The organism is Serratia sp. YWN4, from assembly GCF_055790845.1.
In genome coordinates this window covers 692,059-749,729 of the sequence record NZ_CM147696.1, presented here as the reverse complement: position 1 = coordinate 749,729, position 57,671 = coordinate 692,059, and the positions used below count along the sequence as shown (strand labels likewise).

The following is a 57,671-nucleotide window of genomic DNA, read 5'->3' as shown; positions in this document are numbered from 1 at the left end:
GTATGACTCGGTGCTAGAGCAGCGGCTGGAAACACTGATCGCCCAGGCCAGAACACACGGTCTGAGTCCTGAAGAACGTGAAGAAGTTCGTTCACTGAACCAGGTGTTAGCGAAGAAAAACTGAATACCAAACGGCTTAAGTGCCGATAAATGCGAGGGTCAAACCCTGCAATATGCCGCCATAGTGGGCCGCGGCAACAACTAAAACGCCCCAAATGCTATTGTTGGCGGTTTCGCCGACCGACACCAACCCAAATACTCTGAAGTGTGGATACCGTCTTATGGAGCAAAACCCGCAGTCACAGCTAAAGCTACTTGTCACCCGTGGTAAGGAGCAAGGCTATCTGACCTATGCTGAGGTCAATGACCATCTGCCGGAAGATATCGTCGACTCTGACCAGATCGAAGACATCATCCAGATGATTAACGACATGGGCATTCAGGTACTGGAAGAGGCACCGGACGCCGACGACCTGTTGCTTGCTGAAAACTCAAACAACACAGACGAAGACGCGGAAGAAGCTGCAGCTCAGGTGCTCTCAAGCGTTGAATCTGAGATTGGCCGTACCACCGACCCGGTGCGCATGTACATGCGTGAAATGGGTACCGTTGAACTGCTGACGCGTGAAGGCGAAATCGACATCGCCAAGCGCATCGAAGACGGTATTAATCAGGTACAGTGCTCCGTAGCCGAGTACCCTGAAGCCATTACTTATCTGCTGGAACAGTACGATCGCGTCGAAGCAGGTGAAGCTCGCCTGTCCGATCTGATCACCGGCTTCGTCGATCCCAACGCGGAAGAAGATATTGCCCCAACCGCCACGCACATCGGTTCCGAATTAACGACCGAAGAGCAGAATGACGACGACGAAGACGAAGATGAAGAAGACGATGCTGAAGATGACAACAGCATCGATCCAGAACTGGCACGCCAGAAATTCGCCGATCTGCGCGATCAGTACGAAGCCACCCGTCTGATGATCAAAAAGAACGGCCGCAGCCACGCCAGCGCAGCAGAAGAGATCCTGAAGCTGTCTGAAGTGTTCAAGCAGTTCCGCCTGGTGCCAAAACAGTTCGACTTCCTGGTCAACAGCATGCGTACCATGATGGATCGCGTTCGTACTCAAGAACGTCTCATCATGAAGCTGTGCGTTGAACAGTGCAAAATGCCGAAGAAAAACTTCGTCACTCTGTTTGCCGGTAACGAAACCAGCACCACCTGGTTCGAAGCCGCACTGGCAATGGCTAAGCCATGGTCAGAAAAGCTGAAAGACGTCAGTGATGATGTACAGCGCAGCCTGCAAAAACTGCGTCAGATCGAAGAAGAAACCGGCCTGACCATTGAGCAGGTGAAAGACATCAACCGTCGTATGTCGATCGGTGAAGCGAAAGCCCGCCGTGCGAAGAAAGAGATGGTTGAAGCCAACCTGCGTCTGGTTATCTCGATCGCCAAAAAATACACCAACCGTGGCTTGCAATTCCTGGATCTGATTCAGGAAGGCAACATCGGCCTGATGAAAGCGGTAGACAAGTTCGAATACCGTCGTGGCTATAAGTTCTCGACTTACGCCACCTGGTGGATCCGTCAGGCGATCACCCGTTCTATCGCCGACCAGGCGCGTACCATCCGTATTCCGGTGCATATGATTGAGACTATCAACAAACTCAACCGTATTTCGCGCCAGATGCTGCAAGAGATGGGCCGTGAGCCAACGCCGGAAGAGCTGGCTGAACGTATGCTGATGCCGGAAGACAAAATCCGCAAAGTGCTGAAGATCGCCAAAGAGCCGATCTCCATGGAAACGCCGATCGGTGATGATGAAGATTCACATCTGGGCGATTTTATCGAGGATACCACCCTCGAGCTGCCGTTGGATTCTGCCACCTCTGAAAGCCTGCGTTCTGCAACGCACGACGTTCTGGCTGGCCTGACCGCACGTGAAGCGAAGGTGCTGCGTATGCGTTTTGGTATCGATATGAACACTGACCACACGCTGGAAGAAGTGGGCAAACAGTTCGACGTTACCCGTGAGCGTATTCGTCAGATCGAAGCCAAAGCGTTGCGTAAACTGCGCCACCCAAGCCGTTCAGAAGTGCTGCGCAGCTTCTTGGATGACTAATGTTCGCTGATACGATCTGAAACCCCGGCCTCTGCTGTAATGCCGGTCAGTTAAGCGCAAAGCTGCATAATTATGCAGCAGGTGCTAAACCTCTCCCTGTGGGAGAGGGCCGGGGTGAGGGGCTTTAGTTCAGCGATCTTCCCCTAACCCTCTCCCCAAGGGAGAGGGAACTGGTTAGCCTTAACTGACAAGCATTAGGCCTCTGCTGGGGTTTTTTATTGCCCTTATTTCAGCGCCAGAAACAGTTCACGATAGCTCTCCACCAACTGCTCCAGCGTGGCCCGGTTCAACCCGCTCGGGTTAGGCAGCACCCACACCTCGGTTTTATCGATCATCATCTCCTGACGCCCCCAGGGCACCTGGCGGATACCAAACGCACTGCCGAATGCCTGTTTGCCGAGGATCGCCAGCGCCTGCGGCTGGCATTGCAGGATTTTTTCTTTTAATGCATCACCACCCGCACGCAACTCATCACGAGCCAGTTCGCTGGCAGCCACCGTCGGGCGTGCCACCAGGGCAGTAATACCGCAACCGTTCTCTTGCAATTGCTGCCACTGTTCAGGTGCTAGTTGGTGCTTAGTGAAACCAGCCTGGTGAATCACCTTCCAGAAGCGGTTACTGCCATTGGCGAAGGGATAGCCCCGATGGGCAGAAGAAAGACCAGGATTGATGCCGCAGAACACGGCCTGTAGGTTGGGTGCCAAGAGTTCCATGAGTATCGGGAGTCCGTTAAAGGGATTTACAGCGGTTATCGCAAAATCTACCTGCAATTACAACAGGCTAGAACTGAGCATAAAAGCAACATATGATTTGAAGGCAGTAGACCTGCGTCCCATGATTACCGTATAATCACGCCGCTTGGCCCCTTAGCTCAGTGGTTAGAGCAGGCGACTCATAATCGCTTGGTCGCTGGTTCAAACCCAGCAGGGGCCACCAAATTTTATCTTTAAAATCATATGATTAAGCCACCTCCTAGCAGGTGGCTTTTTTATTCATAAGCATCAGTGGCAGCAAAATGGCAGCAGATTTATCGCCAAACCCCGCAATCAAGGTAGTTTTGCCTTGTGGAAAAATGGCATATTCGTTACCAGCGCCCACAAAAAAACTAGGCTGTGTCCCTCAATTACATATTCGTCGTAAAAACAGCCGGATACAGCCCAGTTGAACCATCGACAGGTAGTTCCTCGCTGTTTTTTCATAACGCGTTGCTATGCGGCGGTTTTCTTTCAGTAAACCAAAGCTTCTTTCTACAACATTGCGCTTACGATAAGTCTCTTTATCAAATCGGGTTCGTCCATCTGTACTGGCCTTTTCATTCGATTTATGCGGAATAACGACCTTGATACCACTCCGCTTTAACTCACTACGTAATGCCTTGTTTGAATAGGCTTTATCAGCGAGAACGGCCTTGCCTCGGCGCTTCATAAAACCATTTTTTCTCAGAACGCCGATGCCATCTAACAGCCGTAGCGCAAACTGACTTTCATGAGCTTGACCCGCACTCAGCGCGATATTTAAGGGAAACCCGTTTCCGTCTGTTGCCAGATGGATTTTGGTGCCATAACCGCCTCGTGAGCGACCCAAGCCATGATCACGGGTGATATCGGGATGTTTTTTTGGGCACCGGCAGCACAACGCATTGCACGAATATTGCTACCATCCAGAGAGATAGCAGACCAGTCGAGCAACTTATGTTCATCAAGAATGGAAAGTAACTTATTGAATATAGAGTTAATGATGCCTTTTTTGCCCACCGGTTGAAACGGTTGTAGACGGTTTTCCATGACCCATAGCGTTCGGGTAAATCACGCCAGGGAGCCCCAGAGCACAGAACCCAAAACATGCCATTGATGACTTTACGGTGTTCAATATAGGGATGCCCAGGGCGCTGAGAGCGTTCTGGAGGTAATAATGGCAGGATAAGTGCCCATGCAGCATCAGGAAAACCGTAGCGAGCCATAGCGATAACTGTCTGAAAATTAGGTGATCAGCATACCATTTTTAATTGAGGGACACAGCCTAGTGTTATTACTACCTATACAGCGACGCGATTTTTACCCAAATGCAGCCAACACAGCTAAAATTCGAGATATGAAGAGCGCTCCAGTGTAAAAAACCATTAATACTCATTTTTCAGTGTTTTATTTTTATCGAATTTTAATTTCAATCTTAAAGCCCCTCTGCTCTTCACTGAATTTTTATTTCCATAGATGACTAATATCAACACTAAATTAGATTTATATTCTTATTTTAATAAATTATTTAGTGTTTTATTCTGATTTATTATTTACCGCGACTGTCGGATTACTTTAGAACCCACTTCTATAGAATGTGCAGCAAATCAGTAGTGCTCATGAATCTGTTTATTCGAGGTTGTAGATTTCATTGCTCGCAAATGGAATGTAGTTTTATTTCATGCTTCGCTCTGATATGGGTGACTAGGTCTTCTCGAGAATTACCGCCCTACTTTGTTAATAATAGAAAATTTGATTTCCCGCCTATCAAATAGGTGAGAAATAAAAAACGCCCTTCTGGGCTTTAATATAAAAGCATCGTTACGGAACAATGAGCTTCATGGGGAAGTTCGGCCGGGAATGCTTTCTCTATACGAAAAAGGTAATAACGTGATGTTGAATCAAATGCAAAAAACTGTTTGTGCCCTGGCCGTACTGGCAACCACTTCTCTGCCTGCCCTGGCAGAGAGCATCGATGTCAAGGTGATTGGCACCATCAGCCCAACCGCCTGCACCCCAACGCTGTCCGGTGGCGCAACCATCGACTACGGCACCATCAGAAGTGTCAACCTGAATACCGATACCGTTACCGTATTGCCGACAAAAGAGCTGGACTTTGCTATCACCTGTGATGCCCCAGCCAAGATTGCCGTACATGCTATCAACGGTCGCCCAAATACCATGGCGGATGTGACTGAAAACGCCGTCGGCGGCACTTTCGCCCCTGCCACACTTTTTGGTGCAACGGGCATTCCTGCTGTTGGTCTGGGATTAGATGGCGAAGCCAAGATTGGGGGTTACGCTCTGCGCCTGCCTGGCAATGCAGCGATGGCGGACGGTGCTGTCGTTGACAGCATTATCTCAACCAATGCTGGCGTAGGCTGGAGCAAATCTGGCGGCAGTGTGTATCAGAATGGTGCCGATAATCTGCTGTCCTGGGCTACCGTTGGCCAACTGTCGCCAATCGCCTTTACCACCCTGGTCAGTAAGTTGGAAGTTCAGGCGTATATCGCCAAGGCTTCTGAACTGGATCTCACCAAGCCTATCGCTTTAGATGGTTTAACCACGCTTGAACTGGTTTATCTGTAATAGTTAACACTGGTCGGCCATTATTCCGATTGTTGCCCCGCCCTCTGGCCTGTCTTTCATACACAAATCCCTCGATTTTCATCGAGGGATTTTTTTTTGAATCTTTGTCTGCATTGCCGATCTTAATATCAAATAAACAATTGAGATAAAGTATGGTGTTTTTAACGGATGCAGAGCTATGGGCAAAAGACACTTTTTCACGCGCGGAACTGGGGGATAGTCGGAGAACTAAGCGACTGATTAGTATCACCTCTTCCCTTGCTAATCACATAGGGCAATCACTTGTGCAATCACTGAAAACGCCAGCGGATATTGAAGCGGCTTATCGTTTCACCCGTAACCCGTCTATTGAGGCTAAAGCGATTTCTGCTGCCGGTTTTGCGGCGACGGCAGAGCAAGCTAAATCTTATGATTGTTTGCTTGCATTAGAAGATACAACCTCACTGGACTTTACTCACCGGACAGTCAGAGATGAAATGGGTTACACCACCTCAAGAAAAAGTGCCAAAGGCATGCATGCCCATTCTGTGTTGCTTTTTGCCCCCAGAGAAGAACATGTCGTTGGTCTAATTGAACAAGAGCGTTGGACGAGGGACATCAATCTTTATGGAAAAAAAGCTCAACGAGCTTGCCGGGCTTATGCAGATAAGGAAAGTTATAAGTGGGAAAGCGCCTCCCAAGCGATGGAACAACGATTAGGCTCTGCTGAGATGGAAAAGGTTATCTCAGTCTGTGATCGTGAAGCCGATATTATCGAGTACCTGACGTATAAAACAGGTAACCATCAGCGCTTTATCGTTCGTTCTATGCAAAGCCGTTGTATAGAAGAAAGTTCGGACAAGCTTTATCAATTTAGCAGCGGCTTACAGTCAGCAGAGCAAAGGAAGGTTCAAGTAAAACAAAGAGGGGGGCGTAAAGCACGTGAGGCTATTTGCGATGTGCGCTATGCGAAGGTGACCGTCAAAATACCCGCCAATAAACAGGGTCAATCGGTACCGCTGTATTATGTTGGTTGCCAGGAAAGTGGGGATGACAGAGGGCTGAACTGGCATATTTTAACGTCAGAACCGATAAACAGTCCGGGGGATGCACAACGTGTTCTGGATTATTATGAAAAGCGCTGGCTGATTGAGGAGTTCCATAAGGCCTGGAAAAGTGGAGGGACACAGGTAGAAGCCTTGCGAATGCAAAGTAAGGACAATTTGGAGAAGATGGTCGTCATCTTGGCGTTTATTGCCGTACGGGTTCACCAATTACGCTATCTGGGCCTCAACAGAGAAGAAGCGGAAAAGCAAAGTTGTGAGACGCTCCTCAGTCCGTTGGCGTGGAAGTTACTGTGGTCAAAACAAGAGAAGAAACCCCTGCCAAGAAATGTACCAAGTGTTTACTGGGCTTACATAAATCTGGGAAAGCTAGCGGGCTGGTATGACTCGAAACGCAATGGTCGTGTTGGGTGGGAAAGATTATGGGAAGGATGGTTCATGTTGCAAACCATCCTTGAAGGTTACCTGTTAGCCAAGTCTTTTGACCTGTGAAAAGTGATCAAGAGACAGGCCCTCTGGCGGGGCTTTTGCTTTTAGATGTTGCGGCAAACACCCTGTCTTCAACATCTCATTTAAATCGAGCGATAATCTAATGGTCAACGACAATGCGCTTGGCCGTAGGCCGAACTGCATCTTGATTCAGGTGAAAAACGCGTCGATTTGGCGTTGCCGCCACAGGCAATAGCAGCAGAAAAATTATGTCAGCAAATGGGCTACTAAAGATCAACTTTCCAAAACTTACACCATTGTGAACTCGGCAAGAGATAAGATCCTGACAGTAAAGTGCTCAACAGTATCTTATTTCAAAATAGCCTCTATCTTTTTTGGCTGTAAAACCATCACCACCGCAACCCGTATTGATATTACTGTAGAAGGGAAGCGCGTTTCTCGTGCAGAGTGCCGTGGGTTTAATAACCTGGTTATGCCTATTTATTGTGATAATACCGCGTTATAGACACAGAATAAGCTAATGCTCTGTAATGTGGCTGAGCTAACCAAGTGCAGCCAACATAGGTGAAAATCGAGATATGAAGATCAATTCAGTGTAAAAAACTATTATTATTAATTTTTCAGTGTTTTATTTTTATCAAATTTTGATTTCAATCTTAAAGCAGCCTTGGTTCTTCACTGATCTTTTATCTCGAATGAATCATAAAAAAAACGCATAAATAGATTTATATTCTTATTTCAATTAATTATACAGTTTTTTATTCTGACAAATCACTTACCACGACTGTCAGATTACTTTAGAACCCAATTCTATAGAATGTGCAGCAAATCAGTAGTGCTCATGAACCTGTTTATTCGAGGTTGTAGATTTCATTGCTCGCAAATGGAATGTGGCTTTATTTCATGCCTCGCTCTGATATGAGTGGTTAAGTTTTCTCAAGAGCTATCACCCTACTATTACTAATAATAGAAAACTTGACTTCCTGCCTATTAAATAGTCAGGGAATAAAAATCGCCCTTCTGGGCTTTAATATAAAAGCATCGTTACGGAACAATGAGCTTCATGGGGAAGTTCGGCCGGGAATGCTTTCTCTACACGAAAAGGTAATAACGTGATGTTGAATCAAATGCAAAAAACTGTTTGTGCCCTGGCCGTACTGGCAACCACTTCTCTGCCTGCCCTGGCAGAGAGCATCGATGTCAAGGTGATTGGCACCATCAGCCCAACCGCCTGCACCCCAACGCTGTCTGGCGGCGCAACCATCGACTACGGCACCATCAGAAGTGTCAACCTGAATACCGATACCGTTACCGTATTGCCGGCAAAAGAGCTGGACTTTGCTATCACCTGTGATGCCCCAGCCAAGATTGCCGTACATGCTATCAATGGTCGCCCAAATACCATGGCGGATGTGACTGAAAACGCCGTTGGCGGCACTGTCGCCCCTGCCGCCCTCTTTGGTTCAACGGGCATTCCTGGGGTTGGTCTGGGGTTAGATGGCGAAGCCAAGATTGGGGGTTACGCTCTGCGCCTGCCTGGCAATGCAGCGATGGCGGACGGTGTTGCCGTTGACAGCATTATCTCAACCAATGCTGGCGTAGGCTGGAGCAAATCTGGCGGCAGTGTGTATCAGAATGGTGCCGATAATCTGCTGTCCTGGGCTACCGTTGGCCAACTGTCGCCAATCGCCTTTACCACCCTGGTCAGTAAGTTGGAAGTTCAGGCGTATATCGCCAAGGCTTCTGAACTGGATCTCACCAAGCCTATCGCTTTAGATGGTTTAACCACGCTTGAATTAGTTTATCTGTAATACTTAATCACAGGTCGGCCATTATTCCGATTGTTGCCCCGCCCGCTGGCGGGGCTTTTGGAGGTTGCGGCAAACACCCTGTCTGCAACATCTTATTTAAATCGAGCGGTAATCTATCATGACAAATTCTTCCCCGTTTAAAGCTGCAACCTCTGCCCTGTTGTTATTGTTGTCTGCCCATAGCCATGCCACCGGCATGGTACCTGACAGTTCGGTCGTGATTGTCGAGCAAGAAGATGGTGAGGGTGCCATTAACGTCAAAAACACGGATGCTTTCCCTACGCTGCTAATCACCAGACTGGAAAATATCAAAGACGACACAGAAAACCTATTGACCATCACGCCGCCCGCAGCGCGGGTTGAACCCGGCAAAAGCCAGCGAGTACGTTTTATCCTGACCGACAAAACACCGCTGAAAACCGAACGGCTGAAACGCGTTATCTTTGAAGGCATACCACCGCAGCAAAAGGGCAAAAATGAAGTGCGTATGACCGTGCGTCAGAATCTGCCAGTAATTATCCGCCCGGCCGGGTTGGCAAAAGAGCTTGCGCCCTGGAAGTTGCTGACCTGGAAAAAGAATGGCAACAACCTCACCGTCAGCAATACTTCACCCTATGTAGTCCGCTTGGGGCAGAGGCTCCAGACCCTGCCAGATAATACCACCTGGACGCTACCTAACAGTTACGTGCTGCCAGGCCAAACGCTGACAGTGACGCCAGACGGGAATAAAACGGCGGGCACTGCTACGCAGGTGCGTATTTCTCCGGCAACAACATGGGGTTATACCGTCAACAGCTATGATGCTCAACTAGCCCAATAACAGGAGATGGCAGTGCAAGACATGCATCACCACATTGCCAGGCTAGGATTGGCGCGTTCAACATTGTCTCTGGCTTTGTTGAGCGCGTTATCGATCTCGCTACCCGCCTTCTCCACTGAGCCAACTCATATTGAGTTTGATTCTCAGGCGTTACAGGCGCGAGGCATCGATCCCAAATTGGCTGAAACGTTTCGCCAGGCACCACATTTTATGCCCGGTGAATCAACCGTTAGGTTAACGGTCAACGGCAATTCGCTTGGCAAGGTCAAAGCACGTTTTGATGCCGATGGCAATCTGTGTGCCGACAAGGATTTTCAACAAAAAGCGGGGCTGATTGCTCCGCCTGGATTTAAAGACGATAACGCCTGTTTTGATCTGAAGGCCGCTTGGCCACAAGCCGAACTGCATCTTGACCCAGGTGAAGAACGCGTCGACTTGGTGTTACCGCCACAGGCAATAGCAGCACCAGGCACAGCAAATGCCAACTGGAACCACGGCGGCATGGCTGGCCTGCTCAACTATGATGCACAATACATGGACTCGGCGGGCAGTGCGGCAGGAGTCAATTTCAGCCAGTTGAATACCGAGGCTGGATTTAACGCCAACGACTGGCTTGTTCGTAGCCGCCAGACAGTTACCCGTTTTAATGGTGAAAATCAGATACGCCATCAGGCAGCCTATGCCCAGCGTTCGTTTGTCGGCATCAAGAAGGTGCTGCAAGCTGGCCAGGTCAGTTTATCCAACTCCATGTTTGGTACGGGCCAGGTGTTAGGCTTTCAAATGTTTCCAGAGCTGGCATTGCAGGGCAACCGTGGTGGAGCTGGTCTGGTAGAAGGGATTGCGGATAGCCAATCGGTAGTGGAAGTACGCCAGTCCGGCGTGCTGGTTCACAGCACCACGGTGCCAAGTGGCCCCTTCCGGTTACAGGGCTTTTCGCTGCTTAACGTCCGTTCAGACCTGGAAGTGACCGTTACCGGCAGCAACGGCGAGAAACGCCAGTTCACCGTACCCGCGTCTACATTTTTGCTGAACGGCACAGCGGTTGCACCGGGAGTATCGTTTGGCATGGGGAAACTCGATCAACAAGGCAGTAGCGAAGCCCCGCTGCTCGGCACAATTGCCGACGGCTGGATATTAACACCGCAGACCACACTCAACGCCGGGCTATTGGGTTCCAGCCCGTATCGTGCAGGGGCTGTCGGGTTAGACAGCCAACTGTTTAAGGGCACACTGTTTTCATTACAAGCTACCGGGGCTCAAGATACCCGGCACAGTAAACATGGGGCCTCCGTTGCCAGCTCATTGAGCCACAATTTGACTGAACGTTTCAGTATTAACGCCAATGCGTTACAGCAAACCTCCGGCTACCGTGAACTGAGCGATGCCTTGCGGGCAGACGAACAGGATCTGGGCGGCCGCAGCCGCAACCAGATTGGTGGTGGCGTCAGTTGGGCCGAGGAACATATCGGCAACCTGTCGCTTTCCTGGGCGCGCAGTAACACCTTTGATGGAGATAAGACCGACTACCTGCGCGGGGGCTGGAGTAAGCAATTCGGCCGTATTTATGTCGGAGCCAGCTTGGAACACAGTACTGGAACCCATACCCTGGCGGCGGAAAATCGCGCCTATCTGACGGTGAATATTCCCTTCAGTAATGGTCGCAGCATCAGCAGTTACCTCAACAACAGCAGTCATGGCAGCCGTGCCGGGGTGCGCTATAGCGATCGCTCCAGCCAGGATCGGGGCTGGAGCCTATCCAGTGAGCGCGATTTCAGGCAGCAGAATACCTCCATTACTGCCAGCCTGGATCAGGTGACACCTATCAGCCAGCTCAACGGCAGTGTCAACCGGAATTCTGACAATGATACAACCTGGATGGTTCACGCGGCGGGAGGCGTTGTGGTACACGATAAAGGAGTGACACTCTCACCGTACCGTGTCAGCGACACATTCGGTATCGCTAAGGTAGGTGATGAAGGCGGCGTTCGGCTGGAAACTCCGGCAGGCCCAACCTGGACAGACAGCCGCGGTTATGCGGTTATCCCCTCGCTTAATGGCTATAAGCGCTCTGCTATCCAGCTAGATACCCGTAGCCTGGGGAAAAACGTCGATATTGGCAACGCCTTGCAGGAAACCGATGCGGCGCGCGGTTCAGTAAGCCGCATCAATTTTGATGTGGTGCGCACCCGCCGGGTGATGGTGGATGTAAAAGATGCTCAAGGTAACCTGCTACCGTACGGCGTCAGCATATTTGATGCCAAAGGCAACTTTGTCACCGTGGTGGGTGAAAAGGGCAGCGTATTTATTCCAGATGCCGCTGACCTTGGCCAACTGGAAGTGCAGTCTTCCGGCAAAGCATTCTGCCATTTCAGCCTCTCATTGCCGGAGAAGGCCAAAACAGAGGGGCTGTATGAAACCACTCACGCCATCTGTCGCTAAAGGAAATGTCATTCAGGCGAGCGTGCTTAGTTGGCAAAAGAGCCGGAACGTGGATAACGGAATCGGATACACGGCGATCGGCAGCAATGGCAATAGTTGCATCGGTATGAACCATCGCCGCTCCCCACAGTCAGTACGATAAAAATCACGTCAGCGTCGTTGCATTGGCAGTTCACGCTGACAAACATCAGCTCGAATAAAAGGATGAATGCAGAAAGATTGCACTGCTAGCCAGAGTAATGACAAAAACAGTCAAGTTCGAGACTCACTAAGTCTGCGCGGTGTTGCAGACTTAAAGCCGATAAAGGAAGTAAAAGGCGCGAGTCAGCGTAATTGCGTAGGAATTTGCGGTACTAAGAAACCGGAGATAGGGCCGCAACCTACCTGTCAGAGTCCACACACTGAAAGCGATTGCAAACAGGATGCATCCATACAGACATAATGAAAAGATCCTTTCAAATATTGACCGCTTTGTTGAGCCTGTCGGCAGGCTTTGCGCTTGCCTTTCCTGAAATGCCCTCCAACCTGCCAATGGACAACCGCTGTAACCTGTCGGTCAGCACACCCGTGGTGGATTATGGCAATCAGTCACGTGGGCAGTTAGAGGAGCGCGCAGGCGGCCAGGTGTTAAGCCCAGGCAAACGTGTGCTGACGCTCAACGTGGTTTGCCCCTATAGCCAATCCATGCTGCTGGTGTTGCACGGCGAGCGTACCGCTAGCGGCGATGCGCGTTATGGCGATGGGGGTCAGGTGCTTGTCCGCCTGTTTGAGGCGCAATTGGACGGCCAAAACGTTCAGGTTGCCAAGACTACACCAAACGGTATTTTGGTCGGTTCCCCAGGGGAAAGCCTGCAACTCCAGCCAGGCAACAATTTTGCTGCCGTGCAAAATGGTCAGTTGGCTAAAGGGAAAAGCCTGAACGCCCGCTTGGAAATTGAAGCGGTGCTCCCCCAAAATGCAGCCCGGGTTTCCGCACGCCAAACCAATGAATCCACCCTGACGCTGGAGTTGATAAACTGATGCCCTGAAACCATAAATAAAAGCACATGGCTAAGAGCGTTAGAATCACTGTAGGGGAATCACATTAAAGTGAACCGCGTTGTGAAACTGAAAGGCAGTACCGTTTTGATCAAGAGTGGCACCCGCGGGCGCAAGCAGGAAAAATCGCCAATCTGGTCATTCGGCACAGGGAAGTGAACTGCCTAAAAGACGCCCAATCATTAATCAGGCGTTTAACCGGAAATGAACGCCGAAGATAAGACTGTAAACGAGATTGTGGTGCAACACCCGAAGCTGTTCCTGTGATTGTTTCAGCCCAATATCGCGTAACAACTGCGAAGAACCCTGCGGTCTCACTCGCAGTTCTGTCCTGAGAGAATTTGTATAGTCTGTAACATTTTGGCATCACTTTGCGCTCCAAGCTTTCGCATAGCACTACGCTTATAGTGACTAATCGTTTTCACACTTCGAGAGGCCAGCTTACTGATCTCTTGGGGACCTTTGCCCTTCAAAACGGCGCTAATTACCTTCATTTCTTTATGACTCAAACGAGAAAGGCCAGTGATGGCATTCTTTCCCAGATGTGGCAGTTGTTCTTTGATCTTCTGACTACATATTTTCTCATTCTTCCCTTGCAATATTCGCATCATGGCCCTTTTCATTTCATCCAGGCTATCATCACAAGAAACAAGTGCATCCATCCCCATATTGACCAAAAACTCCAATACTTTCTTATTTTTTGCCTGAGTAACGACAACAATTTTGACATTAGGGTTTAATTTTTTTACTTTTTCCAATGAAAAAAAACCATTAAGTGAATCATTGCATGTGCCAAATAACCCGGTAATCAGTACATCGACATGATTCTCTAAAAAGATATCTTTAAAATCATAGTCCTGAGATGAATAATTGGAAACATGCAATGAGGTAGGAAGCGTATTTAAGAGCATTTCAATGCCCAACATGGTTAATGGACAACCGTCAATAAGCACTATATTTTGGCTAGTGCTTATTGACGGTGTGTTTTTTAATTGGAAGAACGAGCATTCGCCTTCAATAAATGGCTGGTTGATTTTCATAGTATTGTACATGTTGGTAATATCCACAGTAAATATCAGCCTAGGTGCTGATTTTAGTTAAAAGAATGCCGCTGTAATGAGTTATCCACATTACAGATGTGTAGTGACTTTACTTTCAATTAGTTCAAATCTGGCTTAACTCATTTCTACTGACAGTATCCGTGATGTCGGTGAACTATCATCATAGTAAATAGGCATCACCAATCTGCTGTTAACCGAAAAACCTCGACGTTCTACACGAAAAAACAGCTCTTCTCTCAAACCGCTCTCATGTAATTTTAACCTTAGATCTCGTGATACCTGCCACAAGCGATGTGAAGAAGCCTGTAAGTTATTGGCTTCCCATACATTAGACATAAGTTCATCATCCGTAATATGGTCTCTATCTGAATTACTCAGTAAATAAGCCAATAAATTTGCCATTGTTGGTCTAATCTGTACTCGATTAAAATTACTTTTGCTAAAATTAATCAAAACATTGTCTTGTAGATAGAATAAAATATCACCTCCCAACGTATAACCACACAACCGTAGGGTTGATTGACTTCCATGAACCATAAATTGAGCCTCCAAAATATAATTTAGATATTAAGGCATAGAGTGTTTATTACAACCCATTTGCCATATAGGCCAATTCATCAATATAGAATGCTTTTTTACTCATTAAATCCAGGTTGTTTCACTGTTTTCACCCGAAATACTCTGCATTATGATTCATAAAAAATTAACTCTTAACGTAAAGTCAGACCGTCTTCTTTATATTTTCCATAATTTTTTTCCTCTATTTTTTGACAATATATTAGATATATATAATACCCCAAAAGAGGTATCATTCATGAATAATATCGTTACCTCCTCAACAGTGATGTCATTAATTTTCCTCCACCAAGCCATTAATCGCAATACTATACTTTTTTAATTTGATTTTATAGAATATAAAACCAAAAAATAATTAAAATACAGAATTAAAAACCACATTAGATATAAATTGCATTTTCAAGATCATCGTTTATAGTCAAATTAAAGACCACTCAGCTAGCGTGATGCTCTGTAAAGGACATCGAATGGACTACCTATTAGATCACAGCATGCTTTATCATCCCGACGATGGGACCCTCCATCTTTTGGAAACTGGCGCGGAAGATATCATAACGCTGACGCCAGTGTTGAACCGTATTCTGCTATTATTAATTGCCAAACAAGGGCAACTTATCACCAAAGAAGAGTTTTTAATCAAGGTCTGGGACAATTATGGCAGAGCCGGATCATCACATACGTTGAACCAGTACCTGAGTACATTACGAGGGATCTTCTCTAAATACTTGGACAAAAAAGGGATCATTACAGTCCCCAGACAAGGATATATGCTGTCTCTGGATATTATTATCGCTACGATCGACAATCAGCCTGAACCAACTGGCCCGCTGCAAAATGACTCCGCCCCTCAAATTCCCACAGAAACCCCAGAGCCAGTAATGGAATCAGTAATAGAAAGGCCAGAAGCACAGGAAACCCAGTGGGGCAACGTAATAAAATACTCTGTTTTTTACACTCTTCTCCTGTCCATTGCCATCACATTGGCGTTGTGGCTAACGACACATTTTTACTCCATGCCCAAGGTAGACACTTTTCCTTTAGGCATGGTAGGACAATGCCCAGTGTTCTCTTTTTCAGAAAGCAAAGATGAACAGTGGAAAAAGGATGCCATGGAAATGGTTAACCACCATATTAATGCGTATAAACTTACTTGCGCTGACCACGTCAATTTTTATTTTTATAGCAGTGAAAATGGCATCAAAAAAGAAAAAGGCAGTTACACTATGTTAAGCAGGTGTGTGCGGGCTGATGCCGTCAATGATGAATGTGTCACAACCAGAATAAGCTGGTGATTCTATGAAAAACAGCAAACATCTCCATTTCGTCTGCATTTTGATCATCTCTCTACTCGCACTGGGGACATATCTCCTCATGCGCCCCAAATATCGCATCAATGATATGTTATGTAAAACCACCCTCAGTTTCGATATGAATAAAAAATATGATGATTTTAATTACAGGATAGTTTATCGCCTACGCTATACTTCAGATGGCAAAGGATATAATCATATTCGTGGAGTGATTATGAAGAATGGCGAGAAATATATTATTGCCAGAACGTTGGACTTCACTTATCAGCCCAGAGATGCCAACCACGACTATGAAGCCAAAATGGGTAAAATGAGCAAAACCGGGCAGGATAACCTCCCTGACGCCTTGGCATCGCATTATCTTTCCTACACTTTGCCTGGGAGCTATACTTTTTTCAGAATAGACATGATTGATGCCCGTCGGGCATTAGTCTCTATCCCTCAAGGGGCGATCTTTGTCTGTAGTATCTAAGCTATACCTCTTTCACCATTATTAATGTACGCCCTCTTTGGGAAAGGACGCCCATCACTGCATTACATTTTACTCATTCGTAATATTACTCTTTTTGGTGAAGATCATCTTGTCTATGATCTTCACCCAACCTTCATCCACGCTAATCGTATCGCTGTAGCTGCCTGCCACCGGTGTCGTCTACCACCGCTGAAACTCCCCCTTCAGATCAGTACAAGCGAGCGCGAATTATGTGAGACTACGTTTCGCAACCATACGAACCAGGTATCAAAAATGCATGAAGCTAAAGCAAGTTTTTTGCATAGAAGGGGCAATTACTGCCTGCCACATCTAACTGTAATCTGAGCAGTAAAAATCAACAATAACTCAAAATAAAATATCGCTATAGATATTAAAAAAGAATTAAACTCTTAGTATATTCACAGCCAGAACCCTAAGTTTATTCTTAATTTTACAGTTAAAAATCCTAGTTATTTTGAAAAACAATAAAAAAATCCTGACCCATTGTTTTTTTTGGTTCTTTAGCTTTAATAGACTGTTCTTTTAATCGCTAGATCTCATGCCTTGATACAAATACTCTACTGAAGATAGAATTCATCCCGAATTGCATTATATTACTCATTAAATGGGAAAGATGATGCATTTATTATGACGGATGGATTTTTATAAACAGCGCTAAATGTCTGTAGGATCACCTGCACATTTAGTTAAATTTCTTATGGAGCGGTAATCAATGAAACTGAACAAAATCATGATGGCAACTGTGTTGGCAATGGGCGTATCTTCTTCGGTATTCGCAGCTGATCAGGGGCACGGTAAAATTACTTTCACAGGCTCAATCATTGATGCACCTTGTTCAATCAAGCCTCAAAGCGTTGACCAGACTGTAGACTTGGGCCAAGCATCTAATGCTTCCTTGCTGAATGCCGGTAAGTCTCAACCACGTAATTTCACAATCGACCTGGAAAATTGTGTATTCACTGGCCCTGCTGCGACAAATAAAGTCAATGTAACCTTCACCGGGATGGAGTCTGCTGCTGGCAATGGCCTGCTGGGTATTACCGGTACTGCGACCGGGGCAAGCGTAGCCATTACTGATGGTACTGGTCAGGTTATTAAGTTGGGCACTCCTACCAAGGCGCAAGCACTGCAAAACGGCGCTAACACCATGAGCTTCTCTGCCTACCTGCAAGGTGATGGCGCATCTGCAACTATCACTGAAGGTTCTTTCCAGACTGTAGCCGACTTCACCATGGCTTATAACTAATATCTGTCTGTTTTATATTGGTTTGCTTATCTTTTCTGCATGCGGGCCATTCCGCATGCATTTTTTAATTACAAACCAGAAAAGGGAATAGTCATTATGCGAGGTATTAAACCGTATTCAATAGTGTCTTTTTGCATATTCTCCATATTCTCCCCGTCCTCCTACGCATTGAATAGTGTGCTGGGGTGGGGAAAGGTCAATATGCAAGGAGCCATTATTGATGCAACCTGCACTATTTCTGTAAAGAACGAAGATCAAACTATTGATATGGAAGTGAACTCTATTAGAGATGTTGCTCGTGATGGATATGGGCACAGCACGTCATTCGCAATTAAATTGGTCAACTGTGTTTTGGATCGAGCTGATAATAATTCGCCAGGCTGGAAACACTTTCAGGTGACTTTTGATGGTATTGCAGAGGGTAATTCATTTGGTGTATTAGGGGATGTCTCTGGTATTGCGCTACAAATTACCGATAAGGCAGGGGTAATTGCCATGCCAGGAACGCCTTTACCACCACAGGATATTAAGCGTGGCGAGCGGCAATTGGACTACACCGCGAAATTGGTAGCGAACGCTCAATCATTTAAACCTGGAGAATATTCCACCGCGGTTCATTTTAAATTGGATTATTTCTGAGTGTTTAATGCGATTAACACATCCCTATTATAAGAGTGCATAAAGGATAAGGTCAGGATCATGGAGTTGTTGCCTACGTGGAAATTGGCTCGCCATCAGATATTGGGATTATATATTTCCTTGGCGTTGGGTATACCCCCAGCGGTGGTTTATGCCAGTGAAGTTATTGAGTTCAACACCAACATACTGGATGTCAACGATCGAAAAAATATTGATCTGAGCCAATTCTCACGTAGTGGCTACATTATGCCGGGGAGTTACGGCATGGTGGTGCATATCAACAAAGATGATTTGCCGGAACAGACTATCGCGTTTTACTCCTCCCCAGATGATCCGAAGAGCAGCCGCGCCTGTATTACCAGAGCGCTGGCAGAAAAGTTGGGATTGAAAGAGAAAGCCATACAGGATGTAACCTGGTGGCATGAAAGCGAATGCCTGGATGAGAGCAGCCTGCCAGGGATAGAAGTGCGTGGAGATTTGTCTACCTCATCACTTTATTTAAGCATTCCACAGGCTTACCTGGAATATACCTCGGAGAATTGGGATCCACCGGCCCGATGGGATGAAGGCATCCCCGGCCTGCTGCTTGACTATAACATCAACACCCGAACGCAAAAGAGCCAGCAGCAGGGCACTAACGGATACAACCTGAGCGCTAATGGGATAACAGGGGCTAACGTGGGTTCATGGCGCTTGCGTGCTGACTGGCAAGGAAACATTAATCATGAAACCGGTACAGGAACAGGGACTGAACGACAGTTTGACTGGAGCCGCTATTATGCTTATCGCGCCATCCCGGCATTGTTCGCGAAGTTGGCCGTAGGTGAGAATTTCCTGGATTCAAGCCTATTCGACAGCTTCCGTTTTACCGGGGCCAGCCTGGTCTCTGATGACAACATGCTGCCACCGAACCTGCGGGGTTACGCGCCAGAGGTGGTCGGTGTAGCGAAAACCAATGCCAAAGTCACTATTAGCCAGCAGGGGCGGGTGCTTTATGAGTCCCAGGTAGCGGCGGGTCCGTTCCGCATTCAGGACATTAGCGATGCGGTATCGGGAGAGCTAAACGTACGTGTAGAAGAACAGGATGGCAGTGTACAGGAATTCACCATGAATACTGCCAGCATCCCGTACCTTACGCGTCCGGGGTCGATACGCTTCAAGTTGGCTGCGGGTAAACCGTCAGATTGGCAACATCATTCACAGGGCCCGCTGTTTGGTACAGGCGAGTTTTCCTGGGGAGTGAGCAACGGCTGGTCACTGTACGGCGGTGCGCTCGCAGGAGGCGACTATAGTGCCCTGTCTCTGGGGACGGGCCGAGATCTGACTGTACTGGGAGCTCTGTCGTTTGACGTGACTCAGTCACGCGCCCGCCTGCCACAAGAAGGCACACTCAGTGGTGGTTCGTATCGCCTCAGTTATTCGAAGCGATTTGACGATTATGACAGCCAGGTCACCTTTGCAGGTTACCGTTTCTCGGAGCGGGACTTCATGAGCATGAGCAACTATCTGGATGCTCAGTCTAATGGCATGCGTACCGGTCGTCGCGGCAAGGAAATGTACACCATCAGCTTTAATCAGTTCATCCGGGATTGGGGCATAAACGCCTATCTCAACTATGGGCATGAAACCTATTGGGATCAACGAGCCAATAACCGTTATAGCTTGATGATGTCGCGTCCTTTCAATTTAGGTTCGTTGCGTAACTTGAACGTGTCGTTATCTGTCTTCAGCAATGAATTGAACGGCAACAAGGACAATGGCGGATATTTATCCTTGTCACTTCCCTGGGGGAACGGCAGTAGTGTGAGTTATAGCGGCTCGGTAGGCAGTAACGATACCAGCCACAGGATGAGTTACTACAACCGGGTCGATGAACACAGCAATTATCAACTGAGTGCAGGGGGGGGGCGTAACGGGGCCAACGCCAGCGGTTATTACAACTATGAGGGCGAAGCGACACAAATCAACGCCAACACCAGTTATCAGAACAAGAGTTACAGTGCATTCGGCCTGGGTCTGCAAGGGGGAATGACGATGACGGCTAAAGGCGCGGCGCTGCATCGTATGCAGATGCAGGGTGGCACCCGAATGTTGGTAGACACTGGCGGAGTCGCCGATGTGCCAGTTCGTGGTTACGGTAGCACCTCCAGCACCAATGCCTGGGGTAAAGCGGTGATTGGTGACATGAATAACTACTACCGTAACCAGGCCAGTATCGATCTGGGTAAGCTGGGAGGAAGCGCAGAAGCGACTAAATCCGTGGTCCAGGCCACCCTGACTGAAGGTGCCATTGGTTATCGAGAGTTTGATGTGATCGCCGGGAAAAAAGCGATGGCTATCATCAAACTGGCTGACGGTAGTGAACCGCCATTTGGTGCAACAGTAATAAATGCACGCAGGCAGGAAGTCGGGATTGTTAATGACGATGGCAGCGCTTACCTCACCGGTATTAACGCGGGTGAGATCATGACGGTGCAATGGGGGGGAGCTGCACAATGTGAGCTTCGGCTTCCTTCACCTTTGCCCGCGAACATGTTGATGGACACCTTATTGCTGCCTTGTCATTTACCGACGGCAAATACAACAAAGCGTGATTCGCAATCTGCTGTATCAAGCTAATGACTGAGAAAGAAACACGCTAATGATGGCGATGTATTTTCTACCGAACAAATTTTTATAGGCCGCAAGGCCGGGAAGCAAACAGAATGTATGAGCGTAAATTAACCATGAAACAATCTGATAAGGTGGCAAAAAACCTGTTAAAAACCACCGTTAAATCAAGCGTATTCGCTATTTCCCTGCTAGGGGGGCTGGCGATCCAGCAGGCTCAGGCCGCGATCGCTCTGGATCGGACCCGGGTGGTTTTTGACGGCAGTCAGAACGCAGTAAGTCTGAATATCAGTAATCAGAACAAACAGCTGCCTTACCTGGCGCAGGGGTGGATTGAAGACGAAAATGGCAACAAGATCCAAAGCCCGCTGACCGTTTTGCCACCAGTGCAACGTCTGGAGCCTGGCAAACCGAGCCAGGTTAAGATCCAGGCACTGCCAGCGGCTAAAGCACTGCCACAGGATCGCGAAACGCTGTACTACTTCAACCTGCGGGAAATCCCCCCGAAGAGTGATAAAGCCAACACCTTGCAGCTTGCTCTGCAAACACGCATCAAGCTGTTTTATCGGCCTGCCGGGATTGCCATAGAAAGAAATGCGCCGCCACCACAAGAGAAAATCACCCTGAGCAAACAGGGGGATAACTATGTGGTAAATAACCCGACGCCTTACTACATCACCTTCGTCGATGCCAGCAACAAAAAGGGCGCTCCAGGGGTAAAAGAATTTGAACCGATGATGGTGCCACCAAAGGGAAGCATGCCACTGACGGTGGGGGCAGCAAGCATTGGAAACAGCCCGGTGTTGACCTATGTCAATGACTACGGTGGTCGGCCACAGTTGAGCTTTAGCTGTAGCGTCAGCGCGTGCAGCGTCGTGCCTGAGAAGAAAATAGCGTCTCGTCCAGTAGTGACAGAGCAATAATGGGTTTCACCAGAGTCGTCGCTACGGTGAGAGACAGGGAGAGTATTAATGACAATGAGCCGGAAAGCGAGTTACTTGCTGGCCTGCGTATTGACTGCATGGCCTCTAATAAGCACTGGCGTGGACATTTCCAGAGTGTCTGTCAAGGTCACTGTATTGGCAAGAGCGTCATGCACCATTAACGATCATCGGCCGATTGAGGTGGTTTTTGGTGATGTAATGACCACTCAGGTGAATGGTAATAACTACCGCATGCCGGTGAATTATACGTTGTTTTGTCCCGATGCCTCATACAATGCGGTGAAGTTACAGGTACAGGGCAACGGCGCCCCCTTCGACAATACGCTGTTGCAGACCGACAAAACGGGGTTAGCGATTGAATTGCAGTTGGAGGGGAGCAAGTTGGCCGTGAACAGCTGGGTTAACTTCACTTATCCAAACAAGCCAGTGCTGTGGGCGGTTCCAGTCAAACAAAGCGGTGCCACCCTGGCGGGCGGAGAGTTTACTGCCAGCGCCACCATGAAAGTGGACTACCAGTAACAGGAGCTGGACATGAAAATAACAACATTCCGCATCTTGTTGCTGATGAGCGGCTTTGTGGGAGGAGCGAGCACTGTGCAGGCAGAAGGCAATGTAGACATGGCCTTTCGTGGCACCTTGATTGAACCCCCGCCCTGCACCATCAATGATGGCAACCGGGTTGATGTGAACTTTGGTGAACGGGTAGGCATTAACAAGGTGGATGGGGTGAACTACCGTCAGGTGCTGAACTACCAGATATCCTGCCAGAACACCGGCAGTGGCAATTGGGCGTTGACCCTGAGTCTGAGCGGAGCAGCGGCTGGGTTCGACAATCAGGCGTTACTGACCAACAAAGAGAATCTAGGTATCCGGCTGTATCAGAATGACAAGCCGTTTACGCCGGGCAGTACGTTGGATATTGACCTGACCAACCCACCACGCCTGGAGGCGGTGCCAGTGAAAAATGAGGGTGCGACGTTGACGGAAGGGGCTTTTGAAGCCTGGGCTACCCTGCGCGCCGATTACCAATAAGGAGCCCGTGATGAAAGACAGATTGGGGACATGCCCTGACCGAGGCAACCTGCGAGCCTGGTTGACAACGCTGCTGGCACCGGTATTGGTTGCAGCACCTTTGGTTACCCTGGCAGCAGGCGGCAGTGAAAACAATATGTATCTGCATGGTGCCCTGGTGGCAGAACCTTGCGTTATTTCGCCGGGTAAAGAAGAGATCCAACTGGATTTTGGCACGATTATCGACAAGTACCTGTATCTGAATAAACGGACCCTGGGGCAGGCGTTTGAAATCTATTTAACGGGGTGCGATTTGACCCTGGGCAAGACAGTGAAGGCGACCTTTCTAGGGACAGAGAGTTCGGCATTACCGGGGTTGCTGGCGATGGATGCCGGCAGTGAGGCCAAAGGAATCGCCATCGGGCTAGAAACCCAGGAGGCTAAACCTCTGCCATTTAATAAAACCAGTGACAAGTTCCCTCTACAGGAAGGCAATAGCCGTATTGCGCTAAAGGCGTATGTTCAGGGGGAGCCAAATGCAATCGCCAGTCGGACCATCGAACCAGGGTGGTTCAGTGCGGCGGCGACGTTTAGCCTGGAATATGAATAGGGTTGGGGCCCCGAAATAGTAGAGAACCATCGAAATATTGCACTTGGCTTTATAAGCAAACTCGGATTCGGAAACTGTCAACGGCAAAACCGAACAGCAGGCGTGGGCAGAGGAAACTCGATGGATAAAATAGGTAGGGAGCATGCTGATAAAAGTATCTCCTGGCGTTAATTGTTAATCACTCGGGAGCCGGGAGCGCTGCTGTGAAAAAATTGTCCTACATTATTGGTTTACTTCTGTTGTTATATGCAGTCTCTTCGCATGCCACCCTTATTGTTACGAGTATTGAAGCCAGGGGTAATGAGTCATGCTACTTAAGTCCTTATGATGTTAGTTGCATAAAAGACTATAAAGTGACCTGGAAGAGAATACCTAGCCCTAATGACAACGACATCATGCCCCAGGATAAGATATTCTTCGGTCTCATGCATGAACACGACGGGAACAGTTTTTCTTGTGAATCCGATGGTAATGGGTTCTACCCAGGAGTAACAGGAACGATGTGCCTGCAAATGGTTGCAGGCAGCACTTGGAAGCAGGCTGAAGAGGCATGGATGTATTTTTATGGCCAGACAGGGCCTGGAATTACAGGCCACTATGGGGGCGGGGATGCGATCTCGCGGGAATGCGTGATGTTTGCCGCTATGGCCAGTCGGTCAGCGCCTATCGGGGCTCAAGTGAATAACGGCCAACTCGTATGCGTAGGCGCTCCTCCTACCCCTGACCCTCAGTGCTTTATTCAGAACAATGCGGATTTCAATTTCGAGGTTAGTTTGGGACAAAATACCGATGGTATGCAACAGACTGTGGCAACTAATATGATCTGTAATGTCCCGGCTAATGCCGTGCTAATAGATCCAACAGGAGGTAAAGGCAGAATCGAGCTAGGGTGGGGCTACGCTGATGTCAAAGTTAATGGGCAGACTTTACCCGCGAAGATAAGTACGAGCCAGTCATCACCTCTTGAGATCACCGCGACACTGCATGGCAATGCGACCGAAGCCGGTATTGTAGAAGGTAGCTTTATTCTCGCCGTTGGATATCAGTAACGCTGACACATATTCTCCTCCGAGGCGGCTCCTCTGATAACAGATGAGCGCCTCGCTTTAAATCCCTCCTCGTTTAAATCGTCCCTACCTGATAATTAATCTCTGTCAACGTGATGCGTTTCTGGAGCCTAAGGCCGGAAAGCGGCTGCTCACCTATTTATAAGTAGCGATCATAAGGATGTGAGTCGCCTTTGTTTTTGGTGTTTTAATCTTAAAATAAATTATAAATTAGTTTTTTATTTCATAAAAACCATAAAAAAACGTATAACGTTGTGAGTGAGGTTTTTTTAGGTAAAAATTAGTCACATCACTAACGGGGCATGGCAACTGAGTTCTGGCATTCCATTCCTGAGTAGTCAACGTTATCGGTCTAGTACAAGGTGAAATTTATGACTCATCAAAATCAATTAAACGTATGTGGTTTTACTTTGGGGGAGAACATTTTGTTTTATCCAAAAGGCAATGTATTGATGAACTTTAGTAAAAACAACCTTTGCCGAGTACAGATAAGGTCAACGATGGCGAACTTATTGAGCTATTTGCTGAGCAACTCAGACAGGAAATATATTCTTGATGACGAGATTATGTCCAACGTATGGGAGGTTAATAATTTACAAGCGTCTTCGCACCGTTTGTGGCAAGTAGCAAAAGACCTCAAGTCTAAATTGCAAGAGGTTGGTTTAGAAACCGAGCTATTTTCTCGTGCAGAGCGCCGTGGGTTTTCTGTTAACAATAATCTGGTTATGCCTATTTACTGTGATAATGCCGTTATCGGCGCTGAATAAGATAATACTCTGTAGTGTGACTGAGATAACCAAACGCAACCAACGCTAATGCAGCTTAAAGTATAAAGAGCATAAGTAGCCGTTAATAAAATCGCTATCTTTTGCCTTATACACACTATGAATAGAAATTTGACTTCTCACCTATTAAACAGGTGAGAAATAAAAAACGCCCTTCAGGGCTTTAATATAAAAGCATTGTTACGGAATAATGAACTTCATGGGGAAGTTCAGCCGGGAATGCTTTCTCTACTCGAAAAGGTAATTACGTGATGTTGAATCAAATGCAAAAAACTGTTTGTGCCTTGGCCGTACTCGCAACCACTTCTCTGCCTGCACTGGCAGAAAGCATCGATGTCAAAGTGATTGGCACCATCAGCCCAACCGCCTGCACCCCAACGCTGTCTGGCGGCGCAACCATCGACTACGGCACCATCAGAAGTGTCAACCTGAATACCGATACCGTTACCGTATTGCCGACAAAAGAGCTGGACTTTGCTATCACCTGTGATGCCCCAGCCAAGATTGCCGTACATGCTATCAACGGTCGCCCGAATACCATGGCGGATGTGACTGAAAACGCAACTGGCGGCACTGTCGCCCCTGCCACACTTTTTGGTTCAACGGGCACTCCTGGGGTTGGTCTGGGGTTAGATGGCGAAGCCAAGATTGGGGGTTACGCTCTGCGCCTGCCTGGCAATACAGCGATGGCGGACGGTGTTGCCGTTGACAGCATTATCTCAACCAATGCTGGCGTAGGCTGGAGCAAATCTGGCGGCAGTGTGTATCAGAATGGTGCCGATAATCTGCTGTCCTGGGCTACCGTTGGCCAACTGTCGCCAATCGCCTTTACCACCCTGGTCAGTAAGTTGGAAGTTCAGGCGTATATCGCCAAGGCTTCTGAACTGGATCTCACCAAGCCTATCGCTTTAGATGGTTTAACCACGTTTGAACTGGTTTATCTGTAATAGTTAACACCGGTCGGTCATTATTCCGATTGTTGCACCGCCCGCTGGCGGGGCTATTAGAAATCAGTTTATTAGAGGTTGCCGATTTTATTTCTCTCAAATTGAATGTGGCTTTAACCAATAATAGAAAACTTGACTTCTCACCTATTAAACAGGTGAGAAATAAAAACTGCCCTTCAGGGCTTTAATATAAAAGCATTATTACGGAACAATGAGCTTCATGGGGAGGTTCGGCCGGGAATGCTTTCTCTACTCGAAAAGGTAATTACGTGATGTTGAATCAAATGCAAAAAACTGTTTGTGCCCTGGCCGTACTGGCAACCATTTCTCTGCCTGCCATGGCAGAAAGCATCGATGTCAAGGTGATTGGCACCATCAGCCCAACCGCCTGCACCCCAACGCTGTCTGGCGGCGCAACCATCGACTACGGCACCATCAGAAGTGTCAACCTGAATACCGATACCGTTACCGTATTGCCGACAAAAGAGCTGGACTTTGCTATCACCTGTGATGCCCCAGCCAAGATTGCCGTACATGCTATCAACGGTCGCCCGAATACCATGGCGGATGTGACTGAAAACGCAACTGGCGGCACTGTCGCCCCTGCCACCCTTTTTGGTTCAACGGGCACTCCTGGGGTTGGTCTGGGGTTAGATGGCGAAGCCAAGATTGGGGGTTACGCTCTGCGCCTGCCTGGCAATACAGCGATGGCGGACGGTGTTGCCGTTGACAGCATTATCTCAACCAATGCTGGCGTAGGCTGGAGCAAATCTGGCGGCAGTGTGTATCAGAATGGTGCCGATAATCTGCTGTCCTGGGCTACCGTTGGCCAACTGTCGCCAATCGCCTTTACCACCCTGGTCAGTAAGTTGGAAGTTCAGGCGTATATCGCCAAGGCTTCTGAACTGGATCTCACCAAGCCTATCGCTTTAGATGGTTTAACCACGTTTGAACTGGTTTATCTGTAATAGTTAACACCGGTCGGTCATTATTCCGATTGTTGCCCCGCCCGCTGGCGGGGCTATTAGAAATCAGTTTATTAGAGGTTGCCGATTTTATTTCTCTCAAATTGAATGTGGTTTTAACCAATAATAGAAAACTTGACTTTTCACCTATTAAATAGGTGAGAAATAAAAACTGCCCTTCAGGGCTTTAATATAAAAGCATTATTACGGAACAATGAGCTTCATGGGGAGGTTCGGCCGGGAATGCTTTCTCTACTCGAAAAGGTAATTACGTGATGTTGAATCAAATGCAAAAAACTGTTTGTGCCCTGGCCGTACTCGCAACCACTTCTCTGCCTGAAGCATCGATGTCAAGGTGATTGGCACCATTGATCCAAACGCCTGTACCCCGACGTTATCCGATGGCGGCACGGTGGACTATGGCATAATTTCCTCCGCAACTCTGGCGAAGGATGCGTTTACCGTGCTGGATGAGAAGCAACTGGATCTCTCCATCACCTGTGAAGCACCAACTAGAGTGGCTATCAAGGCAATCAATGGTCGCCGTGGTACCCTGGCTGGCGCTATAGAGCTGCCTGGCCCAGCAGCAGCTAACCCTCCCGTCACTATCAACAGCACTTATGCCGTAGGTTTAGGGCTTGATGGTGCTACTGCGATTGGAGGGTACGGGATCAAATTGGTGCAAAATACGGCGATTGCCGATACCAAGAATGTAGATACTATCGGTAGTAACGATCTGGCTCAATGGCGCGTCAATAACTCAAGCCTTTACGGTGTTATCCAATCACACCTGACTTCTTGGGCTGAAAGTGGGACGACAACCCCAATCGCCTTCAAACTCCTTTCCAGTAAGTTGAGCATTCAGGCCTACATCAACAAAGCCTCTGAGCTGGATCTGACCAAACCGGTTGTCTTGGACGGCCTGACCACCCTCGAACTGGTTTATCTATAACCCTCACGTTAACGCCGGGTTCCATACCCGGTTGTGGCCCCGTATGTCGACGGGGCCGTCAAGCCTTGTGCCCTTAACCTGACGATCCCGTTGAAAGGTAAAAACGGCATGGTGTCCGACAGTTCGGTCGTGATTGTCGAGCAGGATGGCGAAACCAAACATTTGGGGGTAAAACTCACTGACGGTTGTATATAATCCTGAGGCAAATCAGACAGTGATACCCCTATCCTCCGCATTCAGGACCCGCCATGAGAAAAGCATTAAGAACGAAAATTATCCAGGTTTGTAATGAGAAAATCAGTGTGAAGGGAGATAACGTCGGGCTCTCTTTTTATGCATTCTTTGCCAATAAAAATGATGATCCCGAACTGCTGATGGAAGCCGCCAGTTGGTGGATCAAAGACATGAAGCTGGATCACTTTGAGAAGGCGGTGAAAATAAAAGCGTTGGTCGAGTCAATGGGGGAATAACTTCAGAAAATATAAGCCGCCATAGCGTGCGCTAGCGGCTTATCTCTTGTTGAGCAATCCTCCCTACACAACGTCTTCGTCTATCTAAGTCAGCGGTAATGGGAATTGCCGTAAACAGAGTAAAACCTCAAGCAATGGAGTAGCTTAAGTGAGCGTCGGTGTTGAAGCCATTGAAGGCGCCAAACGTAGACGCGATGCCTAGGCGAACGCGGATTGCCAAGGGCCCCGGCCCGGTCGCGTTCACCGCGTTACCAAATGAACACTGAATGTTTAGCGACCGAAATAAATACTCGTCCAACATGTGAACAAGAAACAGCCCACTTTTCCCTTATCCCCGGCTCGAGTAGCTGAATTTTTTTACCAACGTCAGTTCACCGGGATTACGCATTGGCACAATCACGGTCTCTTGTTTCTCGTTGGTGGTGCCTTCCTCGGTCACAATAGTGAGCTGTGCCGTGGTCAGGATCTCCTCCCCTCTGCCGCCATAATAGTTGACATACACCAGATACTGGCCGCTTTCAGGTGCCGGTGAAGAGAAGATCTCGGGGCCGTAACCGGTGGTGACATCCACATCCAGCGCCCCACCGTTGGCTAACTGCCGGCCACCATACCAGGCATGCCCACCGTCGGGGGTTACCACATGCAGATCGAGATCGGTATTATCCGTATCCCATGAGAGCACTAAACGTAAACGTGCCGGGATCGCTCCGTTACCTCTTTGCGCATAAAACTGGGTACGGTGCTTGGCTGCCCGATCGGGGCTACGGACTTCAACGCCGTTGCTGCCCTGCGGGAAGATGTAGGGGCGGTTAAAACTGCCATCTTCCTGAATTTTCAGCGGCATACTGACGCCATTGACAATCAGCCGCCCCGGCTCCTGTTTAGCCTTGCTGTCTGGCTTAGGGAAATCTTTAATCTGCCCCTTGATCAGCGCCTGTGCTGACTGGCTCGCCGGTGAATTCACCGACGATGCCGGATAGTTAACCTGCTGGGAGAAATCGGCCCCCTCACCCGAAGTGTCATGCCACCCGGCAAGCGGCGTATCAATATCAACGCGCTGTTCAGCCAACGCCGAGGTGGTGGTCACCACCATTAACAATAACGAACCTATGCCACATAACCGACGAATAATCATAGTGTTATCCTAAATCCTTTAGTGAAGCCCTATTCCAGCAAGAGATGGCGGGCAAGCTGCTCGACAAACTCTTCATCCTGACCACTAGGGTGGGCCGCAAAGGCCAAGTGTAAATATTCATGAGCCAAATCCAGCCGGTCTTGCAGTGAGTAGAGATCCCGAACGTAGATACGGCTATACATGCGATCAACATGGGGCTTGCCGGAGAGTAAACGGCATACGGTGAACTGCCCCACAGGTGCGTAGCCCGGCTGAACGTCCAGAGCTTCACGCCAGCGTTTTTGTTGGGTTGCTAACCAGGCTTCGGCTTCCGGCATCGCCTGACATAAGGCCTCCGGCTTATCCCAGCGCCCCAGGTTGGCGCGCGGATAAGCATGGGCCAAAATCGCATCATAGCGCATCCCCTGCTGGGCCTGAGACACCGCCTGCTGCCAGGACAAGCGGTTATGACCGGCTTGATCGAGATGGTAAGTGACCGGCGCACCGGCTAGCACCAAATCGGCGCTCCAGGCGGCAATCTCCCGCGCCGCCGCCGTAGCAGGCTCCGGGGCCACTCGCTGGCTGGCACTGCTGTCAGCGATCAGCAGGCACTCCCCCGCACGCACTGCGTTTTGCAGCAGATAAGTGCGAATTGCCACCGCCAAGGCTTTTGCCGCTTCGGCGGGTTGGGCTGCTGCTTCACGCTGCAGTACCCGAGCCACATATTCTTCCCGCTCAAGACGGGCCGTCAGGGTCAAGCGGCCAGGATCCGCACGCAGAAAAAGCTCGCCCTGGCTCTCGATCGCCTGATAATTGCCATTGCTGAACTCAACCTGATAGCGCCCGCGTAATGCCCCCGGTTTGACCAGCGTTGGCTCGCCGCTGCGGCGTACGGCAACGATCGGGTAACGATCAAACATGTTCACTACTACGCAACCCAGAGGATGAATGGGTTGTGCCTGCGGCAGCATGCTGTTCAGCACATTGGCATAATTTTGCAGGACCGTTTTGCTGGTCCCCGGGCCTTGCCCCCAAAGCGGCGTGCCGTCCATCAGCCAGCCCGCAAATCCACCCTGGCGCTGTTCGGGATCCTGCTCATCGTGCCAGCTATTCCAGCAAGAGATGGCGGGCAAGCTGCTCGACAAACTCTTCATCCTGACCACTAGGGTGGGCCGCAAAGGCCAAGTGTAAATATTCATGAGCCAAATCCAGCCGGTCTTGCAGTGAGTAGAGATCCCGAACGTAGATACGGCTGTACATGCGATCAACATGGGGCTTGCCGGAGAGTAAACGGCATACGGTGAACTGCCCCACAGGTGCGTAGCCCGGCTGAACGTCCAGAGCTTCACGCCAGCGTTTTTGTTGGGTTGCTAACCAGGCTTCGGCTTCCGGCATCGCCTGACATAAGGCCTCCGGCTTATCCCAGCGCCCCAGGTTGGCGCGCGGATAAGCATGGGCCAAAATCGCATCATAGCGCATCCCCTGCTGGGCCTGAGACACCGCCTGCTGCCAGGACAAGCGGTTATGACCGGCTTGATCGAGATGGTAAGTGACCGGCGCACCGGCTAGCACCAAATCGGCGCTCCAGGCGGCAATCTCCCGCGCCGCCGCCGTAGCAGGCTCCGGGGCCACTCGCTGGCTGGCACTGCTGTCAGCGATCAGCAGGCACTCCCCCGCACGCACTGCGTTTTGCAGCAGATAAGTGCGAATTGCCACCGCCAAGGCTTTTGCCGCTTCGGCGGGTTGGGCTGCTGCTTCACGCTGCAGTACCCGAGCCACATATTCTTCCCGCTCAAGACGGGCCGTCAGGGTCAAGCGGCCAGGATCCGCACGCAGAAAAAGCTCGCCCTGGCTCTCGATCGCCTGATAATTGCCATTGCTGAACTCAACCTGATAGCGCCCGCGTAATGCCCCCGGTTTGACCAGCGTTGGCTCGCCGCTGCGGCGTACGGCAACGATCGGGTAACGATCAAACATGTTCACTACTACGCAACCCAGAGGATCAATGGGTTGTGCCTGCGGCAGCATGCTGTTCAGCACATTGGCATAATTTTGCAGGACCGTTTTGCTGGTCCCCGGGCCTTGCCCCCAAAGCGGCGTGCCGTCCATCAGCCAGCCCGCAAATCCACCCTGGCGCTGTTCGGGATCCTGCTCATCGTGCCAGCTCCAGGTTTTTATCCGTAACCGGCTGCCTAATGCGCCCACCAGCTTGCCATCAGCGGGCAACAGGACGTCCAGCAGCACATTACGCGCCTGTTGCTGACCGGGCAGCGTAGCCAAAACCCCCAACAGTTCAGCAACCGACACCCGTTTAGCAGGCTGTAACTGGGCCAGATCCTGCAACCAGTCTGGGCTCCGCTGCCGTTGCCAATAGCTGGCCCACTGCTGCGGATCCAGTTGCAGGCGCTGAGGGTTGAAGTAAAGACTGCACGATTGCACCAAAGCCCGATCGCGCCCAATCTTTTGCCCCACCTCACAGCAGTAAACCTCTTCCTGCGGCTGGCTGCCGTTGCAGGTGTAATCCGGTTCATGCTGTTGGGTATCCACCAGATAGGCATACACCAGCAGCTTCCAGATACTGCCCAATGGCGTAGTCAGCGTGGCTGGCAGCGGTTGCTGGGCAAGCTGCTGGCTCTGATTCAGGATCAGCAATTGATTTTCCTGCCCCTGCTGCAACGCCAGTTGCAACCGCGGTTCCGCCCCCAGCGCAACCGCAGGCAGCATCAGCAACCACCACCAGCGCCACATCTATTTCACCGTCACGGTCTTCAGGCCGCGGCTGTTTTCCGTTGCGGCTTCCTGCGGCGCATACATCCGCGAATAACGGATCGGCGGCAACAGGAACTCCCCTTTCTGTGAGAAACGGATCAGATGACGGTAGACCTTGCTTTCCACCAGTTCATCCACTGGCACCACATAGGAGAGCTGGCCCATCTCATTGCGCGCCTTTTCCAGCGGGATGCCGTTCTTACCGCTCAACCCAGACACCGTGATGCCCCAAGTCGTGCGCTCAACGTCTGCTCCCGGTGGCAATGGCACCTCAAGCAGCATGTAACGCTGCGGCACATCGCTTTTGTTGGTTAACGTCACTTCATCCAAATAGAGCACATCGCTGGCAAGCGCTTCATTTGGCCCCACAGGGAGTACCGAAAACTCAAAGGCTTTATCGCCGGGAACCAGCCTCAGTAAGCGATGGCTGATGCCAACCGGCAGCGGCTGTTTTGCCTGATCAATACCAGTGGCGCTCAGCGGCAGGCTGAAGTTAACTGAAACATCAATGGATTGTGCCAAATCAGCCGGAAGCTCAAGCGGTGGCACCGGCTCTTTGCCCGACCATTGCCAGTAACGCTCACCGAGGGTTCCCTGTTGCGCCGCCCAGCCCACTCCCGGATTAAATTCCACCGGCTGCGCGGCAGAACCCAGCGAATTATACAGCCAGGTCAGAGCCAACGCGCGCTCGGGGCCCGGCTGTGACGGTAGCAGTTGCGGCAACAGCCAAGCGACCTGCTCGGCATCGGCACCGCTGGTGCGCCAGATCGCCGCATAGGCAAACGGATGCTGGCTATAGGCAATAAACTGCTGGCTTTGCTTTAACGCCTGTAATTCCTGCTCTTGCAAGCGGTAACCTGGCGTTTGCTGTAACAGCGAATAGGTCAGCACCCGTGCCACTGCCAACCCCAGCTTAGAATCTGGAGCGGCCATCACCAGGCTGTCGTTTTCTGCCAGTGCATTGCCTTCGACCACCGTGGCATCCGGCAGTGATTCCGCCAGCCCTTGCAACATGCTGGTCACCGGTAAATGCATCTCCTGCGCAAATGACAACAACAGAGCACGATGCAGCATCGGCATTTCGTCCGCCTGTTGCGCATATACATCCAGCAACCGCTGCCAATGCTCTGCCGGAATCGCCACGCCCAGCGCCTGGCTGGCGTACCAATCCGCGTAATAGGCATAGGCAGTCAGGAAGGCATCAGGATCCCCCTCTTCGCCCCACCAGGTGAACTTGGCTCCCGGCCCGGCCATCTGCATCAGGCGCTGGCGGTTATTCTGCATGATCTGCCGCAAGGTATTCCCCCGCTGCGTATCCTCTTTGGCCAGCATGTTGTAGGCCAGGCTCAGCGGCAACAACCGGCTGGCGGTGTTGATTACGCCACCGAAAGGCTCATTGAGCAGATCGTCCAGGCTACTGCGGAACAGCGATTGCGCATCACCATTGATGCGCAGCCGAATGTCATAAGCCCCAGCGGGCAGATTCAGATTATTGCTGCCGCTGTGCAGGCGGATATCCCGCTGCTGTGGCACTGGCCAGTTATCTTCGAGCACTTTCAGGTCAACGCTCAGGGTATCCAGCACCTGGCCGTTTTTCACTACCTCAGAGATCCAGCGCCCGGAATGCATCGCTTCCACCGGCTGGCTGACATAGTTCACCCCTTCATGCAGGGTGATCGACTGAGTCAGGGTCTGATCGCCATAGCGCGTGCGCAGCTCTACCGCTGCAGGCTGCTTGTCCTGACTGAAGATAAATAGCCCCGGCTGCGGGCGATCGCCCTGGCGGAACTGCGTCGCACCGCTCCATTTCAGATAGAGCGGTTTTTCCGAGCGGGTAAAGCCCTGTTTCTGGCCCACCTGCCCCTGCGGATTCTGCGCGCGCACGGTGATCCGCCAGCGGGTCAATGAATCCGGCATACGGAAGCTGAAGGTGGCCTTGCCGTTAGCATCAGTCACAATATCCGGCTGCCAGGCCGCCGTATCCACATCTTCACGGCGCGGACGTTCTAGCACCTTAACGCTGCGATCGCTGCGGTTAGCGCGCCCAGGCGCAGTAAGCGAGCCCGGCAGCGCCAGATCGTAGGCGATAAACGACAGACTGGCGCTGGTACGCACATTGTTACGCCGCGGATGATAGAAGAACTGATCGATCGTCGGGGCGATCTCCGGCTGCAAGGCATAAATCATCTCATCGACCACGCTCACGGTAAGGTGAGCGGCAACCGGTTTACCGGCAAATTGGGTATCCAGCGCCACCTTCACCGTCTCACCCGGCTGGTAAACGGCTTTATCGGTTTTGATAGCAATAGCAATGCTCGGCATCGAGACTTTGATCCCGGCATTCTGGAAGCTGTATTGCCCACCCTTGCTGTACAGCACGGAGAACGTGAGATTAGGCGCAAAATTCTCCTGCACGGCGATGCGCGCAAGATACTGGGTATCGCTCAGGCGCTGCATTTTGATCCATTCGGCTCCGCTGGCGAGCAGTGCGATCTTCTCCACCTTATCGCGCTCCAGCGTCAGTAATGCGTGGTCGACTGGCTCAGGGAAAGTGATCAACGCCTGGGCAACGTCACCCACCTGATACTGGCCTTTATCCATCACGATCTCGACGCTGCCCAGTACGGCTTTCTCCCCTGGGCCGCTGACCGTATGGCTGGTGGCACCGAGGATCATGCCCTGCTCGCTTCGCAGGGTCACCGTGTAAGTTCCGGGCTGTTGGAACGCAATGGTGAAGGACCGATCCGCCGCCGGTAACGGTGCCGTAGTCAGCTGACGATCTTCCAACCGTAGCCACTCATAAGTGGTTGGCGTCGCCCCACTGCCCTGCACATTACGGAAGCTGAACGCCACTTCTTCGCCAGCCTGACTAAAACGCTTCGGCGCAGCGATCTCATAGCGCGATGCCCCGCGCTCGATCAGGATCTCACGGGTGGTTTTGACCCGATAAGCCGCTCCGTCGCTGGCAAAAATAGTCAGCAGATAGCGGCTCGGTTTATCCACCGCGGGCAGATCCAGCTTGGCATGGCCTTTGTCATCGGTGGTCAACTGCGCCGTTTTCAGCGCAACCGGGAATTTGCCCTGGTATTGCAGATCGTTGCTCACTATCGAAAGCTGCTGGCTATACAGGCTAAGATCCAGGCGCGCGTTAGCCACCGGTTTGCCGTCGGGGTAGAGCAGTACGATGTCACCGGTCACCGGCTCGTTGGTGCGAAAATCGGTTTTCGCCATCGCCAGTGAGATTTCAAAATGCGGTTTGAGGTAGCTGGCAACGCGGAATGAGCTGCTATAGACCTGATTGTTGTAAGTGGTACGGAGTTCATACCCGCCCGCCACCGCGTTCTCTGGCAGTTGGAAACGCCCCTGAGCGCCCGACTTGCCGTCAATTTGCAGGTTTAAGGTCTGTAATTCGCTACCGTTGGCATCCAGCACGGTTAAGGATACAGACGCAGGCGTGATCGCCACGGAATCGAGCGCATTCTTGAATTCACGCCCCAGCAGTTTGACCTCGACCCAATCACCTGGGCGATACAGCGGGCGATCGGTAAAGGCGTACAGCTTGGTGTCGTAAATCTCGCTGTCGTAATAGAAGTTCTCTGAAACGAATACCCCGCCTTCGCGGTCTTCACCCAGCAGATAGGAACGCTCTGGTGCAATATGGCGCAGGTTCAGCAGGCCATTGCTATCCGTTTGGCCGCTGTTCAAAATGCCCAGCCCGTCGCTCCACAGGATCTGGCTGCCACCGACCGCCTGGCCGTCATGGCGGTTAGCCGTCCACACCAGCAGTTCGTTACCCGAGATCTTGCTCAGCGCAACGGTATTGGCCACAAATACCACCGTGGTTGCGCGATAGCTGCCAATCAGGGCTTCGACCAGATATAAACCCGGTTTCAGCTTGCCTAGTGGGATGTAAACATTACCCGGCAGCGGCTCAACAAAACGGCTGGATGAGCCTTCCATTTTGACCTGTTCCGGCGGCTGGATCGGCAGTGCGTCCCACAGCTGGTAACGGAACTGGCTAATCAGCGGCAGGTTTTTCAGCGGAGCAAACTGGGGCTGAACCACGAATTTGCTCGGTGCTGCTAACGCTTCACCGATTTTCAGCTCCGGCAACGCGTTGGTCACTTCCTGGCGGGTATCGAAAGAAAAGGTCCGTTGCATCACGCGGCGCGATTTGCCGTACCAGTTATCCCACAGATACGACAGGGTGTTGGATAAACCTTCCCCCTGGTACTGGCCTTCCAGCATGATGCGATGCAGGTTCTTCTGTTTCTTCAGGAACTCCATCGGTTGATCGATGCGGTACAGCCGGATATCTACCCCGCCGTATTGTTCCACCTCAAAACGACGATAGTCGCGCCCCGGCGCTTCCAGGCGCACTTTGGCTACTTCATCACTGGCAAAGCTGCTGTCGGAAAGCAGGAAAAAGGATTGCTTGGGGATCGCGTAATCACTCGCTGGCAGGCTGCCCTCGGCCTGCACCTGGGCCATTGGCAGTAACAGCGCTACCCCGAGCAGCAGTTTGCGACATTGGCGTAGGAATCTATTCATCGTGACAGGAAGCCCAAGCGATAAATGCCAATGAAGTTGGGGTTCGATTCGTCGGGTATCCATCGGGTATCCTTCCATTTCATCAATTGTTGCATGCTCACCGCACGCATTCCGTTATCCGTCGGGGTAGTTGTTCCGGTGTGATAGGCGATATAGCGCCCCATCCAGATCATCAAATGCTGCTCATCGCCTTGATCAAAAAACAGCAGATCGCCGGGCTGTGCCTGATTCAGGTTGCGGCCCAGCAGTTGGCTATTGAATTGAATCAGCTTGATGGCATCCACATAGGGACCCTGCTGGCCGCCACCCTGCTGCCAGCGCTGGGCAAACTGGCGCTGCTGCGGGCTGATGGCCAGTTCTGGCGGCAGGTAACGATTGGATAAACCGTTCGCCCGCAGCCATTTGCTGTCATGCACTTTCAGCGACTCATTGGCGGCAAACCGTACCAACCCCGCGCAGTCCTGCTGATACCAGCGCGCACTGGGCCCCTGATTCAGCTGTTCTTCAGCAATGCGCACAAACCAGGCGCGAAACCGGCCAGATTGCTCAGGATCGAGCGGCACAACCGGGGCTTCGGCCTGCGCTCGCCAGGTAAAAAGCAGCGTGATGCCCAGCAGGAGTAGCGCTGTTAGCCTCATAACCCCTGCCATTTCAGTGGTAACCACTGCCAAGGCGCTTGCATCTCGGTATTGGCGGGCAGGACCAAGGCATAACTCTGCTGCCCGGCCAAGGCGGTCAGCTTGGGTAGCAGCAGCGTCTGAGCCGCGTTATAGAAGATGGGTTCCAGGTTCTTCGGCAGGCTGGCGAACACTTCCTGTTTGAACAACCCAGACAACGCTTCCGGGGCCATATAAGCAGGCACCACCGCCTGCTGCGGCAACACATCGGCGATCGGCGGGAAGTTTTTATCCAGCGTCTGTAAAGCCTTGTTCACCAGCTTGTCATCCAGCGAAAACAGCAGGGTCTGCTGATGGCGCGCCAGGCTGACGCGGAAGAACTGGCTGCCCGCCAGGCTCTGCTGCGCCGTGGACTCACTGAGCGGATACTGGCCGTAGCGGGAGCTAACTTCGCGCTGCCACAGCTTGGCCTGGTTTTTATTGCTTGCCACCACCGGCACCGGCTGCTTCTCTCTGGCACCGATCACCGTGTCAAACAGCCCAGCCAGTTTGTTATCGATCTGTGCATCCGCAGCGCTCTCCAAACGGCTGACAAACAGCGGCGTATAAAGATGCGAATCAGGATACCAGCACAAACCGCTGATCCCGCTCATCGCCAACGCTGGAGCATCAGCGTGTTCAGCAGAACTGGCGTTGTCACTGATGGCATCGACCCGCTGCAACAGGTATTCCGGTACGCTTTGCGAAACCGGCAGCGCCACACAGAAACTGGCACCCATCGGCATGGTTTTCCAGATTGGGCTGAAATCAAACGTGGCATTGCCCGCCGTTGACGGATCGTTCAGCGCCAGATAGCTCGCCCACCCTTGCGGCTGCATCTCAAAGCGAACACCGGCAAACGCCGGGACAAAGCGCTGATAACCAAACCCAAGATAGTTGGCGCTAACCGCAATACGGTGGGCCGTTTTATCGGTGCCCGAGGCGTTATCGCTGGCGGCATTACGCGCCTTCAGGCCAAAACTTTCCGGCCAAGGCGAGCCACCGCTCAGCAATACGCTGGCGATTTGCGAGGAGTCTTGCGAAGGAGCCTGCTGGTCATACAGCATGGCAATATCGGAAAACAGCAACAGATTGTCACCGTGGCTGGCAAACAGCAGGTGTTGATTACCACTGTAGCGTAACTGATAAACCGAAACCGTCTCATTGCCCACTTTGAAGGGGGAGAAATCCATCAGTCCCAGTTGAGTATCATCCGCCGCCACCTTGGCTAACGGCTCCAGCAAGCGTGCCAATCCACCGAGCTTGATCACTGCCATAAAATGATTGAGCTTGCCGCGTTCATCATGCCAAAGCGCAATACTCGCCGGTTGATCGAGGAGCGTTTCCAGCAGGTTATCGCGCAGCGTTAACTCATGTTCGAAGATAATGCGTCGCAGGCTACCGGCAAGACCCAGACGATCGGCATTATTCTGGTAATAGAAAACCAGATCCTCAGTCAGGGTGTCGCGCAGAAACGGGATCGCCAGCAGATCTTTAGGCAATCGGCTCAGGGATTCGCTTTCGATCAGCACATCGGGGTGATGCAGATCAATCTGCAGATCATTGTGCCAGACCAGTTCTTTGGGGGGAGAAATTTGATGAGGCAACATTAAAAAGCGCTGAATACCCCATGCAGCGGCAGAAATCACCAGAATAATACCCACTGCCCAAAATCCATATTTGCTGCGGCTCTGTTTTACCGCAGATGTAACATTCTTGTTATCAACAGTCATTATGGCCGTTCCACACTAGGCATGAAATATAACGCGACGCTTGAATCACCATGCGCCAAGAGATTAGGTCAACAAAAAGCCAGAAATCATTACTTTAATAATACTTTGCAGGCCATATTATTATGATTACAAATATGAAATAACCTTAAACCGACAAGCTCTGATTATTGCGGCAGTATACCCACCCCCATAGTTTGAGTCGAACAACAAATAATCTTATTTTTCAGGGCTTACGACCAGGCCAGCAATGCTGGATATAGCGGTGCTCAACCGATGTTTTTTTAGCCAGAACAAAACCGCTCATCAGCCATTCTTGATACTGCGGTTTCCATTTAATGGCATCCTGCATTCTGGATAAGAGGCTGAAAATATCAGACTTGCCCTATTCACCCTCCTTAAATCTATATTTTAGGATTTTTCTTGATAATGGGTTTACATCGATTCCTTGCAGTTTTCGCCTAAGTAATTCGTAAAAAAATTCGTATACGGATAAATTTTAACCCCTTATCAATCTATTACAGGCTAGGCATCAGGGCATACAGAGCGCGGAGCAAACACCTCTGTTGACGGGATAGGGGGAAGCATGTAACCATATTTTTGTTTAAAGAAACATTTATGATATATCACCCGCCTCATTCTGATATTAACTCGCGCACGTTTAGCGAATTCAAGTCTGGGACAGGATCAAACGTTAACGAATTGCTGCTGTTGCTCAGGGAATTGGGAATCTTTGCCTTAGGCAAAGACTCATTAATGTGGATGAAATTAAACCAACCGCTGTGAAACCAGTCGCTATGAGTATGAATAATAATCAATTCTTTTGAAATGATAAAAGATAATAAACGGCAATTATAAAATAATAAAACCAATTGATTTTATTGATTATTTTAATTCTATCGTACATTTTTAACAAACGGAGATTGTATTATGAAGAAAACCGCCAAGTGGTTTGTGGCTCTTGCAATAATCGGTTCTTTGGCTGGCTGTTCACGTACCGCACCAGTCGCTCAAATCCAGACCACCGTCAACGCTGGCCACACTGAAGCTCAAGTGAGAACGGCCATTCTGAAGGCTGGCATTCAACGTCAGTGGATCATGACAGAAGCAGGCCCAGGCGTTATTAATGGCCGCCTGCAATCTCGCGATCACGTTGCTGAAATCCGCGTCAATTATTCCGCTACCAGCTATTCCATCAACTATGCCAACAGCCTTAACCTGCAATCATCGGGTGGCAAAATTCATAAGAATTACAACCGTTGGGTACTCAATCTCAATAAAGATATTCAGTTGAACCTGTCCGCAGGTGCCGGGCTGTAATCTTTAGCGTTGATTACAATTGGGCTGGCAACGGCCCAATGACACCATTTTGTACCCGGTTAAGAGGTTGCTCAACAAATGTACCAACAGGACACGCTCAGTGCACTTGCCGCTATTACTGAGGCACAGCGTATTGCCTTTGCGCCTATGCTGTTTCAAACCGCGCTTTGTCTGCGCAATACTGGCGTACTGGCTTATTTGGATCAACAAGGAAAGCATGGCGCCTCGCTTGAAGAGATCACCGCTAACAGCAGCATCAATGAATACGCCGTCAGCGTTTTGCTGGATATGGGATTAAGCGGACGCATCGTTACCCATAAAGACGGATATTATTTCATTGCCAAAGTTGGGCATTTTCTGCTCCACGATACCATGACGCGTGTGAATATGGATTTCACTCAGGATGTCTGTTATCAGGGGCTGTTTTCTTTAGAAAGCGCGCTCAAAGAAGGCAAGCCAACCGGCTTAAAAGTGTTTGGCGATTGGCCAACCATTTACCCAGCATTGTCGCAGCTCCCCCAGGCGGCGCAAGCAAGCTGGTTCGCGTTTGACCATTACTATTCAGACGGTGCCTTTAACGCTGCACTGCCGCATGTCTTCGCCAGCAAACCCACCACCTTATACGATGTCGGCGGTAATACCGGGAAATGGGCGCTACGTTGCTGCCAATATGACGATAACGTCAGCATTACCCTGTTAGACCTGCCGCAGCAAATCGCGCTGGCACGCGAGAATATCGAACAAGCGGGATTATCACATCGCATCGGTTTCCATGCGGTCGATATGCTCAGCGACGCGCCATTACCCGGCGACGCAGATATCTGGTGGATGAGTCAGTTCCTTGACTGCTTCTCGCCGGAGCAGGTCGTTACCATGCTGAAAAAAGTCAGTAGCGTAATGAAACCCGGTGCTCGGCTGTGCATCATGGAACTGTTCTGGGACGCGCAAAAATTTGAAGCCGCCTCGTTCAGCCTGAATGCTTCATCGCTCTACTTTACCTGCATGGCTAACGGCAATAGCCGTTTTTATAGCGTTGAGAAGTTTTATCGTTACCTTGAAATGGCCGGTTTCCAGGTAGAAAAACGCCTTGATAACCTTGGGGTGGGGCATACCTTACTGATATGTCAAAAACATTAAACCTATGGCAGCGTTTGCGCTGCGCTGACGTGCTGCAACCTCGGCAGAGTCACCTTGCTGCGGATAGGTGCCGATGAAATTTGCCTTAAATCTTGTCGACTGGCAGGCCAGAGCGCCGGGCCTGAGTGACGCAGCGCAGTGGTGCCAATGGTCACAAAGCCCTGGTGCCATCGAGCCTTCCGCGCCACAGGCCAAGCTGACCGAACTTTCCATGATGACCGCGCGTCGTCTGGCTTCCGGCAGCCGGTTGGCGGTGGAGTGCGGGCTGGCTATGCTACGCCACCATCAGATAGATGCGGTGCTGTACACCAGCCGCCACGGTGAACTCGAGCGTAATTATCGCATTCTGGAAGCACTGGCGACCCAACAGCCGGTTTCACCTACCGATTTCACCATGTCGGTACATAACTCTGCGGTGGGTCATTTGACTATTGCAGCGCAAAAACCGGTGGTTTCCTCTTCACTTTCTGCCGGTATTGACACCTTCCAGCAGGGATTATGCGAAGTGATTTGCCTGCTACAGGCCGGTTACTCGCGGGTACTGATGGTGGATTTTGACGGTATGTTGCCCGAGTTTTACCACCCTCATCTGCCCGAAAAGATGCCCACCTGGGCCTATGCGGTAGCGCTGGTGTTTGAAGCCGGTGAAACATTGCAGTGTGCAAGCCAGGCAGGCAGCACAGGCGAAGAGCCCGAACTGCCGCAAAGCCTGCAATTTTTACGGCATTACTTAAAAGATACACCAACGTTTGCGATCTCCGGTGAGAGATCAATATGGCACTGGAGCCGGGCATGAGCAGCCTGTATGCGCGCATCAACTGGGTTTGGCGCCTGGTAATGACCGGTTTGTGCTTTGCCCTGTTTGGCGTTGGTGGCCTGCTGCTGTCGCTGGTGTGGTTTAACCTGCTGCTGGTGCTGTATCGCGACGGTGCCAAACGCCGCAGCCTGGCACGGCGCAGCATTGCCGCCAGCTTTCGCTTTTTTCTCTCGGCAGCCAAAACGCTGGGCGTGCTCGATTACCGCATCGAGGGTCTTGAGCTCCTGCGCCGAGAACGTGGTTGTCTGGTGGTGGCGAACCATCCGACCCTGATTGATTACGTGCTGCTGGCGTCGGTAATGCCCGAAACGGATTGTCTGGTGAAAAGCGCGTTATTGCGCAATCCGTTTATCGGCGGAGTGATCCGCGCGGCGGGTTACCTGATCAATAGTCAGGCCGATGAGTTATTGCCCGCCAGCCAACAACGCCTGGCGCAGGGCGATACTCTCCTGATTTTCCCCGAGGGCACGCGCACGCGCCAGGGTGAAAAAATGGTGCTACAACGTGGGGCTGCCAATATTGCCGTGCGCTGCGGCAGTGATTTGCGCGTAGTGGTGATCCATTGCAGCGAACATCTGCTGGATAAACAAAGCAGATGGTATGACATCCCGCCCAGAAAACCGCTGTTTCAGGTGATGGTTCGCGAGCGGGTGCAGATAAAACACTTTTTTGATGCGAAATCGCAAGAACCGGCGCTGGCCGCAAGGCAGCTCAACCGGCATCTTTTGCATCTGTTATCACCAGGTTTAACCCCTTTGTCAGGAATGAATAATGCAAGCGCTCTATCTTGAAATTAAAAATCTCATCATCAATACGCTGAATCTGGATGAACTGTCTGCCGACGATATCGACACCGATGCGGCCCTGTTTGGCGAAGGTCTAGGGCTGGACTCCATCGATGCCCTCGAGCTGGGGTTGATGGTGAAAAACCAATACGGCGTCGTGCTTTCCGCAGAGAGTGAAGAGATGCGCCAGCATTTCTACTCTGTGGCAACGCTGGCCGCTTTCATCCACGCTCAACGTGCCTGAGATACCCGCTATGACTGAACAACATGCTATTTATCAGGAAGTATCTGAACTTCTGAGCAAACTGTTTGAAATCGACCCTGAGGACATCAAGCCTGAGGCTCGTCTGTATGAAGATCTCGAGTTGGACAGCATCGATGCCGTCGACGTGATCGTGCATCTGCAGAAAAAGACCGGCAAGAAAATCAAACCGGAAACCTTTAAATCCGTGCGCACCGTGCAGGATGTGGTCGATGCGGTAGAAAACCTGCTGCGAGAAGAATAATTCTTCATGCGCGGTTCACGGTTAGGTATGCAACTGATCACAGCGCTGATGCTGCTGGCCTGGCCATTTCTTATCTGGTTTGGTCTGGCGCATAACGGCCTGCACTGGCTGCTGCCGCTGATGGCACTGTTGCTGATCTTGCGCGTGCGTCAGGTTCGCAAAACGCCCGGCCCGATGCGTTTGGTGGCGCAGGGCGTCGCGCTGGCGGGTATCGCCCTATGCGTAGCGAGCTATCTGCTGAAGGCGCACCAGCTATTGCTGTTTTATCCGGTGATGGTGAATCTGGTGATGCTCGCGGTCTTCGGCGGTTCACTGTGGAGTGCAATGCCGCTGATCGAACGCCTGGCTCGGCTGCGTGAACCGGATCTCCCCCCGGCTGGCGTGCGTTATACCCGTAAGGTGACGCAAGTCTGGTGCGTGTTTTTCATTCTGAACGGTGCGATTGCACTCTTTACCGCTCTGTATGGTGATATGTGGTTATGGACGGCCTGGAACGGCGTGATGGCCTATCTGCTGATGGGGATATTGATGGCGGGCGAATGGCTGGTGCGTTGCCGAGTGATAAAACGGGCCGCGCCATGAATCAGCCCTTCCCGCTGGCGCAGTGGCTAAGCGCGCTTCGCCCGAACGATACGCCGATCGCCTGGCTTGGCGAACAGACCTGGACGCTGGGGCAGTTGCGTTATGACGTCGCAATGTTGGTGAAAACGCTGCGACAGCGTGACGGCGAGCGCTGGGCGCTGTGTTTTGAAAACAGCTATCTGTTTATCGTCGCGTTGCTGGCCACGCTGCATGCGGGCAAAACCCCGGTGATCCCTGGGCATAGCCGGGTTTCGCTGCTGGAGGAGCAACAGGCGCTGTTCAACGGCGTGCTGGCAGACCGCGCGCTGGCCTGGAGCGGTGCCACCCTCGTGATCCAATCCGCCTATCAAAGCGCTGAGCACTTCGAACCGCTGCCGACCATTGCTCAAGCAGCCTATGTCGAACTGTTTACCTCCGGCTCCACCGGGCAACCGCGCCGCGTGGTGAAACCGATCGCCTGCCTTGATCGCGAAGCCTTGTTATTAGCCGGGCGCTTTGCTGAACGGCTCGCAGGCTGCCGCGTGGTGGCCTCCGTTGTCCCGCAACATCTGTACGGGCTGACCTTCCGTATCTTTTTGCCAATGGCATTAGGGTTGCCGCTGCACGCAGCGATGCTCTATTACACCGAACAACTGGCCGCCTTGGATCATGAACATAACTACGCCTTTATCAGCAGCCCAGCCTTTCTAAAACGTTTGGATCGTCAGCTCACGCCGCCGCCGGTAGCCCTGGTGCTTTCTGCCGGTGGCGTCCTGCCGTGGCAGCATGTGGTTCAAACCTCCCACTGGCTAGGCGTCTGGCCTGACGAAATCTACGGCAGTACAGAAACCGGGATTCTGGCCTGGTGCTATCGTCGGCAGGAAAACATTGCCTGGCAGCCTTTCCCAGGCGTACAGATCGCCGCCGAAGGCGACGCGTTCCGAGCTATTTCACCGCTGATTCACCAAACAAATGGTCTGCTGCTCGATGACATTCTGCTGTTTGACGATAACGGGCGCTTCCGCCTGCAAGGCCGCCGCGATCGGGTCGTCAAGATCGAAGAGAAACGTATTTCTCTGGATGAAATCGAACAGCGCCTGCTGGAGCTGGAAGGCGTGCGTGAAGCCGTTGCACTGCCGATCGCTCAAGGCGGTCGCCAAGGCATTGGCGCACTGCTGGTGCTGGATGAGCACGCACGGCAGCAATGGCAACAACGCGGCGGCACAGCGCAGGAACTGGCGTGGCGGCGTGAGCTACTGCCCCGAATGGAACCGGTCACCGTGCCCCGTTACTGGCGCGTGGTCGATGAGATCCCCGTTAACAGTATGAATAAGCGTGTTTATGCGCAATTACAGGAGTTATTTCATGAAGCCCCATGAAATTGAACGCCGTCAGACGCAGCCACAGCAGGCCGAAATCGTACTGCGGCTTGATCCAACCCTATTCTGGTTTAACGGCCACTTTGCCACGCAGCCGCTGTTGCCGGGTGTGGCACAGTTAGATTGGGTGATGCATTACGCCACCCAACTGCTGGCACCGGATTTTCGTTTTCACAGCATGCCGAACGTCAAGTTTCAGGCGCCTTTGTTGCCGGGGAACATTATTACGCTGACGCTGAATTGGCAGGAAGAGCGGCAGATATTAACCTTCAGCTATCAGCGCCATGACGGTGAAACCCGCCATACCGCCAGCAGCGGGAAGATCCGGCTATGTCGTTAACTGCCGCCGCTTTTAACCCTTGTGTGGTGATCCCCTGCTACAACCACGGTGCCATGATGGCACGCGTGCTCACACGCTTGCAGCCGTTTGGCTTACCCTGCCTGGTGGTGGACGATGGCAGTGACGAAAGCACACGCCTGGAGCTTGAACGCCTGGTCGCCAGCCACGCTGATATGACGCTGGTTCGCCTTGCGCACAACGTGGGCAAAGGTACGGCAGTGATTCGCGGGCTGGCAGAGGCTTCTCGCCGCGGTTTTACCCACGCGGTGCAGGTTGATGCCGATGGCCAGCATACCATTGAAGATATCCCCAAGCTGATCGGGCTGGCGCAGCAGCACCCCGAGGCGTTGATTTCCGGGCAACCGATTTATGACCACTCCATCCCGCGTTCGCGCCGCTACGGCCGCTGGATAACCCACGTTTGGGTGTGGATCGAGACGCTCTCTTTCCAGCTAAAAGACAGCATGTGTGGCTTCCGCGTTTACCCGATTGCCCCCACCTTGCAGTTGGCGCAAAAGGCGACGCTCGGTAAACGCATGGACTTCGACACCGAAGTGATGGTGCGCCTCTATTGGCAAGGCAACCGCAGCTACTTTGTGCCCACCCGCGTGACCTATCCGCGGGATGGTCTGTCGCACTTTGACGCGTTAAAAGATAACTGCCGCATCTCACTGATGCATACCCGTCTGTTCTTCGGCATGCTGCCGCGCATCCCTGCGCTGCTGTTTCGCCGCTCTGGTTCACACTGGGCGCGGCAGAAAGAGGTCAAGGGTTTGTGGGGGATGCGCTTCATGCTGGCCGTTTGGCGCTTGCTGGGCCGTACAGCCTTTGCGCTGCTGCTCTACCCGGTGGTAGCGATTTATTGGCTCACCGCCCATGATGCGCGCCGGGCCTCGCAGAGCTGGATCAAACGAGTACGCAGCGAGTTAACCGCGCGTTCACGCCCAATCCCTGCCAATTGCACCAGTTATCAGCATTTCCTGCGCTTTGGTGATGCCATGCTGGACAAAATCGCCAGTTGGCGCGGTGAACTGCAACTGGGGCGCGATGTGGTATTTGCACCTGAGGCCGAAGCCGCACTGGACGTTGCCTCTCCCACCGGCAAACTGCTGCTGGCCTCGCACTTAGGTGATGTCGAAGCTTGCCGCGCCCTGGCGCAACTGCAAGGCAGCAAGACCATCAATGCGCTGGTGTTCAGCGACAATGCCCAGCGTTTCAAACAGATTATGGCCGAGATGGCCCCGCAGGCCGGGTTGAATCTGATCCCGGTGAGCAATATCGGCCCAGATACCGCAATGTTGCTGAAAGAGAAGCTGGATCGCGGTGAATGGGTGGCGATCGTCGGCGATCGCGTTGCGGTCAATCGGCAACGCGGCGGCGACTGGCGCGTGATCTGGAGCCACTTTCTGGGCCAGCCTGCGCCCTTTCCGCAGGGCCCCTTTATTCTGGCTTCGGTATTACGCTGCCCGGTGTTACTGATTTATGCCCTGCGTCAGCAGGGGAAGCTGCATTTTCACTGCGAGCCGTTCGCCAACCCGCTGCTGTTACCCCGTGCCGATCGCCAAACCGCGCTCCAGTTGGCGGTAGATCGCTACGCCGAGCGCCTTGAGCATCATGCGCTGGCATCGCCGCTCGACTGGTTTAACTTTTTCGATTTCTGGCAACTGCCCGATCCACATTCAGATAAGGAGTAATGGTGTTGAACGATCCCCGCTTTACTGCCGAAGTAGAACTCACTGTTCCTTTCCACGATGTCGATATGATGGCGGTGGTGTGGCACGGCAACTACTTCCGCTACTTTGAAATCGCCCGCGAGGCGCTGCTGAACCAGTTTGACTACGGCTACAGGCAGATGAAAGCCTCAGGCTACATCTGGCCGGTGGTGGACACCCGCGTGAAGTACCGCAGTGTGCTGACTTTCGAGCAACGCATTCGCGTGCGCGCCACGCTGGAAGAGTATGAAAACCGCTTGCGCATTGCCTATCAGATTTTTGATGCCGCCAGCGGTAAACGCACCACCACCGGTTACACCATTCAGGTCGCGGTAGAAGAAAACAGCGGTGAGATGTGCTTCGTCTGCCCGGCCATTCTGTTTGAACGTATGGGAGTGACGCCATGAGATTTTTGCCTCTGCTGATCCTGCTGCTCAGCCCTTTTGCCAGCGCCATTACGCTGGATGAATTACAGCAGCGCTTTACCGAACAACCGGTAGTGCGCGCTCACTTTGATCAAACGCGCAGCATTAAAGATCTGCCACAGCCGCTGCGTTCGCAGGGGGAAATGGTGATCGCCCGCGATCAGGGGCTGCTGTGGGATCAGAAAGCACCGTTTACGATGACGCTGATGCTGGACGACTCACGCATGGTGCAAATCATTAACGGCCAGACACCGCAGGTGGTTACCGCGCAAAACAACCCGCAGATGTTCCAGTTCAACCATCTGCTGCGCGCGCTGTTCCAGGCCGATCGGAACGTGCTGGAGCAAAACTTCCGCCTTGATTTCCAAAATAAAGGTGAAGGCCGCTGGGCGTTAAGCCTGACGCCCACCACCACCCCGCTGGATAAAATCTTTGCCTCCCTGGAACTGGCCGGGCAACGCTACCTGGAAACCATCCAACTGAACGATAAGCAAGGCGATCGCACTACTATCGTCTTTTCCCAACACCGCCTGACGCCCGCGACCTTAACCGCTGATGAACACCAACGCTTTGCCGCGCACTAATACCAAGCGCCCAGCGCTGATCTGGGGTGCAGTATGTCTGGTGTTACTGGGCCTGCTGCTCAGCCTGTTACCGCAGGCGCGCATTAACAGCAGCGTGCTGGCGATGTTACCCAAACAGGCGCTGGGAGCCATCCCACCGGCGCTGAATGATGGCTTTATGCAGCGCCTGGACAAACAGCTGGTGTGGCTGGTCAGCCCCGGCAAGCAGGCCGACCCGGCGGCGGCGCAATACTGGCTCACACTCCTGCAACAATCCCAAACCCTAGGCGAAGTAAAAGGCCCAATGGATGCCGCCAGCCAGCAGGCTTGGGGTGCCTTTTTCTGGCAGCATCGCAATGGCGTGATCGATCACGCCACACGGGAACGCCTGCAAAACGGTGGCGAGGCTCAGGCGCAGTGGATCCTCTCACAGCTCTATTCGGCATTCTCCGGCGTGAACGGCAAAGAGTTGCAGAACGATCCGCTGATGCTGATGCGCGGTTCGCAGTTGGCCCTGGCGCAAAACGGCCAGCGCCTGCGGCTGATGGACGGCTGGCTGGTGACTCAGGACGATCAGGGCAACTACTGGTATTTACTGCATGGTGAACTGACAGGATCGTCGTTTGATATGCAGCAAACGCACCGGGTAGTCACCACGCTTAGCGCGCTGGAAAAGCAGCTAAAAGCGCATTATCCGCAGGCGCAACTGCTCTCACGCGGCACCGTCTTTTACAGCGACCATGCCAGCCAGCAGGCGAAACAGGATATCTCTACGCTGGGCGTTGCCACGATCCTTGGCGTGATCTTGCTAATTGTGGCGGTGTTCCGTTCGCTGCGCCCGCTGCTGCTGTGCCTGCTTTCCGTCGGCATCGGCGCGCTGGCCGGAACGGTAGCCACTTTGCTGCTGTTCGGCGAACTGCACCTGATGACGCTGGTGATGAGCATGAGCATCATCGGCATTTCTGCCGACTACACGCTCTACTACCTCACCGAGCGCATGGTACACGGCGGGGAAGTGTCGCCGTGGCAAAGCCTGCATAAAGTACGTCAGGCGCTGTTGTTGGCGCTGCTGACCACCGTTGCCGCCTATCTGATTATGATGCTCGCACCGTTTCCGGGGATCCGGCAGATGGCGGTCTTTGCCGCCGTGGGGTTGAGCGCCTCTTGCCTGACGGTGATCTTCTGGCACCCTTGGCTATGCCGCAAGTTACCGGTCCGGCCAATTCCGGCCATGGTATTACTGCTGCGCTGGCTGGCCGCTTGGCGGCGTGACAAGAGGCTGTCGTTGGGGCTGCCCGCCGCGTTGGCCGTGATCTCGCTGGCGGGGATCGCGACACTGCACGTCGATGATGACATTGCCCAACTACAGGCGCTGCCGCAGGGCATTCTGGCTCAGGAAAAAACCATTACCGCCCTGACCGGGCAAAGCGTCGATCAGAAATGGTTTGTGGTTTATGGCAGCACACCGCAACAAACGCTGGAACGCCTCGAGGCGTTCACTCCGGCGCTGGAACAGGCGCGCCACGCGGGCACCCTCAGCGGCTTTCGCTCGATCCCGCTGAATTCACTGGCACGCCAGCAGCAGGATCTCACGCTATTGCATCAGGCGGCTCCCGCCACCATCCGCGTGCTGCAAGGCGCAGGGTTAACGGCTGTCACCCCGGATCTGCAAGCTATGCCAGTGACCGTGGAAGACTGGCTCGCCAACCCGGCTAGCGAAGGCTGGCGCTTGATGTGGCTCACGCTGCCCAACGGTGAAAGTGGCGTGCTGGTGCCGGTTGAAGGCGTGGCAGACAGCGCCGCACTGAACGCGCTGGCGGCTAACCAGCCGGGGGTAGCGTGGGTCGATCGCAAAAGCACCTTTAACGCGCTATTCGCCCTCTATCGCGCAGTGCTCACCGGCCTGCTGATCGTGGCACTGGCGGTGATTGCCTGCGGTGCGGTAGTGCGCCTCGGCTGGCGTAAAGGGTTCATCAGCCTGGTGCCGTCATTGTTATCGCTCAGCTGCGGGCTGGCGGCTTTATCCTTCAGCGGCCATGCGGTGAACCTGTTTTCGTTACTGGCGTTGGTTTTAGTGCTGGGTATTGGCATCAACTACACGCTGTTTTTCAGTAATCCGCGCGGTACGCCGCTGACCTCGTTGCTGGCGATCACGCTGGCGATGATGACCACCTTACTCACGCTGGGCATGCTGGTGTTTAGCGCCACGCAGGCGATCAGCAGTTTCGGGATTGTGCTGGTGAGCGGCATCTTTACCGCTTTCCTGCTCTCCCCGCTGGCCATGCCTGGCCGTAAAGAGAGAAACAGATGATAAGACACAACTTTTGGCGCGCCGCTACCCTGCTTGGCGTGCTGTTGATGGCCGGCTGTAGCCACTCGCAGCGCCCTGCAGAAGCAACCGCCCCGCAGGCGTGGCTTGAGCCTGGCGTGCGCGTCACGCTGCCAGCACCGGGCATCACCCCGGCAGTCAATTCCCAGCAGTTGCTGACCGGCAGCGTCAACGGGCAAACGCAATCGTTGCTGGTGATGCTGAACGCCGACGCCAACAAAATCACCCTGGCCGGGCTCTCCTCCGTCGGTATCCGTTTATTTTTGGTCACCTATGACCCAAAAGGCATCCATACCGAGCAGTCGATCGTTGTGCCACAGCTCCCGCCTGCCAGCCAGGTGCTGGCCGACGTGATGCTCAGCCACTGGCCAATCAGCGCCTGGCAGAGCCAATTGCCAAAAGGCTGGACGCTGATCGATCGGGACGATAAGCGTGAGTTGCGCAACGCCAGTGGCAAACTGGTCACCGAGATCGCTTATCTGCAACGTAAAGACAAGCGTGAACCGATCAGCATCAGGCAGCACGCGTTTAAATACCACATCACCATTCAATATCTGGGCGACTGATATGATCTACATTTCTGCCGTCGGTATGATTAACGCACTGGGCCAGTCGACAGAGGAGATTGCGGCCAATCTGACTCGCGGCGTTGCGCCCGGTATGCGCAGCCGTGCAGGTTGGTTGCAGAACCCACCGCAGGCGGTGTTAGGCGCTGTGGAAGGCGAACTACCCGCGATTCCCGACAGCTTTGCCGCCCACCGCAGCCGCAATAACCAGTTGTTACTGGCTGCCCTGGCACAAATTCAGCCAGTGGTGGATGAAGCCATTCTTCGCGTTGGCCGCGAGCGCATCGCCGTGGTGCTGGGCACCAGCACTTCCGGGCTGGATGAGGGCGATCGGCACGTTGATCGCTTACTCAATGGTGAAGCGAGTTCTAGCTGGCAATATGCGCAGCAGGAGCTGGGCGATCCGTCGCGCTTTCTCAGCCACTGGCTGGGGCTGAACGGACCAGCCTTTACCCTTTCCACCGCCTGCTCCTCCAGCGCCCGGGCGATGATCAGCGGGCGACGGCTGATCGAGGCGGGTCTGGCAGATATCGCGATCGTCGGCGGTGCGGACACGTTAAGCCGCATGCCGATCAACGGTTTTCATAGCCTGGAATCCCTATCCACCCTCCTTTGCCAGCCGTTTAGCCGCGATCGCTACGGCATTACCATTGGCGAAGGCGCGGCACTGATGGTGCTGACCCGCGAACCGCAGCCCATTGCGCTGCTGGGAATCGGTGAATCCAGCGATGCTTATCATATTTCAGCCCCACACCCGCAGGGCGCAGGGGCGATCCGCGCTATTCAGCAGGCGCTAGGGGAAGCCGGGCTACAACCCGAAGAGGTGGGTTACATTAATCTGCACGGCACTGCCACGTTACTCAACGATCAGATTGAAGCCAAAGTGGTACAGGATCTGTTTGGTGAGCAGGTCCCTTGCAGTTCCACCAAACATTTAACCGGCCATACGCTGGGTGCGGCGGGCATCACCGAAGCCGCGATCGGCGTGCTCATCCTGCAACAGAATCTGCCATTGCCGCCGCAGAATTTCAGCCACTCACCGTTGGATCCCACATTACCCGCCTGTGGCGTACTGCACGCCGCAGCGCCGCTGGCGCGCCCGGTGATTTTGTCCAACTCCTTCGCCTTTGGCGGTAATAACGCCAGCATCCTGCTGGGGAGAATTGCATGAGCCACTATTTACCCCCGGCGAACTATCTGCCGCACGACGCCCCAATGCTGCTGCTGGCAGAAGTGGTGAACGTCGCCGATGAAGACGCACACTGCCGCGTCACGGTCACACCTAACGGCGTATTAGCCCCGTTTCTCGACGCACAGGGCGATTTGCCCGGTTGGTACACACTGGAGCTGATGGCGCAAACCATCGGCGTCTGGTCGGGTTGGCATCGCCAGCAGCAAGACCAGCCAAATATCGCTCTCGGCATGGTGCTCGGTGCCAGAGAGTTAATCTGCGCTGCGGGCAAACTGCCCGCAGGCGTAACGCTTGATATTCAGGTCAAACTACTGATGCAGGATCAACGTTTCGGTAGCTTTGACTGCACTATCCGCGTGGGAGATAACACGCTGGCCACCGGCCGCGTCAACACCTTTCAGCCCGCGCCGGAAGAATTAACATTACTTTTTAATCAGGGATCCACAGCATGAGTCGTTCAGTTCTGATCACTGGCGCCAGTAAAGGTATCGGACGCGCCATTGCCTGCCAGTTAGCGGCTGATGGGTTTGTGGTAGGCGTACACTACCATCGGGATGAGGCCGGCGCTCAGGCAACACAGGATGCCATTACCGCCGCAGGCGGGCAAGGCCGTCTGCTGTGTTTTGACGTGGGCAACCGCCAGCAATGCCGCGAAGTTCTCGAACAGGACATGGCCAAACACGGGCCGTGGTACGGCGTGGTCAGCAACGCGGGTATCGCCCGTGATGCCGCCTTTCCAGCCTTGAGCGATGACGATTGGGATGCGGTCATCCACACCAATCTCGACAGCTTCTACAACGTGATTCAGCCATGTGTGATGCCAATGATTTCAACGCGCAAAGGCGGCCGCATTATTACGCTCTCTTCCGTTTCTGGCCTGATGGGCAACCGCGGGCAAGTTAACTACAGCGCCGCCAAAGCGGGCATTATTGGCGCAACCAAAGCGCTGGCGATCGAACTGGCGAAGCGCAAAATTACCGTTAACTGTATTGCGCCCGGCTTGATTGATACCGGCATGATCGAAATGGAAGACGCCGCGCGGCAAGAAGCGATCGCTATGATCCCGATGAAACGTATGGGCCAGGCGGAAGAAGTCGCCGGGCTGGCGAGCTATTTGATGTCAGATATTGCAGGTTACGTGACCCGTCAGGTGATCTCGATCAACGGAGGGATGTTATGACACGCCGCGTAGTGATTACAGGCATGGGCGGCGTCACCGCCTTGGGTGAAAGCTGGCAGGCAGTATCCAGCAGGCTGCTGGCCTATAAAAACGCCGTGCGCAAAATGCCTGAATGGCAAATCTATGCGGGCCTGCATACGCTGCTGGGCGCGCCCATCGATGATTTTGTGCTGCCAGACCACTACACCCGTAAGCGGATCCGCTCCATGGGCCGGGTGTCACTGATGTCGACCCGCGCGACCGAACTGGCGCTGGAGCAGGCCGGGCTGATTGACGATCCGGTGCTAACCAACGGCCAGACCGGCATTGCTTATGGCTCATCAACCGGCAGTACCGGCCCGGTGAGCGAATTCGCCACCATGTTGACCGAGAAACATACCAACAATATTACCGGCACCACCTACGTGCAGATGATGCCGCACACCACGGCGGTCAATACCGGGCTGTTCTTTGGCCTGCGCGGGCGGGTGATCCCCACCTCCAGCGCCTGTACCTCGGGCAGCCAAGCCATTGGTTACGCCTGGGAAGCCATTCGTCACGGTTATCAAACGGTGATGGTTGCCGGGGGCGCAGAGGAATTATGCCCTTCCGAAGCGGCGGTGTTCGATACGCTGTTTGCCACCAGCCAGCGCAATGATCAGCCACACACCACGCCCTCGCCGTTTGACCAGCAACGTGATGGCCTGGTGATTGGTGAAGGCGCAGGTACGCTGATCCTCGAAGAGCTGGAACATGCCAAAGCGCGCGGCGCGACGATCTATGGCGAGGTGATCGGCTTTGCCACCAACTGCGACGCCGCACACATCACGCAACCACAGCGCGAAACCATGCAGATTTGCATGGAGCAATCGCTGCGGATGGCCGGTTTAAGCCCGCGCGATATCGGCTATATTTCCGCCCACGGCACCGCCACCGACAGAGGGGATATTGCTGAAAGTCTGGCCACGGCGGAGATCTACGGCGATAGCGTGCCGATTTCATCCTTGAAAAGCTACTTTGGCCACACGCTGGGTGCCTGTGGCGCACTGGAAGCCTGGATGAGTTTACAGATGATGCGTGAAGGCTGGTTCGCTCCGACGCTCAACCTGCAGACCCCAGACGAGCAGTGCGGCGCGTTGGATTACATCATGGGGGAAGCCCGCCACATCGATTGTGAATTCCTGCAAAGCAATAATTTCGCCTTTGGTGGCATCAACACCTCGATTGTAATCAAACGCTGGGCATAGTTTTAGACTGCACGATATAACACGCAGGCGAAGTCATTCTGAACGACTTCGTCTGCATAATCCCCCTATCTCTTATTCTATTGGCTATGTGATTCCCGCCATGCATTAATCATCTCTTTAACCGCCTAATCAGATAATCGCGTTACCTTGGCTTCAGACGGAAAAGAAAATAGAACCAACGTTAATGCAAAAGCAGAAATATAAAACTTCATTAATAATGTCATGGTGTTATATCCCCTTCACACCTGAAAATGGGGCAATTGGCCGCCTTCATTTACCCCTGTTGCTGGCTTATGTAAGCTTCTAAGCCTTGGTTCAGTTGCCGCCTTCCTGCGGCTTGGATTTTTCAGGGTAGATAGAATCAGGACAATGTCGTTACTGCAATAAACTTTACACGCTGCAAAACATGGCTCAAGAAGTCATCTGATTAATGAGCACCTATAAAAAGTTAAATAGGTATTTCATTATCACCGGGAGTGACAAGAAATATTCCCGCGTCGGCAACACACACTATCATGCCCTTCAGTAGACAGGGTTCAACAGCGAATGCACTCTTCATCAGATCACTTCGCAACGCCCAAGCGGCCCACTCCCACACACGGCTGGCAAGATGCCCAACGCTTTGGGGCAGCATATCGACTCGCTCCCCTTCGTAATGACCACCATTGAGTGGCTTCGCTCAAAGAGCCAGAACCCGATATCCTTAAATAATATGTGTGAAAGCAAACCTACCTAAAAACCGGTAAATATAGTGTTTACTTTATTAATTTCATTTCTTACTTTTTAATAAGAATACTCCCAATAAAATCAGTAATAATCTTAATAAACCGCGCATTATCTTAGACTGAAAGCGATTTTTGATAAAAAACACTAATCATTTAAGAGGCGAATTTCTTAGTAATTATCAGATTATTGCTGAATTTACCTAAAAATCAGGAATTATCCTTATACAAAAATAAAAAAAAGAACTACCATGTGAATAGGTTAGGACAATCTAATCATCTGACACATGGTACATCTGAAATACAACACACTTTGGAGGGATTATTTCTTATGTAACAACATTATTATGGCAGTGATAACACACCCGGTTTTCTTTAACGTTAGTGTTTTTATTTAATACATACCCGTTAACCTTAATTGATTTTATAAATACAGAGAGGACATTATGAAAAGTAGGAAGTATTTAACAACATCAGAAGTAAAGAGATTAATTAATGCTATTGGGCAGGGAGATAATTCCGATAGAGATTGTTGCCTAATCTGGATGTGCTTTCTACACGGCTGCCGTGTCAGTGAACTCAATTCGTTACGTCTCTCAGATATCGATCTGGAAGGTAGGACCATCATGATTAATCGACTAAAAAATGGCTTTTCGACCATACACCCGTTGTTTGAAATTGAGATGCAACCATTGCAAAAATGGTTAAGTAAGCGATTGAATTACAACGGTAGTGATAGTGAATGGCTGTTTCTTTCACGTCAGGGCAACCGCCTTTCCCGCCAGCAGATCTACAAAATGATGCGCAAATATGGACGTGAATCAGCACTGTCAATTGCACCTCATCCGCATATGTTACGTCATGCCTGTGGTTATGCTCTGGCGGATAAAGGAATTGACACACGTCTGATTCAAGATTATTTAGGGCATAGGAACATTCGTCATACGGTGTTATATACGGCAAGTAATTCGAGGCGGTTTTTAAATATCTGGTGAATTGTAACAAAAAATTACTAGGTGATCATTTTGGGCTAAACTGGAGCCCATAGTAATGTCCACAATTCCTCCGTGTCAACTGTCCTGTTATCCATATCACCAACTTAGATAAACCGTTTAAATTCAAATGATTAACCATTATCAGCCTCCCGTGTCCACGCCTGTATCGTAGAAAACCTGCTCGTTCCCCTTTGGCTGCAAATTTTCCATAAAAAAACCAACAAGCATATAATGCTACCTAAAAACCGATAACAAGCGGTTAACTCCAAGCCTAGGGGCTATTTGCTTTTCTTTTGGCTCAAAAACCCAAGGTATACAAAATAGCCCAAAATGACTACCTCAAGAAAGACTCACTAAGTATCGGTG

General features: G+C 51.7%; 52 protein-coding genes, 1 tRNA gene and 1 pseudogene (1 of these 54 running past the window's edge). 44 read left to right on the top strand and 10 right to left on the bottom strand.

Annotated features, from left to right (window positions below):
- Positions 1 to 124: the 3' end of a DNA primase gene (gene dnaG / locus ACX9GT_RS03520; RefSeq protein WP_473189836.1), read on the top strand. Its footprint begins 1,625 nt before the window's first position; only the last 124 of its 1,749 coding nucleotides appear in the window; its start codon lies off the left edge, out of view; its stop codon occupies positions 122 to 124.
- 157 nt (positions 125 to 281) lie between these two features.
- On the top strand, positions 282 to 2,120 hold the full coding sequence (gene rpoD / locus ACX9GT_RS03515; RefSeq protein WP_473189835.1) for an RNA polymerase sigma factor RpoD: 1,839 nt from the start codon (positions 282 to 284) through the stop codon (positions 2,118 to 2,120).
- Between the two features lie 224 nt (positions 2,121 to 2,344).
- Here rpoD and mug read toward each other — a convergent pair whose 3' ends face one another.
- The gene (gene mug, locus ACX9GT_RS03510; RefSeq protein WP_473189834.1) at positions 2,345 to 2,833 is read right to left on the bottom strand and encodes a G/U mismatch-specific DNA glycosylase; all 489 of its coding nucleotides are present in this window, start codon (positions 2,831 to 2,833) and stop codon (positions 2,345 to 2,347) included.
- A gap of 147 nt (positions 2,834 to 2,980) precedes the next feature.
- Between mug and ACX9GT_RS03505 the strand changes: the two genes are divergently transcribed.
- Positions 2,981 to 3,056: transfer RNA gene (locus tag ACX9GT_RS03505), tRNA-Ile, on the top strand.
- 183 nt (positions 3,057 to 3,239) lie between these two features.
- Here the strand turns inward: ACX9GT_RS03505 and ACX9GT_RS03500 are convergent.
- Positions 3,240 to 4,080 (bottom strand): annotated as a pseudogene (locus ACX9GT_RS03500) (IS5 family transposase).
- 679 nt (positions 4,081 to 4,759) lie between these two features.
- Between ACX9GT_RS03500 and ACX9GT_RS03495 the strand changes: the two are divergent.
- The 6 genes from ACX9GT_RS03495 to ACX9GT_RS03470 all read left to right on the top strand — a co-directional run bounded on the left by ACX9GT_RS03495 (position 4,760) and on the right by ACX9GT_RS03470 (position 13,026).
- A complete protein-coding gene (locus ACX9GT_RS03495; RefSeq protein ID WP_473189833.1) occupies positions 4,760 to 5,443 on the top strand; it encodes a DUF1120 domain-containing protein in 684 nt (227 codons plus the stop codon).
- A gap of 152 nt (positions 5,444 to 5,595) precedes the next feature.
- Positions 5,596 to 6,978, top strand: coding sequence for an IS4 family transposase (locus ACX9GT_RS03490; RefSeq protein WP_473189832.1), 1,383 nt, complete (start codon positions 5,596 to 5,598; stop codon positions 6,976 to 6,978).
- Between the two features lie 1,085 nt (positions 6,979 to 8,063).
- Positions 8,064 to 8,747 carry a DUF1120 domain-containing protein gene (locus tag ACX9GT_RS03485; protein WP_473189831.1) on the top strand — a complete coding sequence of 228 codons (684 nt, stop codon included), beginning with the start codon at positions 8,064 to 8,066 and terminating at the stop codon, positions 8,745 to 8,747.
- Between the two features lie 118 nt (positions 8,748 to 8,865).
- Positions 8,866 to 9,567: a fimbria/pilus chaperone family protein gene (locus ACX9GT_RS03480; RefSeq protein ID WP_473189830.1), complete on the top strand. Its 702-nt coding sequence runs from the start codon at positions 8,866 to 8,868 to the stop codon at positions 9,565 to 9,567.
- Between the two features lie 21 nt (positions 9,568 to 9,588).
- Positions 9,589 to 12,006, top strand: a complete 2,418-nt coding sequence (locus ACX9GT_RS03475; protein ID WP_473191500.1) for a fimbria/pilus outer membrane usher protein — start codon at positions 9,589 to 9,591, stop codon at positions 12,004 to 12,006.
- A 441-nt stretch (positions 12,007 to 12,447) separates the two neighbouring features.
- On the top strand, positions 12,448 to 13,026 hold the full coding sequence (locus tag ACX9GT_RS03470) for a DUF1120 domain-containing protein (RefSeq protein WP_473189829.1): 579 nt from the start codon (positions 12,448 to 12,450) through the stop codon (positions 13,024 to 13,026).
- 332 nt (positions 13,027 to 13,358) lie between these two features.
- Here ACX9GT_RS03470 and ACX9GT_RS03465 read toward each other — a convergent pair whose 3' ends face one another.
- Positions 13,359 to 14,084: a LuxR C-terminal-related transcriptional regulator gene (locus ACX9GT_RS03465; RefSeq protein ID WP_473189828.1), complete on the bottom strand. Its 726-nt coding sequence runs from the start codon at positions 14,082 to 14,084 to the stop codon at positions 13,359 to 13,361.
- A gap of 135 nt (positions 14,085 to 14,219) precedes the next feature.
- Positions 14,220 to 14,642: a winged helix-turn-helix domain-containing protein gene (locus ACX9GT_RS03460; protein WP_473189827.1), complete on the bottom strand. Its 423-nt coding sequence runs from the start codon at positions 14,640 to 14,642 to the stop codon at positions 14,220 to 14,222.
- Positions 14,643 to 15,148: 506 nt separating this feature from the next.
- Here ACX9GT_RS03460 and ACX9GT_RS03455 point away from each other — a divergent pair.
- From ACX9GT_RS03455 to ACX9GT_RS03380, 16 genes are all read left to right on the top strand, one after another.
- The gene (locus ACX9GT_RS03455; RefSeq protein WP_473189826.1) at positions 15,149 to 15,973 is read left to right on the top strand and encodes a winged helix-turn-helix domain-containing protein; all 825 of its coding nucleotides are present in this window, start codon (positions 15,149 to 15,151) and stop codon (positions 15,971 to 15,973) included.
- Positions 15,974 to 15,977: 4 nt separating this feature from the next.
- Positions 15,978 to 16,463, top strand: coding sequence for a hypothetical protein (locus ACX9GT_RS03450; RefSeq protein ID WP_473189825.1), 486 nt, complete (start codon positions 15,978 to 15,980; stop codon positions 16,461 to 16,463).
- Positions 16,464 to 17,196: 733 nt separating this feature from the next.
- Positions 17,197 to 17,730, top strand: coding sequence for a fimbrial protein (locus ACX9GT_RS03445; RefSeq protein WP_473189824.1), 534 nt, complete (start codon positions 17,197 to 17,199; stop codon positions 17,728 to 17,730).
- A gap of 201 nt (positions 17,731 to 17,931) precedes the next feature.
- Positions 17,932 to 18,369, top strand: a complete 438-nt coding sequence (locus ACX9GT_RS03440; RefSeq protein ID WP_473189823.1) for a fimbrial protein — start codon at positions 17,932 to 17,934, stop codon at positions 18,367 to 18,369.
- Positions 18,370 to 18,429: 60 nt separating this feature from the next.
- On the top strand, positions 18,430 to 20,988 hold the full coding sequence (locus tag ACX9GT_RS03435) for an outer membrane usher protein (RefSeq protein WP_473189822.1): 2,559 nt from the start codon (positions 18,430 to 18,432) through the stop codon (positions 20,986 to 20,988).
- 107 nt (positions 20,989 to 21,095) lie between these two features.
- Positions 21,096 to 21,902, top strand: coding sequence for a fimbria/pilus periplasmic chaperone (locus tag ACX9GT_RS03430; protein WP_473189821.1), 807 nt, complete (start codon positions 21,096 to 21,098; stop codon positions 21,900 to 21,902).
- A 156-nt stretch (positions 21,903 to 22,058) separates the two neighbouring features.
- On the top strand, positions 22,059 to 22,442 hold the full coding sequence (locus ACX9GT_RS03425; protein ID WP_473189820.1) for a fimbrial protein: 384 nt from the start codon (positions 22,059 to 22,061) through the stop codon (positions 22,440 to 22,442).
- 12 nt (positions 22,443 to 22,454) lie between these two features.
- Positions 22,455 to 22,955, top strand: a complete 501-nt coding sequence (locus tag ACX9GT_RS03420; RefSeq protein ID WP_473189819.1) for a fimbrial protein — start codon at positions 22,455 to 22,457, stop codon at positions 22,953 to 22,955.
- A gap of 10 nt (positions 22,956 to 22,965) precedes the next feature.
- The gene (locus ACX9GT_RS03415; protein WP_473189818.1) at positions 22,966 to 23,544 is read left to right on the top strand and encodes a fimbrial protein; all 579 of its coding nucleotides are present in this window, start codon (positions 22,966 to 22,968) and stop codon (positions 23,542 to 23,544) included.
- 203 nt (positions 23,545 to 23,747) lie between these two features.
- Positions 23,748 to 24,593, top strand: a complete 846-nt coding sequence (locus ACX9GT_RS03410) for a hypothetical protein (protein ID WP_473189817.1) — start codon at positions 23,748 to 23,750, stop codon at positions 24,591 to 24,593.
- A gap of 389 nt (positions 24,594 to 24,982) precedes the next feature.
- Positions 24,983 to 25,378 carry a winged helix-turn-helix domain-containing protein gene (locus ACX9GT_RS03405; protein ID WP_473189816.1) on the top strand — a complete coding sequence of 132 codons (396 nt, stop codon included), beginning with the start codon at positions 24,983 to 24,985 and terminating at the stop codon, positions 25,376 to 25,378.
- Positions 25,379 to 25,659: 281 nt separating this feature from the next.
- Positions 25,660 to 26,343 (top strand): DUF1120 domain-containing protein, encoded by a 684-nt coding sequence (locus tag ACX9GT_RS03400; protein WP_473189815.1) that lies wholly within the window; start codon positions 25,660 to 25,662, stop codon positions 26,341 to 26,343.
- Positions 26,344 to 26,627: 284 nt separating this feature from the next.
- Entirely contained in the window at positions 26,628 to 27,311 is a 684-nt protein-coding gene (locus tag ACX9GT_RS03395; RefSeq protein WP_473189814.1) for a DUF1120 domain-containing protein, read from the top strand.
- Between the two features lie 352 nt (positions 27,312 to 27,663).
- Entirely contained in the window at positions 27,664 to 28,260 is a 597-nt protein-coding gene (locus ACX9GT_RS03390) for a DUF1120 domain-containing protein (RefSeq protein WP_473189813.1), read from the top strand.
- 33 nt (positions 28,261 to 28,293) lie between these two features.
- Positions 28,294 to 28,455 (top strand): hypothetical protein, encoded by a 162-nt coding sequence (locus ACX9GT_RS03385; protein ID WP_473189812.1) that lies wholly within the window; start codon positions 28,294 to 28,296, stop codon positions 28,453 to 28,455.
- Positions 28,456 to 28,508: 53 nt separating this feature from the next.
- Positions 28,509 to 28,730 (top strand): DUF6500 family protein, encoded by a 222-nt coding sequence (locus tag ACX9GT_RS03380; RefSeq protein ID WP_473189811.1) that lies wholly within the window; start codon positions 28,509 to 28,511, stop codon positions 28,728 to 28,730.
- Positions 28,731 to 29,058: 328 nt separating this feature from the next.
- Here the strand turns inward: ACX9GT_RS03380 and ACX9GT_RS03375 are convergent, their stop codons facing one another.
- The 6 genes from ACX9GT_RS03375 to ACX9GT_RS03350 are packed head-to-tail and all read right to left on the bottom strand — an operon-like array spanning position 29,059 to position 39,553.
- Entirely contained in the window at positions 29,059 to 29,865 is an 807-nt protein-coding gene (locus ACX9GT_RS03375; RefSeq protein ID WP_473189810.1) for a YfaP family protein, read from the bottom strand.
- A 29-nt stretch (positions 29,866 to 29,894) separates the two neighbouring features.
- Complete coding sequence (locus tag ACX9GT_RS03370; protein ID WP_473189809.1) at positions 29,895 to 30,989, bottom strand: DUF2300 domain-containing protein; 1,095 nt, start codon at positions 30,987 to 30,989, stop codon at positions 29,895 to 29,897.
- Positions 30,952 to 32,592 (bottom strand): DUF2300 domain-containing protein, encoded by a 1,641-nt coding sequence (locus ACX9GT_RS03365; protein WP_473189808.1) that lies wholly within the window; start codon positions 32,590 to 32,592, stop codon positions 30,952 to 30,954. The genes ACX9GT_RS03370 and ACX9GT_RS03365 overlap by 38 nt, the downstream gene beginning before the upstream one ends.
- Positions 32,593 to 37,227, bottom strand: a complete 4,635-nt coding sequence (locus ACX9GT_RS03360) for an alpha-2-macroglobulin family protein (protein WP_473189807.1) — start codon at positions 37,225 to 37,227, stop codon at positions 32,593 to 32,595.
- Positions 37,161 to 37,781: a DUF1175 domain-containing protein gene (locus ACX9GT_RS03355; protein ID WP_473191499.1), complete on the bottom strand. Its 621-nt coding sequence runs from the start codon at positions 37,779 to 37,781 to the stop codon at positions 37,161 to 37,163. The genes ACX9GT_RS03360 and ACX9GT_RS03355 overlap by 67 nt, the downstream gene beginning before the upstream one ends.
- Positions 37,782 to 37,798: 17 nt before the next feature.
- On the bottom strand, positions 37,799 to 39,553 hold the full coding sequence (locus ACX9GT_RS03350) for a DUF2138 domain-containing protein (protein ID WP_473189806.1): 1,755 nt from the start codon (positions 39,551 to 39,553) through the stop codon (positions 37,799 to 37,801).
- 927 nt (positions 39,554 to 40,480) lie between these two features.
- On the opposite strand from ACX9GT_RS03350, the gene ACX9GT_RS03345 reads away from it, so the two are divergent.
- The 19 genes from ACX9GT_RS03345 to ACX9GT_RS03255 all read left to right on the top strand — a co-directional run bounded on the left by ACX9GT_RS03345 (position 40,481) and on the right by ACX9GT_RS03255 (position 57,305).
- Complete coding sequence (locus ACX9GT_RS03345) at positions 40,481 to 40,870, top strand: lipoprotein (RefSeq protein WP_473189805.1); 390 nt, start codon at positions 40,481 to 40,483, stop codon at positions 40,868 to 40,870.
- Positions 40,871 to 40,948: 78 nt separating this feature from the next.
- Positions 40,949 to 42,007, top strand: coding sequence for a methyltransferase (locus tag ACX9GT_RS03340; protein WP_473189804.1), 1,059 nt, complete (start codon positions 40,949 to 40,951; stop codon positions 42,005 to 42,007).
- A 73-nt stretch (positions 42,008 to 42,080) separates the two neighbouring features.
- Positions 42,081 to 42,803 (top strand): beta-ketoacyl synthase chain length factor, encoded by a 723-nt coding sequence (locus ACX9GT_RS03335; RefSeq protein WP_473189803.1) that lies wholly within the window; start codon positions 42,081 to 42,083, stop codon positions 42,801 to 42,803.
- Complete coding sequence (locus ACX9GT_RS03330) at positions 42,800 to 43,615, top strand: lysophospholipid acyltransferase family protein (RefSeq protein ID WP_473189802.1); 816 nt, start codon at positions 42,800 to 42,802, stop codon at positions 43,613 to 43,615. The genes ACX9GT_RS03335 and ACX9GT_RS03330 overlap by 4 nt, the downstream gene beginning before the upstream one ends.
- Positions 43,596 to 43,853 carry a phosphopantetheine-binding protein gene (locus ACX9GT_RS03325; protein ID WP_473189801.1) on the top strand — a complete coding sequence of 86 codons (258 nt, stop codon included), beginning with the start codon at positions 43,596 to 43,598 and terminating at the stop codon, positions 43,851 to 43,853. Before ACX9GT_RS03330 ends, ACX9GT_RS03325 begins: the two co-directional genes overlap by 20 nt.
- Before the next feature lie 10 nt (positions 43,854 to 43,863).
- On the top strand, positions 43,864 to 44,115 hold the full coding sequence (locus tag ACX9GT_RS03320; protein WP_473189800.1) for an acyl carrier protein: 252 nt from the start codon (positions 43,864 to 43,866) through the stop codon (positions 44,113 to 44,115).
- A gap of 6 nt (positions 44,116 to 44,121) precedes the next feature.
- Positions 44,122 to 44,697: a COG4648 family protein gene (locus ACX9GT_RS03315; RefSeq protein WP_473189799.1), complete on the top strand. Its 576-nt coding sequence runs from the start codon at positions 44,122 to 44,124 to the stop codon at positions 44,695 to 44,697.
- Complete coding sequence (locus ACX9GT_RS03310; protein ID WP_473191498.1) at positions 44,694 to 46,055, top strand: AMP-binding protein; 1,362 nt, start codon at positions 44,694 to 44,696, stop codon at positions 46,053 to 46,055. Before ACX9GT_RS03315 ends, ACX9GT_RS03310 begins: the two co-directional genes overlap by 4 nt.
- Positions 46,042 to 46,395 carry an ApeI family dehydratase gene (locus ACX9GT_RS03305; RefSeq protein ID WP_473189798.1) on the top strand — a complete coding sequence of 118 codons (354 nt, stop codon included), beginning with the start codon at positions 46,042 to 46,044 and terminating at the stop codon, positions 46,393 to 46,395. The genes ACX9GT_RS03310 and ACX9GT_RS03305 overlap by 14 nt, the downstream gene beginning before the upstream one ends.
- Positions 46,386 to 48,089: a glycosyltransferase family 2 protein gene (locus ACX9GT_RS03300; protein ID WP_473189797.1), complete on the top strand. Its 1,704-nt coding sequence runs from the start codon at positions 46,386 to 46,388 to the stop codon at positions 48,087 to 48,089. Before ACX9GT_RS03305 ends, ACX9GT_RS03300 begins: the two co-directional genes overlap by 10 nt.
- A 2-nt stretch (positions 48,090 to 48,091) precedes the next feature.
- On the top strand, positions 48,092 to 48,514 hold the full coding sequence (locus ACX9GT_RS03295) for an acyl-CoA thioesterase (RefSeq protein WP_473191497.1): 423 nt from the start codon (positions 48,092 to 48,094) through the stop codon (positions 48,512 to 48,514).
- Complete coding sequence (locus tag ACX9GT_RS03290; RefSeq protein WP_473189796.1) at positions 48,511 to 49,116, top strand: outer membrane lipoprotein carrier protein LolA; 606 nt, start codon at positions 48,511 to 48,513, stop codon at positions 49,114 to 49,116. Before ACX9GT_RS03295 ends, ACX9GT_RS03290 begins: the two co-directional genes overlap by 4 nt.
- On the top strand, positions 49,085 to 51,406 hold the full coding sequence (locus ACX9GT_RS03285; protein WP_473191496.1) for an MMPL family transporter: 2,322 nt from the start codon (positions 49,085 to 49,087) through the stop codon (positions 51,404 to 51,406). Before ACX9GT_RS03290 ends, ACX9GT_RS03285 begins: the two co-directional genes overlap by 32 nt.
- Entirely contained in the window at positions 51,403 to 51,990 is a 588-nt protein-coding gene (locus ACX9GT_RS03280; RefSeq protein WP_473189795.1) for a DUF3261 domain-containing protein, read from the top strand. Before ACX9GT_RS03285 ends, ACX9GT_RS03280 begins: the two co-directional genes overlap by 4 nt.
- Position 51,991: 1 nt before the next feature.
- Complete coding sequence (locus ACX9GT_RS03275) at positions 51,992 to 53,161, top strand: beta-ketoacyl-[acyl-carrier-protein] synthase family protein (protein ID WP_473189794.1); 1,170 nt, start codon at positions 51,992 to 51,994, stop codon at positions 53,159 to 53,161.
- Positions 53,158 to 53,634 (top strand): hotdog family protein, encoded by a 477-nt coding sequence (locus tag ACX9GT_RS03270; protein ID WP_473189793.1) that lies wholly within the window; start codon positions 53,158 to 53,160, stop codon positions 53,632 to 53,634. Before ACX9GT_RS03275 ends, ACX9GT_RS03270 begins: the two co-directional genes overlap by 4 nt.
- Positions 53,631 to 54,362, top strand: coding sequence for a 3-ketoacyl-ACP reductase FabG2 (locus tag ACX9GT_RS03265; protein WP_473189792.1), 732 nt, complete (start codon positions 53,631 to 53,633; stop codon positions 54,360 to 54,362). The genes ACX9GT_RS03270 and ACX9GT_RS03265 overlap by 4 nt, the downstream gene beginning before the upstream one ends.
- Complete coding sequence (locus ACX9GT_RS03260; RefSeq protein WP_473189791.1) at positions 54,359 to 55,588, top strand: beta-ketoacyl-ACP synthase; 1,230 nt, start codon at positions 54,359 to 54,361, stop codon at positions 55,586 to 55,588. Before ACX9GT_RS03265 ends, ACX9GT_RS03260 begins: the two co-directional genes overlap by 4 nt.
- Before the next feature lie 1,168 nt (positions 55,589 to 56,756).
- Positions 56,757 to 57,305, top strand: a complete 549-nt coding sequence (locus ACX9GT_RS03255) for a tyrosine-type DNA invertase (RefSeq protein ID WP_473189790.1) — start codon at positions 56,757 to 56,759, stop codon at positions 57,303 to 57,305.
- The last annotated feature ends 366 nt before the right edge of the window (positions 57,306 to 57,671 follow it).

What these genes read in the sequence shown, in the direction of transcription:
- rpoD (WP_473189835.1), top strand. Translation starts at nt 282, where the DNA reads ATGGAGCAAAACCCGCAGTCACAGCTAAAGCTACTTGTCACCCGTGGT.
- mug (WP_473189834.1), bottom strand. Translation starts at nt 2,833, where the DNA reads ATGGAACTCTTGGCACCCAACCTACAGGCCGTGTTCTGCGGCATCAAT.
- ACX9GT_RS03495 (WP_473189833.1), top strand. Translation starts at nt 4,760, where the DNA reads ATGCAAAAAACTGTTTGTGCCCTGGCCGTACTGGCAACCACTTCTCTG.
- ACX9GT_RS03490 (WP_473189832.1), top strand. Translation starts at nt 5,596, where the DNA reads ATGGTGTTTTTAACGGATGCAGAGCTATGGGCAAAAGACACTTTTTCA.
- ACX9GT_RS03485 (WP_473189831.1), top strand. Translation starts at nt 8,064, where the DNA reads ATGCAAAAAACTGTTTGTGCCCTGGCCGTACTGGCAACCACTTCTCTG.
- ACX9GT_RS03480 (WP_473189830.1), top strand. Translation starts at nt 8,866, where the DNA reads ATGACAAATTCTTCCCCGTTTAAAGCTGCAACCTCTGCCCTGTTGTTA.
- ACX9GT_RS03475 (WP_473191500.1), top strand. Translation starts at nt 9,589, where the DNA reads ATGCATCACCACATTGCCAGGCTAGGATTGGCGCGTTCAACATTGTCT.
- ACX9GT_RS03470 (WP_473189829.1), top strand. Translation starts at nt 12,448, where the DNA reads ATGAAAAGATCCTTTCAAATATTGACCGCTTTGTTGAGCCTGTCGGCA.
- ACX9GT_RS03465 (WP_473189828.1), bottom strand. Translation starts at nt 14,084, where the DNA reads ATGAAAATCAACCAGCCATTTATTGAAGGCGAATGCTCGTTCTTCCAA.
- ACX9GT_RS03460 (WP_473189827.1), bottom strand. Translation starts at nt 14,642, where the DNA reads ATGGTTCATGGAAGTCAATCAACCCTACGGTTGTGTGGTTATACGTTG.
- ACX9GT_RS03455 (WP_473189826.1), top strand. Translation starts at nt 15,149, where the DNA reads ATGGACTACCTATTAGATCACAGCATGCTTTATCATCCCGACGATGGG.
- ACX9GT_RS03450 (WP_473189825.1), top strand. Translation starts at nt 15,978, where the DNA reads ATGAAAAACAGCAAACATCTCCATTTCGTCTGCATTTTGATCATCTCT.
- ACX9GT_RS03445 (WP_473189824.1), top strand. Translation starts at nt 17,197, where the DNA reads ATGAAACTGAACAAAATCATGATGGCAACTGTGTTGGCAATGGGCGTA.
- ACX9GT_RS03440 (WP_473189823.1), top strand. Translation starts at nt 17,932, where the DNA reads ATGCAAGGAGCCATTATTGATGCAACCTGCACTATTTCTGTAAAGAAC.
- ACX9GT_RS03435 (WP_473189822.1), top strand. Translation starts at nt 18,430, where the DNA reads ATGGAGTTGTTGCCTACGTGGAAATTGGCTCGCCATCAGATATTGGGA.
- ACX9GT_RS03430 (WP_473189821.1), top strand. Translation starts at nt 21,096, where the DNA reads ATGAAACAATCTGATAAGGTGGCAAAAAACCTGTTAAAAACCACCGTT.
- ACX9GT_RS03420 (WP_473189819.1), top strand. Translation starts at nt 22,455, where the DNA reads ATGAAAATAACAACATTCCGCATCTTGTTGCTGATGAGCGGCTTTGTG.
- ACX9GT_RS03415 (WP_473189818.1), top strand. Translation starts at nt 22,966, where the DNA reads ATGAAAGACAGATTGGGGACATGCCCTGACCGAGGCAACCTGCGAGCC.
- ACX9GT_RS03405 (WP_473189816.1), top strand. Translation starts at nt 24,983, where the DNA reads ATGACTCATCAAAATCAATTAAACGTATGTGGTTTTACTTTGGGGGAG.
- ACX9GT_RS03400 (WP_473189815.1), top strand. Translation starts at nt 25,660, where the DNA reads ATGCAAAAAACTGTTTGTGCCTTGGCCGTACTCGCAACCACTTCTCTG.
- ACX9GT_RS03395 (WP_473189814.1), top strand. Translation starts at nt 26,628, where the DNA reads ATGCAAAAAACTGTTTGTGCCCTGGCCGTACTGGCAACCATTTCTCTG.
- ACX9GT_RS03380 (WP_473189811.1), top strand. Translation starts at nt 28,509, where the DNA reads ATGAGAAAAGCATTAAGAACGAAAATTATCCAGGTTTGTAATGAGAAA.
- ACX9GT_RS03375 (WP_473189810.1), bottom strand. Translation starts at nt 29,865, where the DNA reads ATGATTATTCGTCGGTTATGTGGCATAGGTTCGTTATTGTTAATGGTG.
- ACX9GT_RS03365 (WP_473189808.1), bottom strand. Translation starts at nt 32,592, where the DNA reads ATGTGGCGCTGGTGGTGGTTGCTGATGCTGCCTGCGGTTGCGCTGGGG.
- ACX9GT_RS03360 (WP_473189807.1), bottom strand. Translation starts at nt 37,227, where the DNA reads ATGGATACCCGACGAATCGAACCCCAACTTCATTGGCATTTATCGCTT.
- ACX9GT_RS03350 (WP_473189806.1), bottom strand. Translation starts at nt 39,553, where the DNA reads ATGACTGTTGATAACAAGAATGTTACATCTGCGGTAAAACAGAGCCGC.
- ACX9GT_RS03345 (WP_473189805.1), top strand. Translation starts at nt 40,481, where the DNA reads ATGAAGAAAACCGCCAAGTGGTTTGTGGCTCTTGCAATAATCGGTTCT.
- ACX9GT_RS03340 (WP_473189804.1), top strand. Translation starts at nt 40,949, where the DNA reads ATGTACCAACAGGACACGCTCAGTGCACTTGCCGCTATTACTGAGGCA.
- ACX9GT_RS03335 (WP_473189803.1), top strand. Translation starts at nt 42,081, where the DNA reads ATGAAATTTGCCTTAAATCTTGTCGACTGGCAGGCCAGAGCGCCGGGC.
- ACX9GT_RS03330 (WP_473189802.1), top strand. Translation starts at nt 42,800, where the DNA reads ATGAGCAGCCTGTATGCGCGCATCAACTGGGTTTGGCGCCTGGTAATG.
- ACX9GT_RS03325 (WP_473189801.1), top strand. Translation starts at nt 43,596, where the DNA reads ATGCAAGCGCTCTATCTTGAAATTAAAAATCTCATCATCAATACGCTG.
- ACX9GT_RS03320 (WP_473189800.1), top strand. Translation starts at nt 43,864, where the DNA reads ATGACTGAACAACATGCTATTTATCAGGAAGTATCTGAACTTCTGAGC.
- ACX9GT_RS03315 (WP_473189799.1), top strand. Translation starts at nt 44,122, where the DNA reads ATGCGCGGTTCACGGTTAGGTATGCAACTGATCACAGCGCTGATGCTG.
- ACX9GT_RS03310 (WP_473191498.1), top strand. Translation starts at nt 44,694, where the DNA reads ATGAATCAGCCCTTCCCGCTGGCGCAGTGGCTAAGCGCGCTTCGCCCG.
- ACX9GT_RS03305 (WP_473189798.1), top strand. Translation starts at nt 46,042, where the DNA reads ATGAAGCCCCATGAAATTGAACGCCGTCAGACGCAGCCACAGCAGGCC.
- ACX9GT_RS03300 (WP_473189797.1), top strand. Translation starts at nt 46,386, where the DNA reads ATGTCGTTAACTGCCGCCGCTTTTAACCCTTGTGTGGTGATCCCCTGC.
- ACX9GT_RS03290 (WP_473189796.1), top strand. Translation starts at nt 48,511, where the DNA reads ATGAGATTTTTGCCTCTGCTGATCCTGCTGCTCAGCCCTTTTGCCAGC.
- ACX9GT_RS03280 (WP_473189795.1), top strand. Translation starts at nt 51,403, where the DNA reads ATGATAAGACACAACTTTTGGCGCGCCGCTACCCTGCTTGGCGTGCTG.
- ACX9GT_RS03275 (WP_473189794.1), top strand. Translation starts at nt 51,992, where the DNA reads ATGATCTACATTTCTGCCGTCGGTATGATTAACGCACTGGGCCAGTCG.
- ACX9GT_RS03270 (WP_473189793.1), top strand. Translation starts at nt 53,158, where the DNA reads ATGAGCCACTATTTACCCCCGGCGAACTATCTGCCGCACGACGCCCCA.
- ACX9GT_RS03265 (WP_473189792.1), top strand. Translation starts at nt 53,631, where the DNA reads ATGAGTCGTTCAGTTCTGATCACTGGCGCCAGTAAAGGTATCGGACGC.
- ACX9GT_RS03260 (WP_473189791.1), top strand. Translation starts at nt 54,359, where the DNA reads ATGACACGCCGCGTAGTGATTACAGGCATGGGCGGCGTCACCGCCTTG.
- ACX9GT_RS03255 (WP_473189790.1), top strand. Translation starts at nt 56,757, where the DNA reads ATGAAAAGTAGGAAGTATTTAACAACATCAGAAGTAAAGAGATTAATT.